Source organism: Streptomyces sodiiphilus (assembly GCF_039529215.1).
GTDB lineage: Bacteria > Actinomycetota > Actinomycetes > Streptomycetales > Streptomycetaceae > Streptomyces > Streptomyces sodiiphilus.
In genome coordinates this window covers 9,133-66,803 of record NZ_BAAAMJ010000033.1, presented here as the reverse complement: position 1 = coordinate 66,803, position 57,671 = coordinate 9,133, and the positions used below count along the sequence as shown (strand labels likewise).

49 protein-coding genes and 1 pseudogene (1 of these 50 running past the window's edge) are annotated in these 57,671 nt (G+C 72.5%); 37 read left to right on the top strand and 13 right to left on the bottom strand.

Annotated elements, in window-relative coordinates; all coding sequences use genetic code 11:
* Positions 1–514, top strand: the 3' portion of a protein-coding gene (locus tag ABD299_RS17305; RefSeq protein ID WP_344263400.1) for an IucA/IucC family protein. It extends 1,247 nt beyond the left edge of the window; 514 of the gene's 1,761 nt are visible here — the last part of the coding sequence; the start codon falls outside the window, past its left edge; the stop codon is at positions 512–514.
* 61 nt (positions 515–575) lie between these two features.
* Positions 576–2,639 (top strand): ATP-dependent DNA helicase, encoded by a 2,064-nt coding sequence (locus ABD299_RS17300; protein WP_344263398.1) that lies wholly within the window; start codon positions 576–578, stop codon positions 2,637–2,639.
* Between the two features lie 34 nt (positions 2,640–2,673).
* On the opposite strand, the gene lexA is transcribed toward ABD299_RS17300, so the two are convergent.
* Positions 2,674–3,405: a transcriptional repressor LexA gene (gene lexA / locus ABD299_RS17295; RefSeq protein WP_344263396.1), complete on the bottom strand. Its 732-nt coding sequence runs from the start codon at positions 3,403–3,405 to the stop codon at positions 2,674–2,676.
* Positions 3,406–3,821: 416 nt separating this feature from the next.
* Here lexA and nrdR point away from each other — a divergent pair, with 416 nt between their 5' ends.
* The 13 genes from nrdR (at position 3,822) to ABD299_RS17230 (ending at position 20,888) form a co-directional block, all read left to right on the top strand.
* Positions 3,822–4,334 (top strand): transcriptional regulator NrdR, encoded by a 513-nt coding sequence (gene nrdR, locus ABD299_RS17290; RefSeq protein ID WP_344263395.1) that lies wholly within the window; start codon positions 3,822–3,824, stop codon positions 4,332–4,334.
* A 114-nt stretch (positions 4,335–4,448) separates the two neighbouring features.
* Complete coding sequence (locus ABD299_RS17285; RefSeq protein ID WP_344263393.1) at positions 4,449–7,325, top strand: vitamin B12-dependent ribonucleotide reductase; 2,877 nt, start codon at positions 4,449–4,451, stop codon at positions 7,323–7,325.
* Between the two features lie 250 nt (positions 7,326–7,575).
* Entirely contained in the window at positions 7,576–8,406 is an 831-nt protein-coding gene (locus ABD299_RS17280; RefSeq protein WP_344263391.1) for an SDR family oxidoreductase, read from the top strand.
* A 49-nt stretch (positions 8,407–8,455) separates the two neighbouring features.
* Entirely contained in the window at positions 8,456–9,064 is a 609-nt protein-coding gene (locus ABD299_RS17275; protein ID WP_344263389.1) for a YdbC family protein, read from the top strand.
* 49 nt (positions 9,065–9,113) lie between these two features.
* Positions 9,114–9,797 (top strand): histidine phosphatase family protein, encoded by a 684-nt coding sequence (locus ABD299_RS17270; protein ID WP_344263388.1) that lies wholly within the window; start codon positions 9,114–9,116, stop codon positions 9,795–9,797.
* A 67-nt stretch (positions 9,798–9,864) separates the two neighbouring features.
* The gene (locus tag ABD299_RS17265) at positions 9,865–10,569 is read left to right on the top strand and encodes a ribonuclease HII (RefSeq protein WP_344263386.1); all 705 of its coding nucleotides are present in this window, start codon (positions 9,865–9,867) and stop codon (positions 10,567–10,569) included.
* A 77-nt stretch (positions 10,570–10,646) separates the two neighbouring features.
* Positions 10,647–12,806: a RecQ family ATP-dependent DNA helicase gene (locus ABD299_RS17260; protein WP_344263385.1), complete on the top strand. Its 2,160-nt coding sequence runs from the start codon at positions 10,647–10,649 to the stop codon at positions 12,804–12,806.
* Between the two features lie 187 nt (positions 12,807–12,993).
* Entirely contained in the window at positions 12,994–14,184 is a 1,191-nt protein-coding gene (locus tag ABD299_RS17255) for a DUF4192 domain-containing protein (RefSeq protein WP_344263383.1), read from the top strand.
* A 30-nt stretch (positions 14,185–14,214) separates the two neighbouring features.
* Entirely contained in the window at positions 14,215–14,952 is a 738-nt protein-coding gene (locus tag ABD299_RS17250) for an NUDIX hydrolase (protein ID WP_344263381.1), read from the top strand.
* A 101-nt stretch (positions 14,953–15,053) separates the two neighbouring features.
* Positions 15,054–16,871: an ABC transporter ATP-binding protein gene (locus ABD299_RS17245; protein WP_344263379.1), complete on the top strand. Its 1,818-nt coding sequence runs from the start codon at positions 15,054–15,056 to the stop codon at positions 16,869–16,871.
* 218 nt (positions 16,872–17,089) lie between these two features.
* Positions 17,090–18,004, top strand: coding sequence for a FadR/GntR family transcriptional regulator (locus ABD299_RS17240; RefSeq protein ID WP_344263377.1), 915 nt, complete (start codon positions 17,090–17,092; stop codon positions 18,002–18,004).
* 300 nt (positions 18,005–18,304) lie between these two features.
* Positions 18,305–19,906, top strand: coding sequence for an RNA polymerase sigma factor (locus ABD299_RS17235; protein WP_344263376.1), 1,602 nt, complete (start codon positions 18,305–18,307; stop codon positions 19,904–19,906).
* Positions 19,907–20,060: 154 nt separating this feature from the next.
* The gene (locus tag ABD299_RS17230; RefSeq protein WP_344263374.1) at positions 20,061–20,888 is read left to right on the top strand and encodes a S1 family peptidase; all 828 of its coding nucleotides are present in this window, start codon (positions 20,061–20,063) and stop codon (positions 20,886–20,888) included.
* A 130-nt stretch (positions 20,889–21,018) separates the two neighbouring features.
* Here the strand turns inward: ABD299_RS17230 and ABD299_RS17225 are convergent, their stop codons facing one another.
* A complete protein-coding gene (locus ABD299_RS17225) occupies positions 21,019–21,249 on the bottom strand; it encodes a DUF7455 domain-containing protein (RefSeq protein WP_344263372.1) in 231 nt (76 codons plus the stop codon).
* Positions 21,250–21,675: 426 nt separating this feature from the next.
* On the opposite strand from ABD299_RS17225, the gene ABD299_RS17220 reads away from it, so the two are divergent.
* Positions 21,676–23,793, top strand: a complete 2,118-nt coding sequence (locus tag ABD299_RS17220; RefSeq protein ID WP_344263370.1) for a DNA gyrase/topoisomerase IV subunit B — start codon at positions 21,676–21,678, stop codon at positions 23,791–23,793.
* Between the two features lie 15 nt (positions 23,794–23,808).
* Here ABD299_RS17220 and ABD299_RS17215 read toward each other — a convergent pair whose 3' ends face one another.
* Positions 23,809–24,723 carry a ferredoxin family protein gene (locus ABD299_RS17215; protein ID WP_344263368.1) on the bottom strand — a complete coding sequence of 305 codons (915 nt, stop codon included), beginning with the start codon at positions 24,721–24,723 and terminating at the stop codon, positions 23,809–23,811.
* Positions 24,724–24,976: 253 nt separating this feature from the next.
* On the opposite strand from ABD299_RS17215, the gene ABD299_RS17210 reads away from it, so the two are divergent.
* Positions 24,977–26,143 carry a CobW family GTP-binding protein gene (locus ABD299_RS17210; protein ID WP_344263366.1) on the top strand — a complete coding sequence of 389 codons (1,167 nt, stop codon included), beginning with the start codon at positions 24,977–24,979 and terminating at the stop codon, positions 26,141–26,143.
* 10 nt (positions 26,144–26,153) lie between these two features.
* On the opposite strand, the gene ABD299_RS17205 is transcribed toward ABD299_RS17210, so the two are convergent.
* On the bottom strand, positions 26,154–28,628 hold the full coding sequence (locus ABD299_RS17205; RefSeq protein WP_344263364.1) for a DNA gyrase/topoisomerase IV subunit A: 2,475 nt from the start codon (positions 28,626–28,628) through the stop codon (positions 26,154–26,156).
* Between the two features lie 198 nt (positions 28,629–28,826).
* Here ABD299_RS17205 and ABD299_RS17200 point away from each other — a divergent pair, with 198 nt between their 5' ends.
* The 3 genes from ABD299_RS17200 (at position 28,827) to ABD299_RS17190 (ending at position 32,522) form a co-directional block, all read left to right on the top strand.
* Entirely contained in the window at positions 28,827–30,176 is a 1,350-nt protein-coding gene (locus tag ABD299_RS17200) for a M16 family metallopeptidase (RefSeq protein ID WP_344263362.1), read from the top strand.
* Between the two features lie 17 nt (positions 30,177–30,193).
* The gene (locus tag ABD299_RS17195; RefSeq protein ID WP_425581358.1) at positions 30,194–31,564 is read left to right on the top strand and encodes a M16 family metallopeptidase; all 1,371 of its coding nucleotides are present in this window, start codon (positions 30,194–30,196) and stop codon (positions 31,562–31,564) included.
* A 280-nt stretch (positions 31,565–31,844) separates the two neighbouring features.
* Positions 31,845–32,522, top strand: a complete 678-nt coding sequence (locus ABD299_RS17190; protein ID WP_344263358.1) for a GntR family transcriptional regulator — start codon at positions 31,845–31,847, stop codon at positions 32,520–32,522.
* A 174-nt stretch (positions 32,523–32,696) separates the two neighbouring features.
* On the opposite strand, the gene ABD299_RS17185 is transcribed toward ABD299_RS17190, so the two are convergent.
* Positions 32,697–32,978, bottom strand: coding sequence for an HPr family phosphocarrier protein (locus tag ABD299_RS17185; RefSeq protein ID WP_344263356.1), 282 nt, complete (start codon positions 32,976–32,978; stop codon positions 32,697–32,699).
* Positions 32,979–33,062: 84 nt separating this feature from the next.
* Between ABD299_RS17185 and ABD299_RS17180 the strand changes: the two genes are divergently transcribed.
* The 4 genes from ABD299_RS17180 to ABD299_RS17165 all read left to right on the top strand — a co-directional run bounded on the left by ABD299_RS17180 (position 33,063) and on the right by ABD299_RS17165 (position 38,392).
* Complete coding sequence (locus ABD299_RS17180) at positions 33,063–35,780, top strand: bifunctional acetate--CoA ligase family protein/GNAT family N-acetyltransferase (protein WP_344263354.1); 2,718 nt, start codon at positions 33,063–33,065, stop codon at positions 35,778–35,780.
* 59 nt (positions 35,781–35,839) lie between these two features.
* Positions 35,840–36,427, top strand: a complete 588-nt coding sequence (locus tag ABD299_RS17175; protein WP_344263352.1) for a DUF5998 family protein — start codon at positions 35,840–35,842, stop codon at positions 36,425–36,427.
* Complete coding sequence (locus ABD299_RS17170; RefSeq protein WP_344263350.1) at positions 36,424–37,626, top strand: alkaline phosphatase family protein; 1,203 nt, start codon at positions 36,424–36,426, stop codon at positions 37,624–37,626. The genes ABD299_RS17175 and ABD299_RS17170 overlap by 4 nt, the downstream gene beginning before the upstream one ends.
* A gap of 70 nt (positions 37,627–37,696) precedes the next feature.
* Positions 37,697–38,392, top strand: a complete 696-nt coding sequence (locus ABD299_RS17165; RefSeq protein ID WP_344263348.1) for a thymidine kinase — start codon at positions 37,697–37,699, stop codon at positions 38,390–38,392.
* Positions 38,393–38,403: 11 nt separating this feature from the next.
* Here the strand turns inward: ABD299_RS17165 and ABD299_RS17160 are convergent, their stop codons facing one another.
* A complete protein-coding gene (locus ABD299_RS17160) occupies positions 38,404–39,894 on the bottom strand; it encodes a glycoside hydrolase family 43 protein (RefSeq protein WP_344263346.1) in 1,491 nt (496 codons plus the stop codon).
* Between the two features lie 182 nt (positions 39,895–40,076).
* Positions 40,077–40,880 carry a VOC family protein gene (locus ABD299_RS17155; RefSeq protein WP_344263344.1) on the bottom strand — a complete coding sequence of 268 codons (804 nt, stop codon included), beginning with the start codon at positions 40,878–40,880 and terminating at the stop codon, positions 40,077–40,079.
* Between the two features lie 268 nt (positions 40,881–41,148).
* Here ABD299_RS17155 and ABD299_RS17150 point away from each other — a divergent pair, with 268 nt between their 5' ends.
* The gene (locus ABD299_RS17150) at positions 41,149–41,985 is read left to right on the top strand and encodes a sulfurtransferase (protein ID WP_344263342.1); all 837 of its coding nucleotides are present in this window, start codon (positions 41,149–41,151) and stop codon (positions 41,983–41,985) included.
* A 58-nt stretch (positions 41,986–42,043) separates the two neighbouring features.
* Here ABD299_RS17150 and sepH read toward each other — a convergent pair whose 3' ends face one another.
* Positions 42,044–43,051 carry a septation protein SepH gene (gene sepH / locus ABD299_RS17145; RefSeq protein WP_344263340.1) on the bottom strand — a complete coding sequence of 336 codons (1,008 nt, stop codon included), beginning with the start codon at positions 43,049–43,051 and terminating at the stop codon, positions 42,044–42,046.
* A 542-nt stretch (positions 43,052–43,593) separates the two neighbouring features.
* Between sepH and ABD299_RS17140 the strand changes: the two genes are divergently transcribed.
* Positions 43,594–44,730, top strand: a complete 1,137-nt coding sequence (locus ABD299_RS17140; RefSeq protein WP_344263338.1) for a ferrochelatase — start codon at positions 43,594–43,596, stop codon at positions 44,728–44,730.
* Positions 44,731–44,732: 2 nt separating this feature from the next.
* A complete protein-coding gene (locus ABD299_RS17135; protein ID WP_344263336.1) occupies positions 44,733–45,548 on the top strand; it encodes an inositol monophosphatase family protein in 816 nt (271 codons plus the stop codon).
* Positions 45,549–45,612: 64 nt separating this feature from the next.
* On the opposite strand, the gene ABD299_RS17130 is transcribed toward ABD299_RS17135, so the two are convergent.
* Positions 45,613–45,786, bottom strand: coding sequence for a hypothetical protein (locus ABD299_RS17130; RefSeq protein WP_344263334.1), 174 nt, complete (start codon positions 45,784–45,786; stop codon positions 45,613–45,615).
* Between the two features lie 311 nt (positions 45,787–46,097).
* On the opposite strand from ABD299_RS17130, the gene ABD299_RS17125 reads away from it, so the two are divergent.
* From ABD299_RS17125 to ABD299_RS17115, 3 genes are all read left to right on the top strand, one after another.
* Complete coding sequence (locus ABD299_RS17125; RefSeq protein WP_344263332.1) at positions 46,098–46,751, top strand: response regulator transcription factor; 654 nt, start codon at positions 46,098–46,100, stop codon at positions 46,749–46,751.
* Between the two features lie 4 nt (positions 46,752–46,755).
* Positions 46,756–48,030 carry a sensor histidine kinase gene (locus ABD299_RS17120; RefSeq protein ID WP_344263330.1) on the top strand — a complete coding sequence of 425 codons (1,275 nt, stop codon included), beginning with the start codon at positions 46,756–46,758 and terminating at the stop codon, positions 48,028–48,030.
* A 280-nt stretch (positions 48,031–48,310) separates the two neighbouring features.
* The gene (locus ABD299_RS17115) at positions 48,311–48,610 is read left to right on the top strand and encodes a DUF4193 domain-containing protein (RefSeq protein WP_016470291.1); all 300 of its coding nucleotides are present in this window, start codon (positions 48,311–48,313) and stop codon (positions 48,608–48,610) included.
* Between the two features lie 97 nt (positions 48,611–48,707).
* Here ABD299_RS17115 and ABD299_RS17110 read toward each other — a convergent pair whose 3' ends face one another.
* The gene (locus tag ABD299_RS17110) at positions 48,708–49,172 is read right to left on the bottom strand and encodes a DUF3093 domain-containing protein (RefSeq protein WP_344263322.1); all 465 of its coding nucleotides are present in this window, start codon (positions 49,170–49,172) and stop codon (positions 48,708–48,710) included.
* 81 nt (positions 49,173–49,253) lie between these two features.
* Between ABD299_RS17110 and dut the strand changes: the two genes are divergently transcribed.
* From dut to ABD299_RS17085, 5 genes are all read left to right on the top strand, one after another.
* Positions 49,254–49,766, top strand: coding sequence for a dUTP diphosphatase (gene dut, locus ABD299_RS17105; protein WP_344263321.1), 513 nt, complete (start codon positions 49,254–49,256; stop codon positions 49,764–49,766).
* A 1-nt stretch (position 49,767) separates the two neighbouring features.
* The gene (locus tag ABD299_RS17100) at positions 49,768–50,547 is read left to right on the top strand and encodes a DUF3710 domain-containing protein (RefSeq protein ID WP_344263319.1); all 780 of its coding nucleotides are present in this window, start codon (positions 49,768–49,770) and stop codon (positions 50,545–50,547) included.
* Positions 50,548–50,690: 143 nt separating this feature from the next.
* A complete protein-coding gene (locus ABD299_RS17095; RefSeq protein WP_344263317.1) occupies positions 50,691–51,020 on the top strand; it encodes a DUF6343 family protein in 330 nt (109 codons plus the stop codon).
* A 55-nt stretch (positions 51,021–51,075) separates the two neighbouring features.
* Positions 51,076–51,483: an OB-fold nucleic acid binding domain-containing protein gene (locus tag ABD299_RS17090; protein ID WP_344263315.1), complete on the top strand. Its 408-nt coding sequence runs from the start codon at positions 51,076–51,078 to the stop codon at positions 51,481–51,483.
* A gap of 3 nt (positions 51,484–51,486) precedes the next feature.
* Positions 51,487–52,308: a DUF3159 domain-containing protein gene (locus ABD299_RS17085; RefSeq protein ID WP_344263313.1), complete on the top strand. Its 822-nt coding sequence runs from the start codon at positions 51,487–51,489 to the stop codon at positions 52,306–52,308.
* Between the two features lie 94 nt (positions 52,309–52,402).
* On the opposite strand, the gene ABD299_RS17080 is transcribed toward ABD299_RS17085, so the two are convergent.
* Positions 52,403–53,089 carry a potassium channel family protein gene (locus ABD299_RS17080; RefSeq protein WP_344263311.1) on the bottom strand — a complete coding sequence of 229 codons (687 nt, stop codon included), beginning with the start codon at positions 53,087–53,089 and terminating at the stop codon, positions 52,403–52,405.
* Positions 53,090–53,195: 106 nt separating this feature from the next.
* Complete coding sequence (locus ABD299_RS17075; protein ID WP_344263309.1) at positions 53,196–53,858, bottom strand: potassium channel family protein; 663 nt, start codon at positions 53,856–53,858, stop codon at positions 53,196–53,198.
* A 236-nt stretch (positions 53,859–54,094) separates the two neighbouring features.
* Here ABD299_RS17075 and ABD299_RS17070 point away from each other — a divergent pair, with 236 nt between their 5' ends.
* Positions 54,095–55,432 (top strand): class I SAM-dependent RNA methyltransferase, encoded by a 1,338-nt coding sequence (locus ABD299_RS17070; protein ID WP_344263307.1) that lies wholly within the window; start codon positions 54,095–54,097, stop codon positions 55,430–55,432.
* 417 nt (positions 55,433–55,849) lie between these two features.
* Positions 55,850–56,231, top strand: a pseudogene (locus ABD299_RS17065) (type II toxin-antitoxin system death-on-curing family toxin).
* Between the two features lie 191 nt (positions 56,232–56,422).
* Here the strand turns inward: ABD299_RS17065 and ABD299_RS17060 are convergent.
* On the bottom strand, positions 56,423–57,205 hold the full coding sequence (locus tag ABD299_RS17060) for a DUF2249 domain-containing protein (RefSeq protein WP_344263305.1): 783 nt from the start codon (positions 57,203–57,205) through the stop codon (positions 56,423–56,425).
* Positions 57,206–57,671 lie beyond the last annotated feature (466 nt).

The window sequence follows — 57,671 nt, the reverse complement described above, 5'->3', positions numbered from 1 at the left end:
GCTGCTGCACTTCCTCTACCGCTACGGCACCGTCTTCTCCCCGCACGGGGAGAACGCCGTGGTCGTCTTCGACGAGCGCGAGATCCCGGTGAGGCTGGCGGTGAAGGACTTCGTCGACGACGTGAATCTCAGCGCCGAGCCGCTGCCCGAGCACGAAGGCATGCCGGACGAGGTGCGCGAGGTCCTGCTCACCGAGCCTCCGGGCTTCCTCACGCAGTTCCTGCACGGCGGGCTGTTCATCGGGGTCTTCCGCTATCTCGCTCCGCTGTGCCGCGAGCACCTGGGGGTCCCGGAGGGGGACTTCTGGGCGCTGGTCCGGGAGGAGATCCTCGGATACCAGCGGCGGTTTCCCGGGCAGCGGACGCGGTACCGGGTCTTCGACCTGCTCACACCGCGGCTGGCCCGTATCTGCCTGAACCGCAACCGTCTCCATCTTGACGGGTACCGCGACCGGGCCACCCGTCCGCACGCCGCCGTGCACGGCACCGTTCCCAACCCGCTGAGCCTGCCGTGAGCCGGCGTCCGCCGGACGCCCGGCCCCCGATGTCGGTGCGGCCACGTAGGGTGGCAGCCCTATGACTGCGACATCCGGTGAACCCGCTCTCTCCGATCTCCTGCACGCCGCCGTCGAGGCCGTGGGCGGCACCGAGCGGCCGGGGCAGGTCGCCATGGCTCAGGCCGTTGCCGAGGCCGTGGAGGAGGGGACAGCCCTGCTCGTCCAGGCCGGCACCGGCACCGGCAAGTCGCTGGGTTATCTGGTGCCGGCGCTGGCCCGGGGCACCTCCGCCCCGCCGGCCGGCGGTTCTCCGCTGCCGGACGGCGGGCCGGAAGGGGGCGGCGGACGGGTGGTGGTCGCCACCGCGACGCTCGCCCTCCAGCGGCAGCTGGTCGAGCGGGATCTGCCCCGCACGGTGGAGGCGCTCTCACCGCTGCTGGGCTGCCGTCCCGAGTTCGCCACGCTCAAGGGCCGCTCCAACTACCTGTGTCTGCACCGCCTGCACGAGGGTGTGCCGCAGGACGAGGAGGAGGGGCTGTTCGACCCCTTCGAGGCGGCCGAGGCCGCCGGCGGGCCGTCCAGCCGGCTGGGCCGGGACCTCCTGCGGCTGCGCGACTGGGCGGACGAGACGGAGACCGGCGACCGGGACGCGCTGACTCCCGGCGTGTCCGACCGGGCCTGGGCCCAGGTCTCGGTCTCCTCGCGGGAGTGCCTGGGCGCGTCCAACTGCGCCTACGGGGCGGAGTGCTTCGCCGAGGCGGCGCGTGAGCGGGCCAAGCTGGCGGAGGTCATCGTGACCAATCACGCGCTGCTGGCGATCGACGCGATCGAGGGCGCCCCCGTGCTGCCGCCGCACGAGGTGCTCATCGTCGACGAGGCGCACGAGCTGGTCTCCCGGGTCACCGGCGCCGCCACGGGGGAGCTGACCCCGGGCGGTGTGGACCGCGCGGTGCGCAGGGCGGCCAAGCTCGTCGACGAACAGGTCGCGGACGCGCTCCGCACGGCGGCGGAGTCGTTCGACCGCGTGATGGAGCTCGCGCTGCCCGGCCGGCTGGAGGAGCTCCCGGAGGAGCTGGGATACGCCGTGGCCGCGCTGCGGGACGCCGCCCGCACGGTGATCACGGCGCTGGGGGACACCCGCGACCGCTCGGTGCAGGACGAGGACGCGGTCCGCAAGCAGGCGATGGCTTCCATCGAGTCGGTCCACAAGGTGGCCGAGCGGCTGGTGGAGGCCTCGGAGTACGACGTTGTGTGGTGTGAGCGCCACGACCGGTACGGCGCCTCGCTGCGGGTGGCCCCGCTGTCCGTCGCGGGGCTGCTGAGGGAGAAGCTCTTCACCGAGCGGTCGGTGGTGCTCACCTCGGCCACGCTGCGGCTGGGCGGAGACTTCAACGGTGTCGCGGCGTCGCTGGGCCTGGGGCCCGAGGGGCAGCACGGTGAGGATCTCCCGGAGTGGAAGGGCCTGGATGTCGGGTCACCCTTCGAGTACCGGAAACAGGGCATCCTCTATGTGGCGCGTCATCTGTCCCCGCCCGGGCGGGACAGCAGCCGGGCGGACATGCTCGACGAGCTCGCGGAGCTGGTGGAGGCCGCCGGAGGGCGGACGCTCGGCCTGTTCTCGTCGATGCGGGGTGCTCGTACCGCGGCGGAGGAGCTGCGGGAGCGCCTGGATGTCCCGATCCTGCTGCAGGGCGAGGAGACGCTGGGCGAACTCATCCGCACGTTCGCGGAGGACGCCAGGACCTGTCTGTTCGGCACGCTCTCGCTGTGGCAGGGCGTCGATGTGCCGGGGCCGAACTGCCAGCTGGTCGTGATGGACCGGGTTCCCTTTCCCCGTCCCGACGATCCCTTGATGAGCGCCCGCCAGAAGGCGGTCGAGGAGGCGGGCGGGAACGGCTTCATGGCGGTCGCGGCGACGCATGCGGCTCTGCTGATGGCGCAGGGCGCGGGGCGTCTGGTGCGGGCCACCGGGGACCGCGGGGTGGTGGCCGTCCTCGATCCGAGGCTGGCCACCGCGCGCTACGGCGGCTTCCTCCGCTCCTCCATGCCGGACTTCTGGTACACCACGGACCGCAATCAGGTGCGGCGCTCGCTCGCGGCGATCGACGAGGCGGCGCGGGACGTCACCGCCTCGTCGGGGTGAGAGGCTCTGAGAAGAAGGAGCGGGGCGGCGGGAGTCACACCCGCCGCATCACGGCGACAACCTTGCCCAGGATGGTGGCGGCGTCCCCGGGGATCGGCTGGTAGGCGGCGTTGTGCGGGAGCAGCCAGACCTGGCCGTTGTCCCGCTTGAAGCGCTTGACGGTGGCTTCGCCGTCCAGCATCGCGGCGACGATGTCGCCGTTCTCCGCGACGGGCTGGCGGCGCACCGTGACCCAGTCGCCGTCGCAGATGGCAGCCTCGATCATGGAGTCACCGACGACCTTGAGAACGAAGAGCTCACCGTCCCCGACGAGCTGTCGGGGGAGTGGGAAGACGTCCTCCACGGACTCCTCGGCGAGAATGGGGCCGCCGGCGGCGATCCGCCCCACCAGGGGCACATACGACGCGGCCGGCTTCCCCGCGGTGTCCGCGGCCTGGGGGGCGGGTGTCTCGACGCCGCGGACCTCGTAGGCGCGGGGCCGGTGCGGGTCCCTGCGGAGAAAGCCCTTCCGTTCCAGGGCCATCAGCTGGTGCGCCACGGACGAGGTGCTGGAGAGCCCCACGGCCTGACCGATCTCCCGCATGGACGGAGGGTATCCGCGCCGCTGCACGGAGTCCCGGATGACCTCGATCACGCGACGCTGCCGGTCGGTGAGGCCGGAGCTGTCGGCCCGGATCCCGGGGGGCCGGCCGGGCATGGCGCGCGTCGGCGTGTCGCGGCTGCCCGGAGCCGGTGCGGTGATGGTGTCCTGTGCTGCGGTGGTCATCTCGGCCCCTCTCGGTGGTACTCCCTAACCAGACAACGGTAGTTGCTATCGAAAGGTTGCGCCAAACACACGTTCGAGTGAAAATTCGCCGATCGGCTGACGGGGTCGGGGGTGTGAGTGTATGGCGGCTCGGAGGGAACCCGCTGTGCGATAGCCTCCGCTGCGGCGCCGGCGCAGCCTCCGTGAAGCGACACGCGCGGTGGCGGATGGTGTGACCGAACCCTACATGTAGTGGTTGTATGGGCGGTGGCCAACCATAGGTTGTGGTCCCGGGTGGGTCCGGGCGCTCCGTATCGCCTATGCTTGGGGACCGCCCCACGGGTCGCCGACGGCAGTCGGGAGGCCGTGGGGAGAAATGTCACGTCGGGCGGACGCGGCACTCTGCGTCACAGAGGCTGCATGGAGGGTGAGAAGCGATGCACTGCCCCTTCTGCCGGCACTCCGACAGCAGGGTCGTCGACAGCCGCACGGCCGACGACGGCGCCACCATCCGCCGCCGCCGTCAGTGCCCGCACTGCTCCCGGAGGTTCACCACCCTGGAGACGGCCGCGCTGATGGTCATCAAGCGCAGCGGAGTGACCGAGCCGTTCAGCCGGGACAAGGTGATCACCGGGGTGCGCAAGGCCTGTCAGGGCCGGCCCGTAACCGAGGACGCGCTGGCCCAGCTCGGCCAGCGCGTCGAGGAGGCGGTGCGGGCCACCGGCAGTGCCGAGCTGTCCACCCACGACGTGGGGCTGGCCATACTCGGCCCGCTGAGGGAGCTCGACCTGGTGGCCTACCTGCGCTTCGCGTCGGTCTACCAGGCGTTCGACTCCCTCGAGGACTTCGAGGCCGCCATCGCGGAGCTCCGCGAAGGTTTCCCCGGAGCCCGGCAGCCCGGCCGGCCGGAGAAGGCCCCCGGCGCCGACCGGGCGGCCGCCGCCGGCTGACCGGCACCGACAGACCCGGCCGGACGCACCGCCAGGACCCGGCCGTCAGAACATCAGCGCGCCCCGGAGCGATCGGGGTGCACCAGGGCGTTTCCGCCCGAACAGGGAGGCGTAATGACAGAGACGGCAAGCGGCCCGGCACGTGGCTCCCGCGCCAAGGGCAGCAAGGGGAACAAGGTGGGCAAGGGACTGCGTGTCGAGCGCGTGCACACCACCCCCGGCGTGCACCCGTACGACGAGGTGGTCTGGGAGCGCCGCGATGTCGTCATGACCAACTGGCGGGACGGCTCGGTCAACTTCGAGCAGCGCGGTGTGGAGTTCCCCGAGTTCTGGTCGGTCAACGCGGTCAACATCGTGACCAGCAAGTACTTCCGGGGAGCGGTCGGCACCCCGCAGCGGGAGAACAGCCTCAAGCAGCTCATCGACCGGGTGGTGAAGACCTACCGTGCCGCTGGTGAGGAGCACGGCTACTTCGCCTCCCCGGCCGACGCCGAGATCTTCGAGCACGAGCTGGCCTATGCCGTGCTGCACCAGATCTTCGCCTTCAACTCTCCCGTCTGGTTCAACGTCGGTACCCGCCAGCCCCAGCAGGTCAGCGCCTGCTTCATCCTCTCGGTCGACGACTCCATGGAGTCCATCCTCGACTGGTACAAGGAAGAAGGGATGATCTTCAAGGGCGGTTCCGGGGCCGGCCTGAACCTCTCCCGCATCCGCTCCTCCAAGGAACTGCTCTCCTCGGGCGGCAATGCCTCGGGGCCGGTCTCCTTCATGCGTGGGGCCGACGCCTCCGCCGGCACCATCAAGTCCGGCGGCGCGACCCGCCGGGCGGCCAAGATGGTCGTGCTCGACGTGGACCACCCCGATGTCGAGGCCTTCATCGAGACCAAGGTGAAGGAGGAGGAGAAGATCCGCGCCCTGCGCGACGCGGGCTTCGACATGGACCTCGGCGGTGACGACATCACCTCCGTGCAGTACCAGAACGCGAACAACTCGGTCCGTGTCACCGACGAGTTCATGAGGGCCGTGGAGTCCGGCTCGAAGTTCGGGCTGCGGGCCCGGATGACCGGCGAGGTCATCGAGGAGGTCGACGCCCGGACGCTGTTCCGCAAGATGGCCGAGGCCGCGCACGTCTGCGCCGACCCGGGCATCCAGTACGACGACACCATCAACCGGTGGCACACCTCGCCGGAGTCGGGGCGGATCAGTGCCTCCAACCCGTGCAGCGAGTACATGCACCTGGACAACTCCTCGTGCAACCTCGCCTCCCTCAACCTGATGAAGTTCCTCAAGGACGACGGCCGGGGCAACCAGTCCTTCGACGCCGAGCGCTTCTCCAAGGTCGTGGAACTCGTCATCACGGCGATGGACATCTCCATCTGTTTCGCGGACTTCCCGACCGAGAAGATCGGTGAGACGACCCGGGCCTTCCGGCAGCTCGGCATCGGCTACGCGAACCTGGGCGCCCTGCTGATGGCCACCGGCCACGCCTACGACTCCGACGGCGGGCGGGCACTGGCCGGTGCGATCACCTCGCTGATGACCGGTGTCTCCTACCGGCGCTCCGCGGAACTGGCAGCGGTCGTGGGGCCGTACGAGGGCTACGCCCGCAACTCCGAGGCGCACAACCGGGTGATGGGCCAGCACGCCGACGCCAACGCCGCGGCCAAGCGGATGGACGATCTCGACACCCCGGTCTGGGCGGCGGCCACCGAGGCGTGGCAGGACGTGGTCCGGCTCGGGGGCAAGAACGGCTTCCGCAACGCCCAGGCCAGTGTGCTCGCGCCCACCGGCACCATCGGGCTGATGATGGACTGCGACACCACCGGCGTCGAACCCGACCTCGCCCTGGTCAAGTTCAAGAAGCTCGTCGGCGGCGGCTCCATGCAGATCGTCAACAACACGGTCCCCAGGGCGCTGGCGCGCCTGGGCTACCAGCCCGAGCAGATCGAGGCGATCGTCGCCCACATCGCCGAGCACGGCAACGTGATCGACGCCCCCGGCCTGAAGCGGGAGCACTACGAGGTCTTCGACTGCGCGATGGGTGAGCGCTCCATCTCCCCCATGGGACACGTGCGGATGATGGCCGCCGCGCAGCCGTTCCTGAGCGGCGCCATCTCCAAGACGGTGAACATGCCCAGCACCAGCACGGTGCGGGACGTCGAGGAGATCTACCTCCAGGGCTGGAAGCTGGGCACCAAGGCGCTGGCCGTCTACGTCGAGAACAGCAAGGTCGGGCAGCCGCTGTCGGCCAAGAAGAAGGAGGAGCAGAAGGAGGAGCGGCCGGCCGAGACGGGAAAGGCCGTCGAGTACCGGCCGGTGCGCAAGCGGCTCCCCAAGGGCCGCCCGGGCATCACGACGTCGTTCACGGTGGGCGGGGCCGAGGGCTACATGACGGCCAACTCCTACCCGGACGACGGGCTGGGCGAGGTCTTCCTGAAGATGTCCAAGCAGGGCTCGACGCTCGCCGGCATGATGGACGCCTTCTCCATCGCCGTCTCCGTCGGCCTGCAGTACGGAGTGCCGCTGGAGACCTATGTCTCCAAGTTCACCAACATGCGCTTCGAGCCGGCCGGCATGACGGACGACCAGGACGTACGGATGGCGCAGTCGATCGTCGACTACATCTTCCGCCGCCTCGCACTGGACTTCCTGCCGTTCGAGACTCGCTCGGCGCTCGGCATCCACACCGCCGCGGAGCGCCAGCGGCACCTGGAGACCGGCTCCTGGGAGCCAGGCGAGGACGACGTGGACGTCGCGGGACTGTCCCAGTCCGCCCCGCGGCAGGGAACCGCCCCGGCCGCCCCCGCTGAGCCGGAGCCCGCGGTGGCGCGCCCGGCCCCCCGGGAGGCGCACAACTCGACGGAGCTCATGGAGATGCAGCTCGGCATGAACGCCGACGCGCCGCTGTGCTTCTCCTGCGGCACGAAGATGCGCCGGGCCGGCAGCTGCTACCTGTGCGAGGGCTGCGGCTCCACCAGCGGTTGCAGCTGAGCACGGAGAACAGGGCGTCCGGGCAGCGGTGAGCACCCGCTGCCGACGGCGCCGAGCGGCACCTGAGAGCGGGTGCCGGCCATGGGCCGGCACCCGCTTCGCCGTCCGGCGGCCGGTGGGCTTCCCGCCGGGCCGCGGGGGACGTAACGGGACACACGGGGATTCAGTGGCCGCTTCGGGGGCACCCGTGAACTTTCCGCGCCGTCGTGCGGGACGCAGGGACCGCCCGTGGGGAAGGAACAGGTGTCCGGTGAATGACGTGACAGTGGTGACCGGGGGGACCGGAGTGCTCGGCAGCGCCGTTGTCCGGCGGCTGCTGATGGACGAGCGCCCCGTGCGGGTGCTCAGCCGGCGTCCCCGCCCCGAAGGCGACCGGCTGCCGGTCGAGTGGGCGGTCGGCGACCTGAAGTCGGGGGAGGGACTCGACGCCGCGGTGGACGGAGCGGCGGCGATCGTGCACTGCGCGACCACCGGCGGACGTGCCGACGCGCGGCTGACCCGCACGCTGGTCGCCGCGGCCGGGCGGACGGGCCGTCCGCACCTGGTGCACGTCTCGGTCGTCGGCGCCGACCGGGTGCCCGACTCCTTCCACCGGGCCAAGCTGGCCGCCGAGGAGGCCGTCACCGGGTCCGGGCTGCCCTGGTCGGTGCTGCGGACCACCCGCTTCCACGACCGGATAGCGCGGTCGGCACGGTCCAGGCCCTGGCTCCCGGTCGTCCTGACCCTGGCAGGTGACGTGCCGCTCCAGCCCGTCGAACCGCGGGAGGTGGCCGAACGGCTGGCCGCGCTCGCGGCGGGCGAGCCCACCGGAGCGGTGGAGGAGATGGGTGGTCCGCAGATCCGCACCGCCTCCGAGCTCACCCGGGCGGCGCTGCGTGCCCAGGGGCGGCACCGGCCGGTGGTGGCGCTGCGGTGGCCGGGCAGGACCTCCGGCAGGCTGCGGGACGGCGGCCTGCTGACCGCGGAGCACGCGGACGGCCGCGCCACGCTGGAGGACCACCTGGCGCGCGGAGAGCCCCCCGGCGTCGTGACGATGGTGGAGCCGGCCGGCGGGCGCACGGAGCACCCCTCGCGCTCCTGATCACTCGACCGCTCCACCGCCGGGCCTCCAATGGCCGTACGATGGCGCGGTGCTGGTCAAGTGGATGCGGTGCACCGTGGTCGACCGAGGCGGCTTCGAGCGCGGGCAGCGGAAGTGGGCGGGTCTGCTCGGCGAGCCCGGGTTCCGGGGGCAGGGCGGAGGCTGGAGCCGTTCGCGGCCCGGGGTGGTGCACCTTTTCGGCTTCTGGGAGAGCCGGGTCCTCTACGACTCCTTCATGGCCCGCTCCCACGACCGGCTGGCGGCCTCCCAGTCCGGGACGTACCGCGACATGGAGGTGCGGCTCTTCGAGTACCGCTTCGACGTGAAGATGGGGTTCGAGCCGCGGTTCACCGACGCGGACCTGCTGCGGGTGGCGCACTGCCGGGTGCACCAGGACCGCGCCGATCACTTCGCGCTGATGCAGGAGAAGGTCTGGAACCCGGCGATGGCCGGATCGCCGGGGATGCTGCGCGGGGTCTTCGCGCAGGCGGAGCCGGACCACGAGTTCCTGGTCCTGTCGATGTGGGACTCCGCCGCGGAGCGGGCCAAGTACCGCACGGAGCGGGTGGAGCGGCTGGCCCTGCGGGCGCAGACCGGCGCCGACATCGCCTCGATCGCCGGGGACGTCATCGACATGGAACCGGCCTGGACGGTCTGAGCATCCGGAGCGGGCGGCCGGGCCGGCGGGCGGCACTAGGCTGGGCGGTATGGCACAACCGCGGCGCATTGTTCTCCTCCGGCACGGGGAATCGCAGGGCAACCAGGACGACTCCGTGTACGAGCGGATTCCCGACCATGCCCTGGAGCTGACGGAGAAGGGGCTGCGGCAGGCCGAGGCCGCGGGGGAGCGGCTGCGGGCCGAGATCGGCGGGGAGCGGGTCTCCGCGTACGTCTCGCCCTACCGGCGCACCCACCAGACGTTCCGGGCGCTGGGCCTGGACCCCGGCCTGGTGAGGGTGCGCGAGGAGCCCCGGCTGCGCGAGCAGGACTGGGGAAACTGGCAGGACAGCGAGGACGTGGCCCGGCAGAAGAAGGCCCGGGACGCCTACGGCCACTTCTTCTACCGCTTCGCCTCCGGGGAGTCGGGCGCGGATGTGTACGACCGGGTCGGTGCCTTCCTGGAGAGTCTGTGGCGCAGCTTCGCGGCGCCCGATCACCCCCCGAACGTCCTGCTGGTGACGCACGGACTGACCATGCGGCTGTTCTGCATGCGCTGGCTGCACTGGACGGTGGCCGAGTTCGAGTCGCTGTCGAACCCGGGCAACGGCGAGAGCCGGCAGCTGATCCTGGGGCCGGACGGCCGCTATCACCTGGACCGGCCGTTCGAGCACTGGCACACCCCCGAGCGGCCGTTCGAAGGCTGGGGGGAGGCCTATGTGCGCCGCACCTGAGGCCGCCGCCGGCCCGCCGGGGGCAGGGGCAGGGGCCGGGGAGCCGGAGGCTAGGCTGAGCCCCGCCATGGCTGCCGATCCGCCCACCCACCGAGTCGAGCGCTCGCTGCGCGCCACCACCGGCGCGCGGATCGTGGCGGGAGTCGACGAGGTGGGCCGGGGCGCATGGGCGGGGCCGGTGACGGTCTGCGCGGCGGTCACCGGTCTGCGCCGGCCTCCCGAAGGCCTCACCGACTCCAAACTGCTGACCGTGGGGCGTCGCACGGAGCTCGCCTCAGTGCTCGGCGAGTGGGTCACCGCGTACGCCCTCGGGCACGCCTCGCCCCGGGAGATCGACACCCTGGGGATGACCGCCGCGCTGCGACTGGCCGCGGGCCGCGCGCTGGCCGGTCTCCCCGAGCGCCCGGACGCGGTGATCCTGGACGGCAAGCACGACTACCTGGGGCCGCCCTGGCGGGTCCGGACGGTGATCAAGGGCGACCAGTCCTGCGTCGCGGTCGCCGCGGCCTCCGTCATTGCCAAGGTGCGCCGGGACGCGATGCTCGCCGACCTCGGCACCGAGCACCCGGAGTTCGCCTTCGACAGCAACGCCGGTTACCCCTCGCCGGTGCACCGGGAGGCACTGCGCGAACACGGGCCGACGCCCCATCACCGTCTGTCGTGGGCCTACCTGGACGCCCTGCCGCGCTGGCGACACCTGAAACTGCCCTCGCACCGGGAGGCGGCCGACGCCGCCGCACTGGAGGACGCCGGGCAGCTCGGGATGTTCTGAGCCGCCGCGCGCCCGGGCCTGCGGGCGCCTGCGGGGCGGGTGGCCGGCTGTCCGTGCCATCGGGTTGCATAGGGGCCATGAACGATCCGGAGCTCCGTGCCGAAGCCGATGCCGTCCTTGCCGAGCTCGTGGGGGCGCCGAAGGGGTCGGCACGGCTGCGGGAGGACCAGTGGCAGGCGGTGGCGGCCCTGGTCGAGGAGCGCCGGCGCGCCCTGGTCGTGCAGCGCACCGGGTGGGGGAAGTCGGCGGTGTACTTCGTCGCCACGGCCTTGCTGCGGCGCCGCGGCTCGGGCCCGACGGTGATCGTCTCGCCGCTGCTGGCGCTGATGCGCAACCAGGTGGAGGCGGCCGAGCGGGCCGGTATCCGGGCCAGAACGATCAACTCGTCCAATCCGGAGGAGTGGGAGGCCATCCACGAAGAGGTCTCCCGCGGCGGGACGGATGTCCTTCTCGTCAGTCCGGAACGCCTCAACTCCGTGGATTTCCGCGAGCGGATGCTGCCCGGGCTCGCCGCCACGACAGGCCTTCTGGTGGTGGACGAGGCGCACTGCATCTCCGACTGGGGGCACGACTTCCGGCCGGACTACCGGAGGCTGCGGGCGATGCTGGCCGGGCTCGGCCCCGGGGTGCCGGTGCTGGCCACCACGGCAACCGCCAACGCACGCGTCACGGCGGACGTCGCCGAGCAGCTGGGCACCGGTACCGGGGAGGCACTGGTGCTGCGCGGGCCGCTGGACAGGGAAAGCCTGCGGCTGGGCGTGGTCCGACTGCCGGACGCCGCGCACCGCCTGGCCTGGCTCGCCGGGCACCTGGACGAGCTGCCGGGCTCGGGGATCATCTACGCCCTCACCGTCGCGGCGGCCGAGGAGACCACCGCTTTTCTCCGGCAGCGCGGCTTCGAGGTGTCCTCCTACACGGGGCGCACCGAGAACGCCGACCGGCTGCAGGCCGAGGCAGACCTGCTGGCCAACCGGGTCAAGGCCCTGGTCGCCACCTCGGCGCTGGGCATGGGCTTCGACAAGCCCGATCTCGGGTTCGTCGTCCATCTGGGATCGCCGTCCTCGCCGATCGCCTACTATCAGCAGGTCGGCAGGGCGGGCCGCGGCGTGGAGCACGCCGACGTGCTGCTGCTGCCGGGCCGGGAGGACGAGGCGATCTGGCGCTACTTCGCCGACACCGCCTTCCCGCCCGAGGAGCAGGTCCGCCGGACCCTCGCGGCCCTGGCCGACGCCGGGGGGCCGCTGTCCCTGCCCGCCCTGGAGGCCATGGTGGATCTCCGGCGCACCCGGCTGGAGACCATGCTGAAGGTGCTCGACGTGGACGGGGCGGTCAAGCGGGTGAAGGGCGGCTGGATCTCCACCGGCGAGCCCTGGGTGTACGACTCGGAGCGGTACGCGTGGGTGGCGCGTCAGCGGGCGGCCGAGCAGCAGGCCATGCGGGATTACGTGAGCACGACCGGGTGCCGGATGGAGTTCCTGCGCCGGCAACTGGACGACGAGGGAGCGAGCCCGTGCGGCCGCTGCGACAACTGCGCGGGCGCCTGGACCAGTTCCGCCGTCCCGGAGGAGACGCTCACCGATGCGGCGAAGGAACTGGACCGCCCGGGTGTGGAGGTCGGGCCGCGCCGCATGTGGCCGACGGGAATGGCCGCGCTGGGCATCGATCTCAAGGGGCGCATTCCGGCCGGCGAGCAGTGCTCCACCGGCCGCGCCCTGGGGCGCCTGTCGGACATCGGCTGGGGCAACCGGCTGCGCCCGCTGCTGGCCGACGACGCCCCCGACGGGCCGGTCCCCGGCGATGTCCTGCGGGCCGCGGTGACGGTTCTGGCCGACTGGGCCCGCTCGCCTGGGGGCTGGGCGCCGGGCGTCCCGGATGCCTCCGCCCGACCGGTGGGAGTCGTCGCCGTGCCGTCCCTGTCCCGCCCGCGACTGGTCGAGTCCCTCGCCCGGGGTGTCGCGGACGCCGGGCGCCTGCCCTTCTGGGGCACGTTGGCCCACACCGGTCCGGACGCCTCGCACACGGCACGCCGCAGCAACTCCGCCCAGCGCCTGCGGGCGCTGTCCGGCGCCTTCGCCGTCCCGGAGGACATGGCCGGTGAGCTGGCCCGTTCCCCCGGACCTGTCCTGCTCGTGGACGACTACACGGATTCCGGCTGGACCCTCGCCGTAGCGGCCCGCCTGCTGCGCCGGGCAGGCGGCGAGAAGGTCCTCCCCCTGACCCTCGCCGCGACAGGCTGAGGTCCCACCGTCCGGGCTCGCTCCGCGGGGCGGGACCGGCAGCGCGCGCCGTATCGGTGCCACGCACCCCGATAGCGAGCCCGGAAGGCGGGCCGGTCTGGGGACAACCGCTCTGATCGTCGGATTGTCCCGGTCGGCTGTGGACGGTCCGCGGCGGCCCGTGCCGGGCCGACGGCACGCTTCGGGCATGACCCGACCCACAGAACCCACTCCGGCTCCGTCGCGGGAGAGCCACCGCGTCACGCTGCGGGGCCCCGCCGAACTGGCCGATGCCCTCCCGTACCTGCTCGGCTACTACCCCGACGACTCCGTCGTCCTCATCGGACTGCACGGCCGGCGCGGACGCCTGGGCGGCCGCATCCGCACCGGCATCCCGCAATCGGCGGGCGACTGGCCGGAGCTGGCCCTGCGGCTGGCGTCCTGCCTGGTCGACAACAGTCTCGCCCGCGACGGGAGACGGCCGGACGCCGCCGTGGTCTACCTGTGCCGGGAGCCGGCGGCCGGCAACTCCCCGGAGGAAGTCACGGAACTTCTTCGCCCGCTCGCCCAGTCGCTCCGCACGGCCTGCGGGGCCCTGGACGTCCCGGTGCACGAAGCGCTTCACCTGACCCGGACCCGCTTCCGGTCGTACTGCGGCAACGGGGCCGGTACTCCCGGGAACCGGCCGCCCGGCGGCGGGCCACCATGGGGCGGTACCTCTCCGATGGCCGCCGCCGCGGCCCGGGCCGGCATCCGGGTGCGGGGCTCCCTGCGGGACCTCGAGCGCGCTCTGGTCCCGCTGGCCTCGCCGCCCGTGGTGGCCCGGCAGACCGGGGCGCTGGATCTGGCCGCGACGGAGCTGGTCCCGCGGATGCTGGCCGGGCGGACGGACTGCGCCGCCGTGCGGGAGGAGACCCTGCGGCTGGCCGAGCGGATGCTGGGCCGCTTCCGCCGGGTCACCGGCCCGGCCGGCACCCCGCAGGGGGCCGCGGTTCCGAAGGGCTCCGCGGAAGGTGAGGACGCCCGGGACGACGCCCTGCTGACCTCCCAGGACGCGGCCCGTCTGATCCTCGGTCTGCAGGACCGCGTCACCCGGGACCGGGCCGCGGAGTGGATGGAGGGAGCCGGGGCGGCCGCCGCACTGAGGCTGTGGCGGGCGCTGGCCCGCAGATGCGTGGGCGCCTACGCCGGGCACGCGGCAGCCCCTCTCACGCTCGCGGGCTGGGTCGCGTGGTCCACCGGGGACGGCCCGGCAGCCCGTATCGCACTGAGCCGGGCGCTGGAGGCGGATCCGGACTACACCTTCGCCCGGCTGCTCCTGCAGGCGTGCAACAGCGGGCTGGATCCCGAGCCGCTGCGCCGCTGCATGCGCAGGCTGCGGGCCGACCGCAGGCCATGAACGGCGGTGCGGGGCACCTATGATCACGACATGCCCTACGACCCGTCGGTCTATCCGCCGTTCGCCGTCACCGTCGACCTGGTCGTGCTCACCGTCCGCCGGAACGCCCTGTGTGCCCTGGCCGTCCGTCGTGGTGAGGAGCCCTTCCGGGGCCGGTGGGCCCTGCCCGGCGGCTTCGTGCGGGCGGACGAGGATCTGGCCACCGCGGCCGTCAGGGAGCTGGCCGAGGAGACCGGGCTGCGCCCGCAGGAGTCGGAGGGCCATGCGGGAGCACATCTCGAACAGCTGGCGACCTACGGCGATCCGAGCCGGGACCCGCGGATGCGGGTGGTCAGTGTCGCGCACCTGGTGCTCGCTCCGGACCTCCCGGCCCCCACCGCGGGCGGTGACGCCGAGAGGGCTCGCTGGGTGCCGGTCGCCTCGCTGCTCGCGGGCCCGGGCGGGGCGGCGCCGGAGCCACTGGCCTTCGACCACGCCCGGATTCTGACCGACGGAGTCGAGCGTGCCCGGTCGAAGATCGAGTACTCCTCCCTGGCGGCCGCGTTCTGCGCCCCGGAGTTCACCGTGGGAGAACTGCGCCGGGTCTATGAGGCGGTGTGGGGGGTCTCGCTGGACCCGCGCAACTTCCATCGCAAGGTCACCGGAACCCCGGGGTTCCTGGTGCCCACCGGCGGGACCACGACGCGTCAGGGCGGGCGCCCGGCACAGTTGTTCCGGGCCGGCGGGGCCACGCTGCTCAATCCGCCGATGCTCCGCCCCGAGGCGTAGCGGCCCGCCGCTTCCCGCGCGACAGGCCCCGGGAAGGCGTAGCCCGAAGAATCCGGTATGCCCCGTTATGGTGCCAGGGTGCATCCTCAGCGGGAGACGCGATGATCCAGGCCATCGGACTCACCAGTGCCCCCCGGCGCGGCCGGTCGCCGGCCGTTGACGATCTCACCTTCGAGGCCCGCCCGGGCCGGGTGACCGTGCTGCTCGGACCGGAGGGGGCGGGCAAGTCCACCGCTCTGCGGCTGATGCTCCGTCTGCGGCCGGGGCGCGGGGTCGCCCTGTTCCGCGGCCGGCCCCTGCACCGGGTGCCGCACCCGCCGCGCGAGATCGGAACCCTGCTGGGGGACGTGCCCGGTCATCCCGGCCGGACCGCCCGGGGACACCTGCGGATGCTCGCCGCCGCCTGCGGGGTCCCCTCCGGCCGGGCCGATGACGTTCTGGACGTCGTCGGGCTGAGCGGGCTGGCCGACCACCGGCTCGGATCCTTCTCCCTGGGCATGGACCGCAGGCTGGGGCTCGCCGCGGCTCTGCTGGGCGACCCGCACACGCTCGTGCTCGACGACCCTGCGGCCGGCCTGTCGGCGCGGGAGCGAGCCTGGCTGCACGGCCTGCTGCGTGGGTACGCGGAGCAGGGGGGCGCGGTGCTGCTCACCGCCTCCGAACCCAAGGAGGCCGTGGGCGTCGCGGACCGGGTGGTCTCCCTGGAGGCGGGCCGCCTGGTGGCCGACCAGGAGTGCCCGGACTTCGCCAGGACCCGGCTGCGGCCCCGGGTCGTGGTGTGCACCCCGCACACCGACCGTCTCGCCGCGGTGCTCACCCAGGAGTTCCGGGCCTCCCGCACGGACGCCGGCGGTGAGCGCACCGAGATCGTCCGTGAGTCCGGCAGCCGTCTGGCCGTCTACGGCTCCTCCTGCGCCACTGTCGGCGAGACCGCCTACCGGCACCGGATCCTGGTGCACCTGCTGACCGAGGAACTGGGCGATGCCGGTGACCGCGAGCGGGCCGGACCACTGCACCGGGCCGACGGCCGGGCCGTAGTCGGTGCGTCGCGGGGCGAGGCTGTCACCGCCGTGCCGGCCGCACCCACCGCACCGGCGGGTGGCGTACCGGCGGAACGGGGGCCGGTGCCGCCACGGATGCCCGTCCTGCCGCCGCCGGGGCCGGCCTGGCCCTTGCGCTATGAGCTGCGCCGCTGGGCGGGGGTCCGCGCCGGCTGGTGGATCATGGCCGCGGCGCTGCTCATCGGCCTCCTCGGTGCCTTCTGGCAGGCACTGACGGGAGCGCCGGCTTCCGACCGGGTGCTCACCGGCTGGGTGCCGCCGCTGCCGCTTCCCCCTGTCGCGGTGGCGGCGGGGCTGCTGGGTGCGCTGTCGTTCGCCCAGGAGTTCAGGTATCCCGCACTCGTGCCGGCGCAGGTGCCGGTGCCCAGGCGTCTGAGCCTGCTCCTGGGCAAGACCGCCGTGGCCGGGGCCGCCGCCCTGCTGCTGTGCGGTGCGGGGGTGGCCCTGAACCGGGCCGCCCTCACTCTTCTTATGGGGCCGGAGGCTCCGGTGGGGATGCCGGAGTGGCCCGTGCTCGCCGGTCTCGCCGCACTTCCGGTCTGCTGCGCCTGGGCAGGGCTGCTGGCGGCGGGGGTGTTCCGCTCGGTCCTGGCGGGGCTGGCCGCGGTGACGGCTGTGCCGCTGGTCCTCGCGCCGGCGCTCCGTCACCTTCTGGAAGGTCCGGCGGCCCGCTCGATCGAGGGGTTCCCCGCGCGCCTCCAGGCGCTCACCGGCCTGCCGCTGCCCACGGCGGCGGAAAGGTGGCTCGCCGCCGGCGTGCCGCACGCCACGCAGCCGGTCGGCTGGGCCTTCGCACTGAGTCTGGTGGTGCTGCTGGCCGGGTACGCCGTGGTGGGGCTGCGCCGGGGTCCCCGCTGAGCGGATGCCGGACGCCGGACTTGCACGGAGGCGATCGTTCATCCGTTCCAGGGGCGCACAACCGGACGCTTTGGCCAGTACGAAAAGATGACCACGTGGCGCGTGAGCCCGGTTTTCGGGGGTGCGGCGTCAATGGCGGAGCGGCCGATGATCACCCTTTCGTGTGCTTTTCACCAAAGACCTCAAGGTGACTCCACGTGCCGCCGACAAAGGATGGCGTGACTACCCTTGCGCACTCCATGATGACCGCCTCCCGCTCCGCCGACCAGGGCCCGGCCGCCTCCGGCGAGCTCAACCGCTACGCCTACGCCGAATCCACCGGCGCGGCCCGCACCACCAGTGCTCCCGCGTGGGAGGGCGCCGACGCGGCCATGGGCCGGGCGAGCCGCCGCGCCGCGGGCAGCCGGGGCCGTGGCCTGCACGGCCAACTCGTCCAACAGCTCGGTCAGATGATCGTCTCCGGTGACCTCGGGGCCGACCGCCCGCTGGTGCCCGAGGAGATCGGGCAGCGTTTCGAGGTCTCGCGGACGGTCGTCCGCGAGTCCCTGCGGGTGCTGGAGGCGAAGGGCCTGGTGAGCGCCCGGCCCAACGTCGGCACCCGGGTCCGCCCCGTCAGCGACTGGAATTTGCTCGACCCGGACATCATCGAGTGGCGTGCCTTCGGGCCGCAGCGGGAGGACCAGCGCCGCGAGCTGTGCGAGCTGCGCTGGACCATCGAGCCGCTCGCGGCCCGGCTGGCCGCGGGAGACAGCCGGGAGGAAGTCCGGCAGCGCCTGGGCGACATGGTGGACATCATGACCCAGGCGCTGGGCCAGGGCGACGCGCTGACCTTCTCGCGGGCCGACACCGAGTTCCACGGTCTGCTTCTGCAGTCCGCCGGCAACCGGATGCTCGCCCACCTGTCCGGAATCGTCGCCTCGGCGCTCCAGGTCTCCGGGGGAGCGGTTTCGGGCTGCGAACACCCGACCGAGGCATCGGTCGGGTGTCACCAGCGCATCGTCGACGCGATCGGGTCGGGTGAGCCCGCCGCCGCCGAGAGCGCCATGCGCCAGCTGCTCGCGGCCCCGCTGGAGCTCGAGGTTCCGGCCGAGACCGGGCCCGACCACGTGGTTCCGGCCCCGCGCGAGCACTGACCCGGAGCCTCCGCAGCCGCGTCGCCGGGCCCATCCGCACCGGGCTCCGGCGACGCATGTGCGTGGGCCCGCTACAGTCGAGCGTGCGATGTGACTCGGGACACGCTGTTGCGGCGTAACACTTCGGGGAGCAGCGCGATGATTCAAGAGGTGGCAGCCGTGACTCGGCCGCCGGTGCTCGCGAGTGCCGTGGTCCGTCACTGCCGCACACCGAAGCCGTCGGCACATCCCTGCCGCCGGCCGCGGTTCCGCTCCCCGTGGGCGGGGCCAAGCCGTCCCCAGAGTTCCGAGAGGTTGTTCGTGTCGGCCAGCACTTCCCGTACGCTCCCTGCGGAGATCGCCGAGTCCGATTCAGTGATGGCGCTCATCGAACGGGGAAAGGCAGAAGGGCAGATCGCCGGGGATGACGTCCGCCGGGCCTTCGAGGCTGACCAGATCCCGCCGACTCAGTGGAAGAACGTTCTGCGCAGCCTCAACCAGATCCTCGACGAGGAGGGCGTGACGCTGATGGTGAGTGCCGCCGAGACTCCCAAACGCACCCGCAAGAGTGTCGCGGCCAAGACCCCGGCCAAGCGCACCGCGACCAAGGCGGTCACGTCCAGGACCGCGCGTTCCCCACAGCCCACGGCCCCGTCCGGTGAGACGGGCGCAGACGGCCCGGACGCCGCCGGCCGGGCCGCCCCCGATCAGCAGAGCACCAAGAAGACGGCGGCGAAGAAGGCCGCCGCCAAGAAGACCGCTGCCAAGAAGACCACGGCAAAGAAGACCGCCGCCAAGAAGACGACTGCCAAGAAGACCGCGGCCAAGAAGGCCGAGAAGCCGGTGGCCGACGAGCTCCTCGACGGCGACGAGGAACTTGTGGAGGGCCCGCCGGCCAAGGCCGGCAAGGGCGGCCCGGAGACCCCCGGCGAGGGCAAGCAGGAGAACGAGGGCTTCGTCCTGTCGGACGAGGACGAGGACGACGCCCCCGCCCAGCAGGTGGCGGCGGCCGGTGCCACCGCCGATCCGGTCAAGGACTACCTCAAGCAGATCGGAAAGGTTCCGCTCCTCAACGCGGAGCAGGAGGTGGAGCTGGCCAAGCGGATCGAGGCAGGGCTCTTCGCCGAGGACAAACTGGCCGGCTCGGACAAGATCGCTCCCAAGCTCAAGCGGGAGCTGGAGATCATCTCCGAGGACGGCCGCCGGGCGAAGAACCACCTCCTGGAGGCGAACCTCCGCCTGGTCGTTTCGCTCGCCAAGCGCTACACCGGGCGGGGAATGCTCTTCCTGGACCTCATCCAGGAGGGCAACCTCGGCCTCATCCGCGCGGTCGAGAAGTTCGACTACACCAAGGGCTACAAGTTCTCCACCTACGCGACCTGGTGGATCCGGCAGGCCATCACCCGTGCCATGGCGGACCAGGCGCGCACCATCCGCATCCCTGTCCACATGGTGGAGGTCATCAACAAGCTGGCCCGGGTCCAGCGGCAGATGCTCCAGGACCTCGGCCGCGAGCCGACTCCGGAGGAGCTGGCCAAGGAACTCGACATGACCCCGGAGAAGGTCGTCGAGGTCCAGAAGTACGGCCGGGAGCCCATCTCACTGCACACCCCCCTGGGTGAGGACGGCGACAGCGAGTTCGGCGACCTCATCGAGGACTCCGAGGCGGTGGTCCCCGCAGACGCGGTCAGCTTCACTCTTCTGCAGGAGCAGTTGCACTCTGTTCTGGACACGCTCAGTGAGCGCGAAGCGGGAGTCGTCTCGATGCGTTTCGGGCTCACCGACGGGCAGCCGAAGACCCTGGACGAGATCGGCAAGGTCTACGGCGTGACCCGTGAGCGGATCCGGCAGATCGAGTCCAAGACCATGTCCAAGCTGCGGCACCCGTCCCGCTCGCAGGTGCTGCGGGACTACCTCGACTGATCACCGCACCCGACCGGTGGAACACGGCCGGTGACCGTCCGCTCCGGCGGACGGTCACCGTCCGTCATCATTTCCGCACGCGTCCGGGATGCGAGCGCCCAGCCTCCGTCCGACCCTGGGTAGCCGGAAGACCTCACACGGTCAGGAGCTGCCCATGTCTCATCATGTCCGGTCGCTGCTCACCGCTCTCCTGCTGAGCCTGCCCCCCGCCGTCCTGCCGTCGGCCGCCGGCGCCGAGGAGGTGATCGTCGGCGGATACCCGGTCGGGGCCGCCGAGCACCCGTGGGCGGTCGCGGTGGCCAGTCGGGCCCACCTGGGGGATCACCGCTCCGGCCAGTTCTGCGGCGGCGCCGTGGTCGGCCCCCGGGCCGTCCTGACGGCCGCGCACTGCCTGAGCCCGCAGGTGACGGGGGTGGACCCGGCGGACATCCGCGATCTCACCGTGATCGCGGGGCGCAGTGATCTGCGCAAGGACGAGGGGCGGGAGATCCCGGTCCGCTCGCTGTGGATCAATCCCGGCCACGACAGACGCACCAACGCCGGTGACTTCGCGGTGCTGATTCTCTCCGAACCGCTTCCCGCCCACCACGCCGTGCCGCTGGCCGGCGAGGGGGACCCCGCATACGCGCCGGGGACCCCGGCGGATGTCTACGGCTGGGGGGACACCAGCGGCCGGGGAAGCTTCGCGATGGAACTGCACTCGGCCCGGGTCCGTCTGCTGGCGGACACCTCCTGTGCCTCGGCCTACCGGGACAGTACGGCCGGGGTCTTCGACCCGGAGTCGATGCTCTGTGCCGCGGTGTGGAGCGGTGGCAGGGACGCCTGCCAGGGGGACAGCGGAGGGCCGCTGGTGGCCTACGGCCGGCTGGTCGGCCTGGTTTCCTGGGGCAGTGGCTGCGGTGAACCGGGGCAGCCAGGCGTGTACAGCCGGGTCTCGGTGATCGCCGACGAACTGGTGGCCGCGGGACTGGCGCACCGCTGAGGGCTCGCTGGGCCCGGAAAGAGCTGCGGGCGGTGCCCCTCCGCACTGGAGGGTCACCGCCCGTGATCCGGCCGCCGGCCGGCCGAGCCCGTCGTAGGGGACGCGAAGCGTCAGGTCAGCGCTGTGCGAGTCAGCGTTCGGTCTCGCTCGCGGTGGAGGGAGCCGCGGTCAGCTTCTCCGTCTCGTCCTGTATGTCCGCGGCGATCTTCTTGAGCTCCGGCTCGAACTTGCGGCCGTGGTGGGCGCAGAACAGCAGGTCGGCGCCGTTGTTGAGCACCACTCGCAGGTACGCCTGCGCGCCACAGCGGTCGCAGCGGTCGCCGGCCGTCAGGGGGGTCGCGGGGGTCAGAACAGTAGTCACGTCGCCTCTTCTCTAGCTCGACGAGCTGTCGTACCAGGGTCAACATCCAACCAGGCCGAAAACGTTCCCGCTCGTGGCCTTTCCTCGGAAAAAGCCGGCGAGGGGTGGCTGAACGCTGCCGGTGGCGGCGAATGAGCCGTATAGCTTGTGTTGCTCGGGTTTCACGTTGTTGCGGTTGTATGTCCGGCTACCTCGGTGTATCCGGAGTCTTCCGTGTTGAGGAGGACGTGCCCGGAGCCTAAATGGTTCATGCCTCGAATGGAACGTGATGTACGCGTCAGGACGAGAAGTTGTCGAACGTGCGATCGAGCCGGGGGTAGGGTTGATCCTCCCCAGGGTGGCCGCGCACCTGCGGCGCAAGGCCTCGGTACCCTCTGAGCGGCGAACCCGCCACCAGAAGCAGAATTCAGCGAGGAGCGAAACCGCGTGACCGCCGACACGTCTGTGCCGTCCGCCGCCCTGCTGACCGGGTCCGACACCGGCAGCAACTACACCGCGCGGCACCTGCTCGTTCTCGAGGGCCTGGAGGCGGTGCGCAAGCGCCCCGGCATGTACATCGGCTCCACGGACAGCCGCGGCCTGATGCACTGCCTGTGGGAGATCATCGACAACTCCGTCGACGAGGCGCTGGCCGGACACTGCGACCGCATCGACGTCCTCCTGGCCGAGGACGGCTCGGTGGAGGTGGGTGACAACGGGCGCGGCATCCCCGTGGACGTCGAACCCAAGACCGGCCTGTCCGGTGTCGAGGTCGTCATGACCAAGCTGCACGCGGGAGGCAAGTTCGGCGGCGGGTCCTACGCCGCCTCGGGCGGTCTGCACGGTGTCGGGGCCTCGGTGGTCAACGCCCTCTCCGCCCGTCTGGACGTCGAGGTGGACCGGGGGGGCCGCACCCACAGCATCAGCTTCCGCCGGGGTACCCCCGGGATCTTCACCGAGCCGGGTCCCACCGCGCCCTTTGATCCGGCGAACGGGCTCCTGAAGGGCAGGAAGATCCCCAAGGACCGGACCGGCACCCGGGTCCGTTACTGGGCCGACCGGCAGATCTTCCTCAAGGACGCCCGGCTCTCGCTGGAGAACCTGTACGCGCGCGCCCGCCAGACGGCCTTTCTGGTGCCCGGCCTGACCATCACCGTCCGTGACGAGCGGGGGGTCGACGGCGCGGAGCCGGTCGAGGAGGTCTTCCGGTACGACGGAGGGATCAGCGAGTTCTGCGAGTACCTGGCCCCCGACAAGCCGGTCTGCGACGTTCTCCGGCTCCAGGGCCAGGGATCCTTCAAGGAGACCGTCCCGGTGCTCGACGACCGCGGTCACATGATCCCCACCGAGGTCAAGCGCGAGCTGGACGTGGACATCGCGCTGCGCTGGGGGACCGGCTACGAGACCACGCTCAAGTCGTTCGTCAACATCATCGCGACGCCCAAGGGCGGCACCCACGTCTCGGGCTTCGAGCGCTCGGTCACCCGGACCGTCAACGAGGTGCTGCGCTCCGCCAAGATGCTCCGTGTCGCCGAGGACGACATCGTCAAGGACGACGCCCTGGAGGGCATGACCGCCGTCGTCACGGTGCGGCTGGCCGAACCGCAGTTCGAGGGGCAGACGAAGGAGGTGCTGGGTACCTCCGCCGCCTCCCGCATCGTCGCCCAGGTGGTCGCCAAGGAGCTGAAGTCCTTCCTGACCTCCACCAAGCGGGACGCCAAGCAGCAGGCCAGGGCCGTGCTGGAGAAGGCGGTCGCCGCCGCCCGCACCCGGATCGCAGCCCGCCAGCACAAGGAGGCCCAGCGGCGCAAGACGGCCCTGGAGTCCTCGGCGCTGCCCGCCAAGCTCGCGGACTGCCGCAGCGACGACGTGGAGCGCAGCGAGCTGTTCATCGTCGAGGGGGACAGCGCCCTGGGCACCGCCAAGCTGGCCAGGAACTCCGAGTTCCAGGCGCTGCTGCCGATCCGCGGCAAGATCCTCAACGTCCAGAAGTCCTCGGTCGCCGACATGCTCAAGAACGCCGAGTGCAGCGCCATCATCCAGGTGATAGGAGCCGGGTCCGGGCGGACCTTCGACATCGACCAGGCCCGCTACGGCAAGGTGATCTTCCTCGCCGACGCCGACGTCGACGGCGCGCATATCCGCTGCCTGCTGCTGACACTCTTCCAGCGGTACATGCGGCCGATGGTGGAGGAGGGCCGGGTCTTCTCGGCGGTGCCGCCGCTGCACCGGATCGAGCTGGTCAGCCCGAAGAAGGGGCAGGACAAGTACATCTACACCTATGCGGACAGCGAGCTGCGGGACACCCTGCTGGACCTGGAGCACCGGGGCGTCCGCTACAAGGAGTCCATCCAGCGCTACAAGGGTCTGGGCGAGATGGACGCCGACCAGCTGGCCGAGACCACCATGGATCCGCGCCACCGGACCCTGCGCCGTATCAACATCGCCGACCTCGACGCGGCCGAGCAGGCCTTCAGCCTGCTGATGGGCAACGAGGTGGCCCCGCGCCGGGAGTTCATCACCAGCTCGGCGGCGACGCTGGACCGCTCCCGAATCGACACCTGAGCGGACCGGAGCAGGTCAGGGCAGCGGGGCGATGCCCCGGACGGCCATCCGGGGCTGGGGCTCGGGCTCGGCGCCACAACTGGCGGGCAGCGGCGGGCCCGAGGTTTCCCGGTCCACCGTGACCAGCCAGCGGCGGCCGTCCCGGTGTGTCACCGTGACCCGCCGCCCCTCCCGGCCGTCCCCGGGCCCGTTCTCCCGGCCGGGCACCGTCAGGGCGTCGGCGGAGTCCTCGCCGGTCAGTGCCCGGACAGCCAGCTCGGCGGCCTGCCCGGGGCCCTCCCAGGCGGTACGTCCCCGGCAGTGGTCGCGGACCATCCGCCCGTCCTGGAGCGCCGCGAGGACGCCCTTGGCGAGGACTCCGGTCACCCGGCCGTAGACGTAACCGTGCGGGAGGGTGAGCAGCGTGGGGGAGAACCGGTGGCCCCCGATGTGGGTGATCTCCCAGCAGCCCCAGCCGCCGGCCGTCAGCTCCTGCGCGAGCGGCCGGCCACGCAGCGCGCAGCACCGGTCCCGCCGCCCGTTGGTGCACACCAGGGCGAGCGGGTCGTCCCGGTACGGTTCCCACAGACCGCCGTGGTCCCCGGCACCGAGCCGGCCGAGGTCGAGACGGGTCAGTTCCCGCGGGTCGGTCAGCGTGGTGGTGCGTACCCAGGCGTTACCGGGGCCGGTGTGGGCCACGATTATCCGCCGCCGCCCGCCGGGGTTCTGCTCCGCGTGCCGGCCGGGGCGCCGGATGAGGGCGACGCGCACGCCGGTGCCCTTGGCGGCGGCCTCCAGCGACCGGCCGAGGCCGGGGTCGAGCCGGCTCTGGGTCAGGGCCTTGGCACCCCATGGCCCCGACTGTTCCACCAGAAGCCAGGCAGCGGCGGTGGGGGCGGTGCCGGCCAGCGGTTCCGCCTGGATTCTGGAGAGGGTCGCACAGGTGCTCACAGAGGCGACCCTAACCTTCTCAGGGCGCGCAGGGCTCAGAGTGCGCCCCGGTCGTACTCCCGCGGTCAGTGGCCGCGCCGTGGCGCGGTGAGGCGGCCCACCGGGCGATGGCAGCGCCCGGGCGAATGCCGGATACCGTGCCCTGTGTGGACGGGCATCCCGTGCACGGGCCGGTGGGCCCGGTCCTCCACCGGGACCTGACCGGAGAACCGAGACCTGCCGGGGTGTCTCCCCGGAGCGGAAGGAGTCTGCCGTGACCGGCGAGCGGATCCCGGTGATCGTCCTCGCGGGATTTCTCGGAGCGGGGAAGACCACCCTGCTCAACCACCTGCTGCGGAACCGGCGGGGCGTACGGATCGGTGCGGTCGTCAATGACTTCGGCAGCATCGAGATCGACGCCATGGCCGTGGCCGGGCAGGTCGACTCGATGGTGTCGTTCGGCAATGGCTGTCTGTGCTGCGCGGTGGACACCGAGGATCTGGACCTGGCCCTGGAGCGGCTCACCCGCCCGGCCGCCGGCATCGACCTCGTGGTGATCGAGGCGAGCGGCCTGGCCGAGCCCCGGACCCTGGTGCGCATGCTGCTGGCCAGCGACAACGACCGGATCGTCTACGGGGGCCTGGTCGAGGTGACCGACGCGGCCGAGTTCACGGCCACCCGGGCCGGGCATCCGCGGCTGGACCGCCACCTGGCGGTGGCCGACCTGGTGGTGCTGAACAAGACGGACCGGGTCACCGAGGACACCCGGCGCGGCCTGGTCGCCCTGCTCGGGGAACTGGCACCGGGCACCCCGGTCGTGTGCGCCTCGCACGGCCGGGTCGATCCGGCCCTGCTCTTCGACCGGGAGGCGGCCCGCGCGCGGGCCGAGGGGCCGCGCCAGCTCTCCTTCGAGGACCTGTGCGACGACGGGGACGAGGACGGCCACGGGAACCACCTGCACGCGGCCTACGACCTCGCGGAGTTCACCGGTACCCGGCCGCTGAGCCCTCGCAGATTCCTGTCGTTCCTCGAGAACAGGCCGGCGGGTCTGTACCGGATGAAGGGCTTCGTGCACTTCGACGCGGACGAGGGCGAGCACCACCGGTACGTGCTCCACGCCGTCGGCCGCTTTCTGCGGTTCCGGCCCGAGCCGTGGCCCCGCGGCGAGCAGCGGCTCACCCGGCTGGTTCTCATCGGGGCCGGAATCGACGCCGCGGCCCTGATCAGGGACCTGGAGGGTTGTGCGGGGGCCGGTCCGGAGGAGTCCGGCCCCGCCGCCATGTGGGGGGTGCTGCGCTTCACCGACGGCCCGGAGGACGATACCCCGGAGGACCCGGGCGATGCGGAGGACCCGGGCGGCCCGCACGAGCCCGGGGCCCCGGACGGGCCGGACGGCTACGGCACCGGTGGCGGGCCCGCCGTCCGGGCCCGCCACCGGTGACCGCGGCTGGTTACACCGGCCCTGCCACCACCGCGACCGGCTTGGCCAGCGGCACACCGGATCCGTCCCGGCGCGGGTCCGGCTCGGGCAGCTGCACCGGGGCGCCGGTCTTCGAGGCCGCCCTCGCCGGTGCCGCGCCCGCCCAGGCGAACACCAGGTGGTCCTCGCCCTTCAGGAAGCGCTGGCAGCGGACACCACCGGTGGCCCGCCCCTTGCGCGGATACTGGTCGAACGGGGTCAGCTTGGCGGTGCCGAGCGAGGCGTCCAGAGTCCCGCTGCCGCCCGCCACCGTGAAGACCACGGCGTCACCCGCCGGGTCCACGGCGGTGAAGGACAGCACCCGGGCCTGTCCGCCGAGCTTGATGCCCGTCATGCCGCCCGCCTGCCGGCCCTGCGGACGCACCTGGGAGGCCGGGTAGCGCAGCAGCTGCGCCTCGTCGGTGATGAACACCAGGTCCTCCTCTCCGGTCCGCAGTTCGGCGGCCCCCACGATCCGGTCGCCCTCCTTCAGGGCGATGACCTCCAGCTCGTCCTTGTTCGGCGGGTAGTCGGGAACCACCCGCTTCACCACGCCCTGCAGGGTGCCGATGGCCAGCCCCGGGGAGGACTCGTCCAGCGTGGTCAGGCAGACCACCCGCTCGTCGTCCTCCAGGGTCAGGAACTCCGACAGCGGCGCCCCGCCCGCCAGGCTCCGCACCGGGTCGTCCTCCGGAAGCTGCGGGAGATCGACCACCGCCAGCCGCAGCAGACGGCCCGCCGAGGTGACGGCGCCGACCTCGCCGCGCGTGGTGGAAGGTACCGCGGAGATGACGACGTCGTGCTTGACGCGCCCCTTGGTGCCCGCGGAGGAGCCCGTGGTCTCCCCGCCGAAGGCCGTACCGCCCTCCGCGACACGGGCCAGCAGTCCGGTGGAGGAGAGCATGACGCGGCAGGGGTCGTCGGCGACCTCCAGCGGCACCGCGGCGACCTGGGCCCCGTCGTTCTCCATCAGCTCGGTGCGGCGCGGGGTGCCGAACTTCTTGGCCACCTGGGCCAGCTCGGAGGACACCAGCTTGCGCAGCTCCGCGTCCGAATCGAGGATCCGGGTCAGCTCGGTGATCTCGGCGGTCAGCCGGTCCCGCTCGGCCTCCAGCTCCAGGCGGTCGAACTTCGTCAGCCGCCGCAGCGGGGTGTCCAGGATGTACTGGGTCTGGACATCCGACAGGCCGAAGCGGGCGATCAGCGCCTCCTTGGCCTGCGCGGCGTTCTCGCTGGACCGGATGAGGCGGATGACCTCGTCGATGTCGACCAGCGCGACGAGCAGCCCTTCGACCAGGTGCAGGCGGTCGCGCCGCTTCCCCCGCCGGAACTCGCTGCGGCGCCGGACCACCGTGAAGCGGTGGTCGACGTAGACCTCCAGCAGCTCCTTGAGCCCCATGGTCAGCGGCTGGCCGTCCACCAGGGCCACGTTGTTGATGCCGAAGGTCTCCTCCATCGGCGTCAGCTTGTACAGGTGGCTCAGCACGGCCTCGGGGTTGAAGCCGTTCTTGATCTCGATGACCAGCCGCAGGCCGTGCTGCCGGTCCGTCAGGTCCTTGACGTCCGAGATGCCCTGCAGCCGCTTGGCGTTGACGAGGTCCTTGATCTTGGAGATGACCTTCTCCGGGCCGACGGTGAACGGCAGCTCGGTGACCACGAGCCCCTTGCGGCGGGCCGTGACCTGCTCGATGCTCACGGTGGCCCGCATCCGGAAGGTGCCGCGGCCCTTCTCGTAGGCGTCCCGGATGCCGTCCAGCCCGACGATCTTCCCGCCGGTGGGCAGGTCGGGGCCGGGGACGAACCGCATCAGGGTGGACAGGTCGGCCCCCGGATGCCTGATCAGATGCCGGGCGGCCGCGATGACCTCGCCGAGGTTGTGCGGGGGCATGTTGGTCGCCATGCCGACCGCGATCCCGCTGGAGCCGTTGACCAGCAGGTTCGGGTAGGCGGCGGGAAGCGCCACCGGCTCCTGTTCGCTGCCGTCGTAGTTCGGCGCGAAGTCGACGGTGTCCTCGTCGATGGAGTCCACCATCAGTCCGGCCGCCGGGGCCGCGCGGCACTCGGTGTACCGCATGGCGGCGGGCGGGTCGTCGTTACCCAGCGAACCGAAGTTCCCATGTCCGTCGACCAGTGGCAGCCGCATGGAGAACGGCTGTGCCATCCGCACCAGCGCGTCGTAGATCGCCGAGTCGCCGTGCGGGTGGAGCTTGCCCATCACCTCGCCGACGACCCGGGCGCACTTCACGTGTGCCCGGTCGGGACGCAGTCCCATGTCGTGCATCTGGTACAGGATCCGGCGGTGCACCGGTTTCATGCCGTCCCGGGCGTCCGGCAGCGCACGGGAGTAGATCACCGAGTAGGCGTACTCCAGGAAGGAGCCCTGCATCTCGTCGACGACATCGATGTCGAGGATGCGCTCCTCGAAATCTCCCCCGGGGGGCGGGGTCTTCGTACTGCGGCGTGCCATCGCGGCAGGGGCTCCTTCGGTGCGTACGGACGGGGCTGACGCCGACCATTGTGGACCCGGCCGGTGACAGGCCGGTGCCCGCCCCGGGCGCGCGGCCACCGACGGGCGCCGGCAGCGGGCCGCGGAACCTCTCGCGCGGCCGGTCCTGTTGCATAAGGTGACAAGGTCTCGACCGATCAAGTGAAGGGACCGCATCCCATGGCCCACACGGCCACCCCGCAAGGCGCCACCGGCGGGCTCACAGCGACCGAGCACCGGCTGGCCAACGGCCTGCGCGTGGTGCTCTCCGAGGACCATCTGACGCCGGTCGCGGCGGTCTGCCTCTGGTACGACGTCGGCTCCCGCCACGAGGTCCCCGGCCGCACGGGCCTCGCCCACCTCTTCGAGCACCTGATGTTCCAGGGGTCCGCCCAGGTGCCCGGCAACGGCCACTTCGAGCTGGTCCAGGGGGCCGGGGGCTCGCTCAACGGCACCACCAGCTTCGAACGCACCAACTACTTCGAGACGATGCCCGCCCACCAGCTGGAACTCGCGCTGTGGCTGGAGGCGGACCGCATGGGCACGCTGCTGACCGCGCTGGACGAGGAGTCCCTGGAGAACCAGCGGGACGTGGTGAAGAACGAGCGGCGCCAGCGGTACGACAACGTCCCCTACGGCACCGCCTTCGAGAAGCTGACGGCGATGACCTTCCCCGACGGGCACCCCTACCACCACACCCCGATCGGCTCGATGGCCGACCTGGACGCGGCCTCCCTGGAGGACGCCCGGGAGTTCTTCCGCACCTACTACGCCCCCAACAACGCGGTGCTCGCGGTGGTCGGCGACATCGACCCCGAGGAGACCCTCGCCTGGGTCGAGAAGTACTTCGGATCGATCCCCGGCCACGACGGCAAGCGTCCGCCGCGTGACGGGGAGCTCCCCGGGATCATCGGGGCCGAAATGCGCGAGACCGTCCGTGAGGACGTGCCCGCTCGCGCCCTGATGGCCACCTACCGGTTGCCCCGCGACGGGACGAGGGAGGCCGACGCCGCCGATCTGGCCCTGACCGCCCTCGGCGGCGGGGAGTCCTCCCGGCTCTACAACCGTCTGGTCCGCCGCGACCGCACGGCCGTCGCGGCGAGCTTCGGCCTGCTGCGGCTGGCCGGTGCGCCCTCGATGGGATGGCTGGACGTGAAGGCCTCCGGGGACGCCGAGGTGGCGGCCATCGAGGCCGCCGTCGACGAGGAGCTGGCCCGGTTCGCGCAGGAGGGCCCCACGAAGGAGGAGATGGAGCGGGCCCAGGCCCAGCTGGAGCGCGAATGGCTGGACCGGCTGGCCACGGTCGGCGGCCGCGCGGACGAACTGTGCAAGTACGCCGTGCTGTTCGGCGATCCACAGTTGGCACTCGGCGCGGTCGGCCGGATCCTGGACATCACCGCGGAGGAGGTGCGTGCGGTCGCCGCGGCGCGGCTCCGTCCGGACAACCGCGCGGTCCTCGTCTACGAACCGACCGAGCAGGACGCCGCGGACACCGCCGGTGACGACGACGCAGAAGGGGCCGGCAAGTGACCGACGTGACGCCCACCATGGATCTCCACCCGCAGCCCTCCGGCGGGCAGCCCAGGCCATGGGCCTTCCCGGCGCCGGACCGTGGCGCCCTGCCCAACGGTCTGTCGCTGCTGCGCAGCCACCGTCCCGGCCAGCAGGTGATCGCCGTCGAGGTCTGCGTGCCCGCGCCGCTGGCGGCCGAGCCGGAGGGCCTGGAGGGCGTGGCCACGATCACGGCCAGGGCGCTGGCCGAGGGAACCGACCGGCACACCGCCGAGGAGTTCGCCGCCGAGCTGGAACGCTGCGGTGCCACGCTGGACACCTACGCCGACCACCCCGGCATCCGCCTGTCCCTGGAGGTCCCCGCCTCCCGGCTGGCCCGGGGACTGGAACTGCTCGCTGACGCGCTGCGCGCTCCGGCCTTCCCGGACAGCGAGATCGAGCGTCTGGTCCGCAACCGGCTGGACGAGATCCCGCACGAGCTGGCCAACCCGACCCGCCGGGCCGCGATGGCGCTGTACGCGGAGATGTTCCCGGCCGGCTCCCGGTTCTCGCTGCCCCGGCAGGGCACCGCCGACAGCGTCCGGGGGATCGGCACCGAGGCGGTGCGGGCGTTCTACGAGGCCCACGTGCGGCCGGGCGCCGCCACCGCGGTCGTCGTCGGTGACCTGTCCGGCATCGACCTCGACGCGGTCCTCCAGGACACCCTGGGGGCCTGGACCGGCCCAGCGCCCGCGCCCGTGCCCGCCGCCCCGGCCAACGGTGACGACACCGGCCGGGTGGTGATCGTGGACCGCCCCGGCGCGGTGCAGACCCAGATGCTGATCGGCCGACCCGGTCCCGACCGCCACGACCGTGTCTGGCCGGCGCAGAGCCTGGGCGTCTACTGCCTGGGCGGAACGCTGACCTCCCGGCTGGACCGCGTCCTGCGGGAGGAGAAGGGCTACACCTACGGGGTCCGTGCCTTCAGCCAGGTGCTGAGGTCCTCCGCCCGCGGGGACGGCGCGGCGATGCTGGGCGTCCACGGCTCGGTGGCCACCGAGGTGACCGGCCCCGCGCTGGCGGACCTGTGGCAGGTGCTGCGGACTCTCGCGGAGGAGGGCCTGACCGACGACGAGCGCGATGTGGCGGTCCAGAACCTGGTCGGCGTGGCGCCGTTGCGGTACGAGACGGCCGCCGCGGTCGCCGGGACGCTCGCCGACCAGGTGGAGCAGGAACTGCCGGACGACTTCCAGGCACAGCTGTATGCCCGGCTGGCCGGGACCGGCACCGTCGAGGCGTCGGCCGCCGTGATCGCGGCCTTCCCGCCCGGCCGGCTGGTCACGGTGCTCGTCGGGGACGCCGAGCAGATCGCCGCACCCGTCCGGGAGCTGGGCATCGGGGAGGTCAAGGTGATCGGGGGCGCCTGAACACCGCGGGGGCGGCACCGCTCCCGCGGGCTTCCCGGGCTCCGGAGCCCCTCGGGGCCGCCGCACCGGTGGCTCCGAGGGGCTCCTGCCCGTCCGCGGCCGGCTCCGCGCGCCCGCCCGGCCCGCGTCACATTCGACCGGAAACCCGCGCTGCGGAGGCCGAAAGGCACTGCTGACTTCCTGGCACTCTCGGAATTCCGGGATTCTTGCCATAGAGTTCCGGGGAGTGACCGGGCAGTAATACGGCCTGTCGCACCGGCTACGGCAGTGGGAGTTGTTCATGCGTATCTCCGCGCACACGGTATGCACGGCGATTCGTGACGACATTGTCGGCGGGGTGCTGCCGCCGGGCGCCCGGCTCGCCGAGGAGCAGCTGGCCCACCGCTACGGTGTCTCCCGGGTGCCGGTGCGCGAGGCGCTGCGGACCCTGGAGTCCGAGGGCTTCGTGGTCTCCCGGCGGCACGCCGGGGCGTGCGTGGCGCAGCCGGGGGAGCGGGAGGCGGCGGATCTGCTGGACATGCGGGCGCTGCTGGAGCCGCTGGGGGCCGCGCGCGCCGCCCAGCGCCGTACCGACGCACACCTGAAAGTGCTGCGGGGGCTGGTGCGGCTGGGCAGACAGCGGGCCGGTCAGGGGCAGGAGGCCGACCTGCGGTCGCTGGGTGACTGGTTCCACGAGACGGTGGCCCAGGCCACCGCGAGCCCGTCGCTGGCCTCCTTGCTGGTGCAGGTGCGGCGCAAGATCATCTGGCTGTACGCGGGGGAGCCGGTGGTGCGGGCCGTGGCGCTGTGGCAGGACCGCGGGGCTCTGGTGGACGCCATCGCACGCCGGGACGCCGAGCGCGCCAGGGCGCTGTCGGCGGCGCAGCTGGAGCGGCTGGAGCCGGTCCGGCGGATGCCGCGGCAGGCGGCGGTGAGAGATCCGAAACCTGCTGTCAACACAGCGCGCAGCCGGCTGTAACAGTATTCGTATACACCGGAGGCAGCGGACGGGAAATGCGCTGTCGAATTCTGTCCGCGCATTTCTGCTGCCAGTTTTTGCGGACCCCGCCGCGGATCCTTTCCCGGTGTGTGGCCGGCGGTTTCTCCGGATTCCCCGGAAAGGGAAGGGCGGAAGGTTCCGCCGGGGGTCGGGTCACAGCGCACCGGGCGGTTCGTCGAGCCCTTCGGAGACCAGCGTGGCCAGCCGCTCCAGCGCGGTCTCGGCGCCCTCGGCGCCCGAGGCGAGCACCACCTCGTCGCCGCCCTCGGCACCGAGGGACAGCACGGCCAGGATGGAGGCCGCGTTGACGGGAGGGCTCCCGTTCCGGGAGATGGTCACCGGGACACCGGCCGCGGCGGCGGCCCGGACGAAGACGGACGCGGGGCGGGCGTGCAGGCCCTCCGCCCAGCCGATGATGACGCGACGCTCAGTCATGGGATGCCTCCGGTCGTGGACGGTGGACGCGGCCGGAGGTCCGCGACAGGGTGTGCCGTGGGCCCGGGGCCGTAGGCTGACCTCATGCGGACGCGTGAGGAGCCCGCCTACCCGGGCCACTGGGAAGCCGATGTCGTGCTCCGCGACGGCGGCACGGCACACATCAGACCGATCACCCCGGACGATGCCGACCGGCTGGTCAGCTTCTACGAGCAGGTCTCCGACGAGTCCAAGTACTACCGGTTCTTCGCCCCCTACCCCCGGCTCTCCGACCGCGACGTGCACCGGTTCACCCACCATGACTACGTGGACCGGGTCGGTCTGGCCGCCACCGTGGGGGACGAGTTTCTCGGAACCGTCCGGTACGACCGGATCGACGACGAGGGCCGGCCGGCCTCCGCGCCCGCCGACCGAGCCGAGGTCGCCTTCCTGGTCCAGGACGCCCACCAGGGCCGCGGACTGGCGTCGGCGCTGATGGAGCACATCGCGGCCGTCGCACGCGAGCGCGGTGTCCGCCGGTTCGCCGCGGAGGTGCTGCCGGCCAACACCAAGATGATCAAGGTGTTCACGGACGCCGGCTACTCCCAGAAGCGCAGTTTCGCAGACGGCACCGTGCATCTGACGCTGGATCTGGAGCCGACCGCCCAGTCCCTGGCCGTCATGCGGGCCCGGGAGCAGCGGGCCGAGGCCCGCTCGGTGCAGCGTCTGCTGGCTCCCCGTGCGGTCGCCGTGATCGGGGCCGGCCGGCACCCGGGCGGCGCGGGCCGCACCGTGCTGGCCGGGCTTCTGGAGGGCGGCTTCACCGGCGAGGTCTACGCCGTCAACTCGGCCCTCGCCCAGGACAGCAAGGAACTCGGCGGGGCCCCCGCCTTCCGCACGGTCCTCGACATCCCCGGACCCGTCGACCTGGCGGTGCTGGCGGTGCCCGCCGCACGGGTGCACGGGGTGGTCGACGAGTGCGGCGAGGCCGGGGTGCAGGGGGCCGTGGTGCTGGCCGCCGGCTTCGACCGGGACGCCCAGCGCGAGCTGGTCCAGCGTGCGCGCGGCGAGGGCATGCGCATCATCGGGCCCAACGCCTTCGGGGTGATCAACACCGACGATGAGGTCCGGCTCAACGCCAGCCTGGCGCCGCGGCTGCCCCGGGCCGGGCGGACGGGGCTGTTCACCCAGTCCGCGGCCATCGGCATCGCCGTCCTGGAGGAACTGGAGCAGTGCGCCGCGGGCCTGTCCTCCTTCGTCTCGGCCGGCAACCGCGCCGACGTCTCCGGCAACGACCTGCTCCAGTACTGGCACGACGACCCGGACACCGACGTCGTGCTGATGTATCTCGAATCGCTCGGCAACCCCCGCAAGTTCACGCGCATCGCCCGCCGCAACGCGGCGGCGGGCAAGCCCGTGGTGGTGGTCCGGGGAGGCCGGCACAGCGGCGGCGCGCCCCCGCACGGCCACGTCGTACCCACCGCGCGGACTCCGGAGGGCACCGTCTCGGCCCTGCTGCGGCAGGCGGGCGTCATCGAGGCCGGCACCGCCACCGAGCTGGTCGACACCGGACTGCTGCTGGCCCACCAGCCGCTGCCCACCGGGCAGCGCGTCGCCATCGTGGGCAACGCGGAGTCGATGGGGCTGGTCGCCCACGACGCCTGCCGCGCCCAGGAGCTCAGCCCGCTGCCGGTGGAGAGCCTGGGGCCGGCCGCCGGGCCCGGCGACTACCGCAGGGCGCTGTCCGCGGCGCTGGCCGATCCGGCCGTCGACGCCGTCGTGGTGACGGCCGTGCCCACCGTCGGAGACGTGGAGGCGCCCGTCGGCGGGACCCTGACCGGCGAGGAGCTGACCGAGGCCCTGCACGCCGCCGTCACCGGCGCCGGCACGGCCCGGCCGGTGGTGGTCGCCCACCTGGCCATCGACGGCCTGGCCGCAGCGCTCAGCACCCGCGGTATCCCCGCCTATCCCTCGGCCGAGCGCGCCGTGCGCGCCCTGGCGCACGCCTGCCGGTACGCCGCCTGGCGCCGCGCCGCGGGCAGCCCTGGCCGGGTCCCGGCCTACGACGACATCGACGAGCCCGCCGCCGCCCGGCTGCTGGACCGTGTGATCACCGAACGTCACCCCGGCCCCGGCGGCACTCCGCTGTCCGCGGCACAGGCGGGCGAGCTCCTGGGCAGTTACGGGATCCGGGTACTGCAGTCACTGCCCGCCCCGGACGCCGACGCCGCGGCCCGGGCGGCGGGCCGCCTCGGGTATCCGGTGGCGCTGAAGACCAGCGCCCCGCAGCTCCGGGGCCGCGGCGACCTCGGGGGCGTCCGGCTCGGTCTGGCCTCCGAGGCGGAGCTGCGCCGGGCCTACCAGGAACTGTCGGCGGACCTGGCCGATGTGGCGGAACTGGGGCCGGTGGTGCAGCCGATGGCCGCCCGGGGAGTGGACACCGTGGTCCGTGCCACGGTGGACCCGGGCATCGGCGCGGTTCTGTCGTTCGGGCTGGCCGGCCCCGCCTCCGAGCTGCTGGGCGATGTGGCTCACCGGCTGCTGCCGCTCACCGACCGGGAGGCCGGTGAGCTGGTCCGCTCGATCCGGGCCGCCCCGATGCTCTTCGGCTGGCGCGGTGCGCAGCCGGTGGACACCGGCAGCCTGGAGGAACTGCTGCTGCGCCTCGGCCGGCTGGTCGACGACCATCCGCAGATCTCCGCCGTGGAGCTGGAGCCCGTGGTCGTCGCTCCGCAGGGTCTCACCGTGCTGAGCGCCTCCGTCCGGGTGGCGCCCCCGCCGCCGCGCGCCGACCTCGGGCCGCGCCGGCTGCCCGCCTACTGACTCCCGCCCGCTGGTGAACACCCGGCGTGGCGGGCCCCGGGTCCCCGTAGGATGGGCACATGGCGAAGACCGGTACGACGACCCAGGGGCTGCGGGCGGCTATCGAACGCAGCGGGTACTACCCCACGCTCGTGGCCGAGGCGGTCGAGGCTGCCGTGGGCAGGGAGCCCGTGGTGTCCTACCTGGTGCACCAGGAGACGACCTTCGACAACAACGAGGTGCGCCGCCACGCGACGGTGCTGGCGCTGACCGGGACCAGGTTCATCGTCAGCCACACCGACGAGCAGTCCGCGGACGGGTCCGCACCGGTGCCCTACGCGACCACGTCCACCGAGTCCGTCAAGCTCTCCCGCATCTCCTCCGTGGTGCTCAGCCGGGTGGTGGCCGACCCGGAGTCCTACACCCCGGGCACCCTCCCGCGGGAGGTCGTGCTGACCATCGGCTGGGGGGCGGTGTCCCGCATCGACATGGAGCCCGCCGGCTGCGGCGATCCCAACTGCGAGGCGGACCACGGCTACACCGGCTCCACCACCGCCGACGATCTCTCGCTGCGCATCAGCGAGGCGGGAGACGGTCCGGAGACCGTCCGGCAGACCCTCGCCTTCGCCCAGGCGCTGTCCGAGGCGACGGCGGTGTCCGGCCGGTGACACCCCAGCTCCACCCGGGCGACAGCGATCCGCTCCCGCTCGATCCGCGGTCGGCCCCCGCGCCCGACTACGGCCGTGGCTCGCTGTCGGACCTGCTGCCCGCCGTGGCCGCCGGTTTCGGACTGCCGGAGCCGGCGTCCGGGCTGGAACTGGCCCCGGCCGACCGGGTCTGCGTCTTCCTGGTGGACGGCCTGGGATGGGAGGCACTGCGCGCGCACCCCGCGCTGGCACCCTTCCTGACGTCCCTGCTGCCCACGTCGCGCGGCGGCAGCGGCCTTCCGGTCACGGCGGGTTTCCCCTCCACGACCTCGGCCTCGCTGGCCTCGGTGGGCACCGGCCTGCCGCCGGCCCGGCACGGTCTGGCGGGGTACCGGGTGCTCGACCCGGACACCGGCCGGCTGATGCAGCAGCTGCGCTGGGAGCCGTGGACGGACCCGCACCGCTGGCAGCCCTACCCCACGGTCTTCCAGCGGACGCACGCGGCGGGAGTGGCCACCGCCCAGGTGTCGGCCCCGTTCTTCGAGCACACCCCGCTGACCCGGATCGCGCTGAGCGGCGGAACGTTCCTGGGCCGGCACAGCGCCGAGGACCGGATGGACCTGGCCGCGCGGCGGCTCTCCGCCGGGGACCGGTCCCTGGTCTACACCTACTACGCGGACCTGGACGCGAACGGGCACCGCTTCGGCATGGACTCGCCCGAGTGGCGCGAGCAGCTGCGCTATGTGGACGGCCTGGCCCAGCGGCTGGCCGAACAGCTGCCGCCGCGCACCGCGCTCTACATCACCGCCGACCACGGCATGGTGGATGTGCCCCTCACGCCCGAGGCCCGCTTCGACTTCGACGACGACTGGGAGCTGAGCGCGGGCGTCGCCCTGCTGGGCGGGGAGGGCCGTGCCCGCCATCTGTACGCGGTTCCCGGCGCGGCCGCCGATGTGTACACCGTCTGGCGGGAGGTGCTCGCCGACCAGGCCTGGGTCGCCACCCGCGAGGAGGCCGTGGAGCTCGGCTGGTTCGGCCCGCCCGGTGCCGGTGTCGAGCCCCGCGTGCACGGCCGGATCGGGGACGTGGTGGTGGCCATGACCGGCAACGCCGCGGTGATCGCCGGCAAGACCGAGGCGAAGGAGTCCGCGCTGATCGGCATGCACGGCTCCATGACGCCCGCCGAGCAGTTCGTACCCCTGCTGGAAGTCCGGACCTGAGCCTCTGTCACACTCTGCTGATTCCGTCGCCGCACCGTGAGGACCACCGACCGCATGCCGGAGCCGCGCCATGGCTGAACTCGCCTTCTTCTCCGGGACGATGGACTGCGGAAAGTCCACGCTCGCCCTGCAGATCCAGCACAACCGCTCGGCGCGCGGGCTCCAGGGCCTGATCTTCACGCGCAACGACCGTGCGGGCGAGGGCAGGCTGTCCTCCCGCCTCGGTCTGGTCACCGAAGCGGTCGAGGCGGACGAGGACTTCGACTTCCATGCCCACCTCGTCCACTACCTCACGGCCGGCGGCCGGGCGGACTACGTGATCGCCGACGAGGCGCAGTTCCTCTCGCCGGTCCAGGTCGACCAGCTCGCGCGGGTGGTGGACGACCTGGGCATCGATGTCTTCGCCTTCGGTATCACCACCGACTTCCGCACCCGGCTCTTCCCCGGTTCCCAGCGCCTGATCGAACTGGCCGACCGGGTGGAGGTCCTCCAGGTGGAGGCGCTGTGCTGGTGCGGCGCCCGCGCGACGCACAACGCGCGCACGGTGGGCGGCCGGATGGTGGTCGAGGGTGCCCAGGTCGTGGTCGGGGACGTCGGGCGGCAGGGCGCGGTGGGGTACGAGGTGCTGTGCCGCCGCCACCACCGCCGGCGGCTCACCGCCGCGGCGGCGCGGGCCGGGACCCTGTCCCCGGACGTGCTGCCGGTCGACGGCGCGGACATCCCGGCCCCCGCACCCGCCAACGGCTCAGGCCCGCGCGGCCGCTGAACCCGGGCGGTTCACTCCGTGTCCGGGGTGGCCGGTGTGCCGGGCTCGTCGGTGCCGTGGTACGTGAACGAGGTGACCGTGAGTTCTCCCCGGGAGCAGGTGAGGCCGATCATGCGCCCGGTGAAGCCGCCGGCGGTCTCGGTGGAGAGGTAGCGGCCGTCGATTCTGCCGAGCTCGGTGAAGCCGTCGGCTCCGCCGACGCCGGCCACGATCTTGTCCGGCCCGCTCCTCAAAGGTGCGCCCGGGCCGGGCGCGGGCTCGGTGCGCAGTTCCAGGACGGTCTCGGGCCCCACGGGCAGTTCGCCCAGGACCGCGCGGACGTGCCGCCCGACCCGGGCAACCGCGCGGACCACTCCGTCATCCGCCTCCAGGGCGACGGCGTGCCGCGGGTCGAGACGCAGCTCCAGGCCCCCGGCACCGCTTCGGGTGCCGACCGTCGCCACCGCCCGCAGGGCGAAGTGCTCCTGGCGGCGGCCCACGAACACTGGTTCGTCACCGTCCGCCGTGAGCCGCAGTCCGCCGTGATCCCCGGGCCGCAGCACCTCGGCGGGAAACCTGCCGGGCGCCACCCAGGAGGCCGGGAGCTCCGGCCCGGTCAGCTCCTCGGTCACGGCCGCGGACGACCCGGGTTCGACCGGCCCGGCCACCGTGGGCCAGCCGTCGCTCCAGACGATCTCGGAGGCGAAGGTCTCCCGGCCGAGCACGTGCCACTGCGGAGTTCCGCCGCGCGGCCGTACCCCCAGGTAGAGCATCGCCCAGCTGCCGTCGGGCCGCTGGACGAGGTCGGCGTGGCCGGTGTTCTGCACCGGGGTGTCCAGGCCGCGCGCGGTCAGCACCGGGTTGTGGGGGCAGGGCTCGAAGGGACCGCGGGGCGAGGGGCCCCGGGCGATGGTCACGGCATGCGCCCGTTCGGTGCCGCCCTCGGCGATGAGCAGATACCAGTGTGCGCCGATCCGGTAGAGGTGGGGTGCCTCCGGGTACTTGCCGCCGGTACCGCTCCACAGCTGCCGCGGCTCGCTGCGCAGTTCTCCGGTGGCGGGGTCGACCGTGACCTGCATGATGGCCGGACGGCCACTGCCGTCGGATCCCGACCAGGTGACATAGCAGGTGCCGTCCTCGTCCCAGGCGAGGTCGGGGTCGATGCCCGGGGCGTCGAACCACACCGGGTCCGACCACGGCCCGGCCGGATCCTCCGCGGTGACCAGCAGGTGTCCCGGGCGGTGGCTGACGTTGCTGGTGATCATCCAGAAGCGGCCGTCGTGGTGGCGCAATGTCGGCGCGTAGATGCCGCCCGAGGGATGGGCCCGGTCCAGCAGCAGCTGCGACCTCCGGTGGAGCGCGTGGCCCACCGGCTCCCAGGACCGCAGGTCGGCGGACCGGAAGACCGGTACGCCGGGTGCGTACTCGAAGCTGGAACACGCCAGATAGTAGATGTCCCCGACCCGGCAGACGCTCGGGTCGGGGTGGAAACCGGGGAGGACCGGGCGCACCGGCAGCCTCATGAGATGCCTTTCGCTGGGGGCGAGTTGCCATCGGGCCGGGGCCGGTACAGCCCTGGGCGAGGACGGCCGGGCCCGCGCACTGGCCTGCTGCCGGAGGGCGGCCCGGCCCCCGCCGGGCGTGGTGTCGCGCCCCGGGCGGNCGGGCGGCGCCGCCCGCCCGGGGCGCCGGGGCAGGGTTTCGGTCAGCCGTTCCGGTCAGTTGCCTCCAGGGGCCTGATCAGCGCGAACGGCGCGCCTTCCGGGTCGCTGACCTGGGCCACCCGCCCGAAGGGTGTGTCCTGCGGCGGGTGCCGCAGCGCGCCGCCCAGTTCCGTGACCCGCTGTGCCGACGCGTCCACGTCCGTGACCGAGAAATAGGTGAGCCAGTAAGGCCCCCGGTCGTGCGGCACCGCGTCCCCGACGCCCTCGATCCCCACGATCGGCCGGCCGGCGAGCTGTATGGTCAGGTAGTCCGACTCCGGGGGCAGCGCGGGCTCCGGCTGCCACTCGTAGCCGAAGACCATGGAGTAGAACTTGCCGACGGTGGCCGCGTCCATGGTGACGAGCTCCGCCCACACCGGCGCGCCCGGCGCGTTGCGGAAAGGCACGCCCAGGTGGGTTCCTGCCTGCCAGACGCCGAACACCGCGCCCAGCGGGTCGGCGGCGATCACCAGACGGCCGGACGGTTCCACATCGAGCGGTCCGACGGCGACGGTCCCGCCGCAGTCCCGGATCAGGGTCGCGGTGGCGTCGGCGTCCTCGGTGGCCAGGTAAGGGAGCCACGAGACCAGCCGCTGGCCCATGCCCGACGCCATCTCGCCGAGCCCCGCGACAGGCACGCCGTCCCGCTCCGCCTGGACGTAGGGCCCGAGCCGGCGCTGCGGGCCGGGCTCGTAGCGCCAGTCGAAGAGCGCGGCGTAGAACCGCTGGCTCGCTGTCAGGTCATGGACCATCAGGCTCGCCCAGCAGGGTGTTCCAGGGCCGGGCCGAGTCGCTGCCTCGGTCATCCTCAGTGTCTCCTCGGGGACCATCTGTCACGATGCGCGTTGTCAACCGGGCTGTGCGGGGACAGTGCTGATGCTCGCATCAACCGGTGGTCCCATGCTTCTGACCGCGCCGGTCGTGTCCTTCCGGAGCAGCTCGGCCGGCCCGGGAACGGGCCGCATCTCCCTCCTGCCCTGTTTTCCGTGCAGAACACCACAACGTGTCAGGAGTCACGTGCGGAGCGGAACGGCAGGCAGCGTGAGCGGCCCGGCCGGGAGGGAGAATACGGACATGGATCCGCTGATCTCTCCCGACGAACTCGCCGGCGTCCTCGCCGGGCGGGCCCCCGACGAGCACCCCGCCGTCCTCGACGTGCGCTGGGAGCTGGGCGGCCCGCCCGGGCGGGCCGCGTACGACGCCGGCCACGTACCGGGCGCCGTGTACATCGACCTGGACCGCGAACTGGCCGGGCCGCCTGGCCCGAGGGGCCGGCATCCGCTGCCGGACACCGACGTGTTCGGCGCCGCGATGCGGCGGGCCGGGGTGTCGGCCGGGCGTCCGGTGGTGGCCTGCGACGGCGGCCAGGGGTGGGCCGCCGCCCGCCTGTGGTGGCTGCTGCGCTGGGCCGGGCATCCGCGGGTCCGCGTCCTGGACGGGGGAGTGGCGGCCTGGCCCGGGGAACTGAGCACGTCGTCCCCCCGGCCCGCCGAGGGCGACTTCGTGCCGCGGCCGGGCGCGGTCCCGGTGCTGGACGCGGCGTCGGCGGCCGGGCTCGCCCGCACCGGAGTGCTGCTGGACGCCCGGGCGGCGGAGCGCTACCGGGGAGAGGTGGAGCCGGTCGACCCGGTGGCGGGCCACATCCCCGGCGCCGTCTCGGCACCGGTCACCGGCAACATCGGGCCGGACGGCAGACTGCGGCCGCCCGGTGAGCTCGCGAAGCGTTTCGCGGCCCTCGGCGCGGTGCCCGGCACCGAGGTGGGCGTGTACTGCGGCTCCGGTGTCTCGGCGGCCCACGAGGTGCTGGCACTGGCCGTGGCGGGCGTGGACGCGGCGCTGTATCCCGGTTCGTGGAGCGAGTGGTGCGCGGACGAACGCCGCCCGGTGGCGACCGGAGCGGACCCCGGCTGATGCCGCCCGGGCCGCGGGCCGGGAGTGCCGATCCGCGGCCCGGGCGCGTGGTGGGGCGTCAGTCCTGTTTCTTGCGGCGGGTACCGAAGACGATCTCGTCCCAGCTCGGCACCGCGGCCCGGCGGCCCGGCCGTACTCCGTCGGCCTCCGCCTGACGGTCCGTCGTACCGGTCAGCCGCTCGCGGTGGCCGCCCACCGAACGCGGCATCAGGACGTCGGCGTAGGCGGCCCCGGCACTGGCGGCCGGTGCCGCCGGCTCGGCCGGCTCGGCGGCGCTCTCCCGCTCGCTCTCCTCGCTGCCGCCGACCGCCGCGGCCGGCGCCTCCGGGATCACCAGGTCACCGCGGAAGCTCGGAACCGCCTCCAGCAGGCTGGTCAGAGAATCCGGCTCGCTGTCCTCCACACCGAGCAGACCGCCGGCCGCCTCCTCGCGCTCACTCTCCCGGGGAAGCCGGGCGATCCTGGGCACGAACGGTGTGCTGGGCTCGGGTGTGTCGTCGTTCTCGCCGAGCAGCTCCCGGGCCTCGTCGTCCACGGCCTGGACCAGCCGCCGCGGCGGGTCGAACATCCAGCTGGCCGAGTGCGTCTCGCCCGCGACCCGGTAGACCAGCAGGACCTCCCAGGTGCCGTCGTCCCGCCGCCAGGAGTCCCAGCGCACGGTGTCGCGGTCGGCACCCCGGGCGATCAGACGCTCGGTCACCGCGTCCCCCAGTTGCGGACCGGCGGTCTCCCCGGGGCGCCGCACGGGCGTCTTGCGGGCGCGCTCGGCCATGAAGGCACGCTCGGCCAGCACCGGGCCCTCGAAGCGGCGCACGCGGTCCACCGGGATGCCGGCGAACTGGGCGACCTCCTCCGCGGTCGCTCCGGACCGTATGCGCGCCTGGATGTCACGGGGCCGCAGGTGGTTCTCCACCTCGATCTCGATCTGGCCGAGACGGGCTCGGTCGTTGCGCACCGCTGCCCGCAGCCGCTCGTCGATCGGAAGTGTGTATTCCGTGCTGTCGGCAGCCTTGAGCACCAGACGTGTGCCGTCGTTACTGACGGCCACGACACGCAGTTCGGGCACGTGGACCTCCCGGGTGGTGCCTGCCGACGTCGGTACGTCGCTGCTCCCGCTGACGAGTGTGGCCTGCCCGGGTGCAGCCTGCCACAACCCCCTGCCGGGCTGACCGGCGTGTCGGGCCGGGGCCCTGGTCCACCGTTGTGGCACGGTAACCACTTTGCCACCTGTGGTAACCGGGCTGAGGGTGGTGCCGTGCAGTCCGGACGGGGGCCGAAGCCAGGAATCGCCACACTACTCCATCGGGACCCCGCGGCGCCGGGAAGCGCGCTGGTGAACCTGTCCGGGAGCAAGGGAGTTGGCCGGATGTGAGATGAGTGGCTTGACCTGAGCGGGGGCGGCAAGTGGCCCAGAAGGGCTGAAAACGGATCAATTGCCCGGCGGTGCGCGCAGCTAATCCGAGCGGAAGGCAAAGAGCGCGCAAGCTCGGGCAAACGGAGGAAAAGAAGGTAAAGACCGGGTAGAGAACCCGAACGGGTGCGGACCGCCTCCCGCGCACCGGCCGGGCCGTCCGTTCCGCCCGGGACCGGTGGTGGGAAGATGCAGCCATGGCGCACCCCCCAGACCCCACCCCCTATGACGCCCTGCTCCTGCTGTCCTTCGGCGGCCCGGAGGGACCCGACGACGTGGTGCCGTTCCTGGAGAACGTGACCCGCGGCCGGGGCATCCCCCGGGAACGGCTCGAAGAGGTGGGCTCGCACTACTTCCGGTTCGGCGGCGTCAGCCCGATCAACGAGCAGAACCGGCACCTGCTCGCCGCACTCCGTGAGGACCTCGCGGACAACGGCGTGGACCTTCCCGTCTACTGGGGCAACCGCAACTGGGCCCCCTACGTCACCGACACGTTCCGGGAGATGGTGAACGACGGCCGCCGCAGGATCCTGACCGTCACCACCAGTGCCTACTCCTCCTACTCCGGCTGCCGGCAGTACCGGGAGGACCTGGCCGAGGCCCTCGCCGCGCTGGAGAAGGAGGAACTCCCGCTGCCGCGCGTGGACAAGCTGCGCGTCTACTACAACCACCCCGGCTTCCTGCAGACCATGACGGAAGGTGTCCTCGACGCCCTCGACCGGTTGCCCGCGGAGGTCCGGGCCGGCGCGCACCTGGCGTTCTGCACCCACTCCATCCCGCTGACCGCCGCCGACGCCTCCGGCCCGCCCGGACAGCACGGGGACGGCGGGGCCTATGTCGCCCAGCACCTGGACGCCGCCGGCTACATCGCCGGAGCGGTGGCCGCGGCCACCGGGACCGAACGTCCCTGGGAGCTCGTCTACCAGTCGCGCAGCGGCGCCCCGCACATCCCGTGGCTGGAGCCCGACATCTGCGACCACCTCCGGGCGCTGCACGAGCGGGGAGCCCCGGCCGTCGTCATGATCCCGATCGGTTTCGTCTCCGATCACATGGAGGTCCTCTACGACCTCGACACCGAGGCACTCGCCGTGGCCGGGGAACTGGGCCTGCCCGCGACCCGGTCCGCGACGGTGGGATCGGATCCGCGGTTCGTGGCCGCGCTGCGTGACCTCGTGCTGGAGCGGGCCGCCACCGAGCGCGGCGAGGGGCCGCGGCACTGCGCGGTCGGCACGCGGGGCGCCAGTCATGACGTGTGCCCCGCCGGATGCTGTGCCGGCCGGATCCCCAAGCCCGCCGCGGCGGGCGCCGACAGCCCCTACGCGACCCAGGAGTGACCGTGCCCGACACTCTCGACGCGGAACTGCTCGCGCTGGCCGCCGAGGCCGCCCGCCGCGCCGGCCGGCTGCTGCGGGACGGACGTCCCTCGGACCTCGCGGTCGCCGCGACCAAGTCCAGCCCGGTCGACGTGGTGACCGAGATGGACCTTGCCGCCGAGAAGATGATCACCGAGTTCCTGTCCGCCCGGCGCCCGGAGGACGGCATCCTGGGGGAGGAGGGCGGTACCACCGACGGCACCAGCGGGGTCCGCTGGGTCATCGACCCGCTGGACGGGACCGTCAACTACCTCTACGACCTGCCCCAGTGGGCCGTGTCCATCGCCGCGGAGGTGGACGGCGAGCGGGCCGCGGCGGTCGTCGAGATCCCGATGCGCGCGGAGACCTTCCATGCCACCCGGGGCGGCGGGGCCTTCGTCACCCAGGGGGACGGGCCCGCGCGGCCGGTCCGCTGCCGCCCCTCGCCCCCGCTGGAGCAGGCCCTGATCGGGACCGGGTTCAACTACGTGGCCACCGTCCGCACCGCGCAGGCCGCCCTGGCCCAGCGGCTGATCCCCCGGCTCCGCGACATCCGGCGTACCGGCTCGGCCGCCGTGGACCTGTGCGATGTCGCCGCGGGGCGGCTGGACGGGTTCTACGAGCGTGGCCTGGCGCCCTGGGACCTGGCGGCGGGTGACCTGATCGTCCGGGAGGCCGGCGGGCGCACCGGCGGACGGCCCGGCAGCGAGCCGGACGGGGACCTGACCGTCGCGGCGAGCCCCGGGGTGTTCGAGGTGCTCCAGCCGCTCCTGGACGATCTGGGAGCCTGGCACGACTGAGCGACGGGCCCGGGCATGACAGTGCCCCCGGAGGAAGCTCCGGGGGCACGGGAACGGTCGTCGGTCAGGCGGCGCACGATTCGACGTGCACGCCGTGCTCGGCGGCCAGCCGGCGCAGGTCCTCCAGCTCGGCCTGCTCGACGTCGGCCCCGAACACGTCGCCGGCCTCGCGAGCGCGGTGCAGTTCGGACTCGGTGATCTTTATACGCTGCAGGATGCCAGCGGTGAACGCGTCCACGATGCGCCCCCTCGTTCTCGGGTCGGCGGCACAGGGTTGTGCCGGAGTGGGTGCGATCAGGCCGTGCCTGTGCTCCTGGGCGGTCGGCAGCGGCTCGGGGCTTGCCGCCCTCAGGAGATGATCGCGGGGTGTGCAGGGGTCTTCCCCGTACTTCGCGGACCGGAAACATTTCGTTCCGGAAAAATCTCCGCGGTCCGCCCGCGGGCGGACCGGCCGAGGGGCCCGGCGGCCCTTACCCCCGGCTTACCGCGGCACCGGGCAGGATGGAAGGGGGCCGCACTGCCCGCGGCCGGGACGGAAGGATCACACTCGTGCGTGTACTCGTCGTCGAGGACGAGCGGCTGCTCGCCGACGCGGTGGCCACCGGGCTCCGCCGGGAGGCCATGGCGGTGGACGTGGTCTACGACGGCGCTGCCGCCCAGGAGCGCATCGGCGTCCACGACTACGACGTCGTCGTCCTCGACCGCGACCTTCCGAGGGTCCACGGGGACGACGTCTGCCGTCACATCGTCGGACTGGGGCTGCCCACCCGGGTCCTCATGCTGACCGCCTCCGGAGACGTCAGCGACCGGGTGGCCGGGCTGGAGCTGGGCGCCGACGACTACCTCCCCAAGCCCTTCGCCTTCTCCGAGCTGATCGCCCGGGTCCGGGCCCTGGGACGCCGGGCCACGGTGCCGCTGCCGCCCGTGCTGGAGCAGGCCGGCATCCGGCTCGACCCCAACCGGCGCGAGGTCTTCCGGGAAGGCAGGGAGATCCATCTGACACCCAAGGAGTTCGCCGTCCTGGAGGTGCTGATGCGCAGCGAGGGCGCGGTGGTCTCGGCCGAGCAGCTGCTGGAGAAGGCCTGGGACGAGAACATGGATCCGTTCACCAACGTGGTGCGCGTCACCGTGATGACTCTGCGGCGCAAGCTCGGCGAACCACCGGTGATCACCACGGTACCCGGCGCCGGCTACCGGATCTGAAGCCGTGGCCACCGCACCGCCGCCCCCGCCCAGGCCCCAGGGGGCACCCCCCGGGCCCCCGGCCCCGCCCAAGCCCGACTGGGATCCGCACGAGGCCGAACCGCTGCACCCCTGGCTGCGCCCGACCATCCGGATACGGCTCACCCTGCTGTACGGAGGGATGTTCCTCATCGCGGGTGTCGTCCTGCTGTCGATCATCTACCTGCTGGCCGCGCAGGTGGTGCATTCCGCGAACGCCATGCCGTTCCGGTTCGCCAGCCCGGCCAACCTGGAGATCACCTCCGACGTCTGCCCCACCCTCGTCGGAGAGGTGGGCAACGAGGAGTTCCGGGAGTGGCTCAACGCCTGCGCCGAGACGCAGCGGGCGGCCGCGCTGGACCAGCTGCTCAGGCGCTCCCTGCTGGCCCTGCTGGGCCTGGCGGTGGCGGCCTTCGCCTTCGGTTACGTGATGGCCGGGCGGGTTCTGTCGCCGCTGGGCAGGATCACCCGTACGGCCCGCCGGGTGGCCGGCTCCGACCTGCACCGCAGGATCGAGCTGGACGGCCCGGACGACGAGCTGAAGGAGCTCGCGGACACCTTCGACGAGATGCTGGACCGGCTGGACCGCGCCTTCACGGCGCAGCAGCGGTTCGTCGCCAACGCCTCGCACGAGCTGCGCACCCCGCTGGCCATCAACCGGACGCTGCTGGAGGTGCAGCTCTCCGACCCCGGTGCGTCGCCGGAGGTGATCCAGCTGGGCAACACCCTGCTGGCCACCAACGAGCGCAGTGAGCAGCTGGTGGAGGGCCTGCTGCTGCTGGCCCGCAGCGAGAACGAGATCGTCGACCGCAAGCCGGTGGACCTGGCCGAGGTCGCCGGGCGGGCGGTCGAGCAGGCCAGGGGGGAGGCCGAGAGCCGGGGGGTGGAGCTGAGCGGGGAGCGCCTGCCCGCCTGGATTCAGGGCAACGGGGTGCTGCTGGAGCGGGTGGCGCTGAACCTCGTGCAGAACGCCATCCGCTACAACCTGCCGGAAGCCGGCTGGGTCCGGGTGGATACCGAGGCCGCCGCGGGGTACGCGGTCCTGATCGTGGAGAACACGGGCCCGGTCGTGCCCGGCTACGAGATCGACAACATGTTCGAGCCGTTCCGGCGGCTGCGCACCGAGCGCACCGGCAGCGACAAGGGAGTGGGTCTGGGGCTGTCGATCGTCCGCTCCGTCGTCCGCGCCCATGGAGGAACGGTGACGGCCATGCCGAGGGAGGACGGAGGACTCGTGATGCGGGTGTCACTGCCGGTCTGAGATCATGCAGGAGCGGGAAAGCGCCGGAGCCGGATGTGATCAATCGCATACGCCTGCCCCCCAGGGGCTTGCGAAACGCGGCTGTGACCGGCCTTTCGGCCGGTCCCGAACCCGATCGACAGCCTGAATGATCACCTCTTCAGGCGTCCGGATGGGTGTCGATTGAGTAACAGGGCTTGATGTGAGGCAAAATCTCCGCCTCAGGTCGGGCACAAGTCCGGCCTCCCGCGCGTTACCCGCGCTGGAGAGAAACCACAGACACCCAAGAGGGGGAAGAGTCATGGCAACGGATTACGACACACCACGCAAGACCGATGACGATGTCAACGAGGACAGCATCGAGGAGCTCAAGGCCCGGCGGAACGACAAGTCGGCGTCCAATGTCGATGTCGACGAGTTCGAGCAGGCCGAGGGCCTGGAGCTGCCCGGCGCGGACCTTTCCAACGAGGAACTGTCCGTCCGGGTGCTGCCGCGGCAGGCGGACGAGTTCACCTGCATGAGCTGCTTCCTGGTGCACCACCGGTCGCAGCTGGCTGCCGAGAAGAACGGCCAGCCGATCTGCCGCGACTGCGCGGCGTGACCCCCCGCCGCGACGCAGCGGTGACGGGCGGTGCCCCTGCCGGAAGAAGGGGCCACGATGGACGGGCGGGGTTGCGGGGGCCTCGCCCGGACAGCGTTCAGCCGGCCGCCGGGCGAGCCGCCCGGAGCACCGAGACGAGCCGGTCCGGGTGGCGGGTCGACAGATACAGATAAGGCGTCGGATCGGCCGGATCGGTCACCTCCACCCGGACCGCCGTCGGCACGTAGCCGCGCAGCAGCATGAAGGCGCGGGCATCCGCCCGGTGGGTGCGCCACGCCGCGGCCTGCTCCGCGTCCAGCGCGAACGCCTCGCCCAGCGCCTCCAGCGGCAGCCTGGCCTGCCCGGCCACCAGTGAGCCGGCCGTCACCCTGATCCGGACCGAACCGTACGAGTTCAGGGCCACCGCCACCAGGGCGGAACCCGCCGCCACTCCCGCGAGCATCGGCACGATCCCCAGCGGCACCAGTGTCACTCCCAGCAGCGCCACCCCCAGCGCGGCGATCAGCCACCACAGGCGCGGGACGGTCAGGCGTTCGTCGTACGGCTTCATGCCGTCCAGCATGGCAGGCACCCCCACCGGAGGGGTCGCGGCGGTAGGGTCTGTGCATGTGAGTACCGGCCGGATCTCCTTCGAGGTGACTTCGTGAGCCCAACGCCCGTGGACGTCCTGATCCGGCGTACCGATCCCGAGGTCCCGATCCCCTCCCGGGCACACCCGGGCGACGCCGGTGTCGATCTGGTGACCACCCGGGCCGCCGAGCTCGCGCCGGGCGAGCGCGCCGTCCTGCCGACCGGCATCTCCGTGGCCCTGCCCGACGGCTACGCGGCGTTCGTGCACCCGAGGTCCGGCCTGGCCGCGCGCTGCGGCATCTCGATGGTGAACGCCCCGGGCACGGTGGACGCCGGGTACCGTGGGGAGATCAAGGTGATCGTGATCAACCTGGACCCTCGCGAGAGCGTGCGGTTCGAGCGGTTCGACCGTGTCGCCCAGCTGGTCGTCCAGCGGATCGAGACGGTGCGTTTCCACGAGGTCGCGCAACTGCCGGGATCGGCGAGGGCCGAGGGGGGTTTCGGCTCGACGGGCGGCCACGCCGATGAGCACAAGCCGTATGCTGCGATCGGTCCCAGCGGGACCTCCCACCTGAAAGGACAGTGACGTGTTCGGACGTCGTCGCAAGCGGAACGAAGAGCCCGCGGACGGCTCGAAGGCCGCGGAGTCGGTCGAGGCCACCGCGGAGGACGCCCCGGACGAAACCGAGGTGCGCCGGGTCAGGCTGGAGCCGGCCCCCCGGCCGGACGGCCCCTGGGACCTGAGCGAGGTCGGCAAGCCCGGCCAGGGCCGGGTCGACCTCGGCGGCATGTTCGTGCCCGGAGTGCAGGGCATGGAACTGCGCGTGGAGGTCGCCGGCGACTCCATCGTCGCCGCGACCGTCGTGCTGAAGGACAGCGCCATCCAGCTCCAGGCGTTCGCCGCCCCCCGGCGCGAGGGCATCTGGTCCGAGGTCCGCGAGGAGATCGCCGGCGGCATCACGCAGCAGGGCGGCATCATCGACGAGATCGAGGGCCCGCTGGGCTGGGAGCTGCGGGCCCAGGTGCCCGTGCAGCTGCCCGACGGCAAGCGCGGCATGCAGGTCGTCCGGTTCGTCGGGGTGGACGGCCCCCGGTGGTTCCTGCGCGGAGTGATCTCCGGCCAGGGCGCGGTACAGCCGCAGGCGGCCGGCCTGCTGGAGCAGATCTTCCGCGACACCGTGGTGGTGCGCGGGGACCGCCCGATGGCCCCGCGGGACCCGATCGTCCTGAAGCTGCCCGAGGACGCCAAGATGGTGGCCGAGGGAGTCAAGCAGGAGCAGGCACCCGAGGACGCCGCCACCACGTCGCGGTTCGCCGGCGGCCTGGACAAGCTGCGGCGCGGCCCGGAGATCTCCGAGGTCCGCTGATCTCGCCCCTCGCCTCGCCGGCGCCGGAAGCCCGCCCTTGGGGGCGGCGCGCCCGGCCGGCGGGGCGCCCCGCGTGTCGCCGCGGCGGCCACGGGTACTCCGAGCGGCGACCCGGTACCCGGCGCGTCCGCGAGGAGGCCGCCATGAGCGACGACCGCCACCACGACCCCGTTCCGCGTTCTCGTTCCGGCTTCATCGGCCGGCGCTACGAGCGCACCGGGACGGAACCCGTCACGGCGCAGAGCGCGCTGCGTATCCGGCTGCTCCTCTCCGGCATCTTCGCCCCGCTGTTCGTCGCGGGAACGGTGTTCTTCGCGATCGCCTGGGCCAATGCCGAGCCGGGCGACACCTTCGGCCCCGACGGGCTGCGGGTGGCCACCGTCATCTGTGCCGTCTTCGCGGTCTTCGCCCTGCTGGACCTGGCCGTCGTGCTCCGACGGCGGGGCAGGGAGCGCGGGTCTCCGCCCCGGTGACCGTGGCCAGGGCCGGGCACTCGGCACCCGCGGAGGCAGCCGCTAGGCTGAAGACATGACTGGAAGTGACCGTTCCGGGAAGCGGGGCGGCCGGCTGTGGCGGCTCCTGGGACGGAACGGGACCGCCGGGGACATCGAGCCCGGGGAAGCGGCGGTTGAGGACGAGGCCGCCGAGTGCACGCCGATATGCGACTGCGCCGACGGTCCCGAGGGACGCCCCATGGTCTTCGTCAGCGGTACGCTGCGTACTGTCAGTGAACGCACCGTCGCCGGGCTGCCCGCGCTGGAGGCCGAACTCGACGACGGGACGGCCGTGCTCGACGTCATCTGGCTGGGCCGGCACACCATCGCCGGCATCGAGCCGGGCCGGCGGCTGACGGCCTCCGGGCGCATCACCGTCTCGCGCGGCAGGCCGGTGCTGTTCAATCCCAGATACGAGTTGCGACCACTCGGAACGGAGTAGCGGGTGACCTCACCTGAAGAGCAGACCCCATCCCCGGAGCAGAGCCTGCCGGCCGACGAGGACGTGACGAAGGAAGCGTTCTTCGAGGCGTTCGGCGGCGTGCGCGGAATGGTGGAGACGACCGTCCCCGGGCTGGTCTTCATCCTCAGCTACACCGTCAACCGCGACGTCCAGATCTCAGCCGTCGCCGCGCTGGGTCTGTCGGCGCTCATGGCCGTCCTGCGGCTGGCCCGCCGGGACACCGTCAAGCACGCCTTCAGCGGCGTCTTCGGCGTGGCCATCGGCGCGGTCTTCGCGATGATGTCCGGCGACGCCCGCAACTTCTACCTGCCGGGCATGGTCTATACCCTGGTCCTCGGGCTGGCGTACGTCGTCACCTCCGCCTTCGGCTTCCCCCTGCTCGGGCTGATCCTCGGCCCGGTCTTCAAGGAGAACCTCTCCTGGCGCAACCGCAACCCCGGACGCAAGCGGGCCTACGTCAAGGCCAGCTACGTGTGGGGCGCGATCCTGCTGGGCAAGTCGGCCATCACCTTCCCCATCTACTTCTGGGGCGACGCCACCCAGCTCGGCTGGCTGCGCGTCGCCCTGGGCATCCCGCCCTTCCTGCTGGCGGTCTACCTCACCTGGATCATCCTGGTGAAGGCCCCGCCGCCGATCAACGTGATCGCCGAGATGGAGGCCGCCGAGCGGGAGGCCGAGGAACAGCGGGCCGCCGAGCGGAACCGGGCCGAGGCGGACCGGGCCCTGGACGAGCCCGCGGACGAGGAGCTGTCGCGCCTGACCGACCGCCCCGCCGGCCGCACCGACGGCCCCCGGCACGGCTGAGGCGGGACCCCGCCCGAGAGACTTGAAGAGGCCCCCGGAGCCCGCGTGCGAGGCCGCACGCGGGGCCGGGGGCCTTCTGTGCCTCTCTTGACCTCTACTCCCGCTGCCTGCGCCTGCCGCGGCGGTGGGCCGAGAGCAGCTCCTCCAGCCGCTCCTCCTGCGCCGGTGCCGCGACGAACAGCAACTCGTCGCCGGCGGCCAGGGCGTCGTCCGGGTCCGGGATGAGCACCTTGGTACCCCGGATGATGGTGACCAGCGCGGTGTCCTGGGGCCAGGCGACCTCCCCGACCCGGGTGCCCACCAGCGTCGCCTCGTCCGGCAGGGTCATCTCGACGAGGTTCGCCTCGCCGTGGCTGAAGCGCAGCAGCCGGACCAGGTCGCCGACGCTCACCGCCTCCTCCACCAGCGCCGACATCAGCCGCGGCGTGGACACGGCGACATCCACTCCCCACGCCTCGTTGAACAGCCACTCGTTCTTGGGGTGGTTGACCCGCGCCACCACCCGCGGCACGCCGTACTCGGTCTTCGCCAGCAGCGACACCACCAGGTTCACCTTGTCGTCGCCGCTGGCCGCGATCACCACCTGGCAGCGCTCCAGCGCGGCCTCGTCCAGCGAGGTGATCTCGCAGGCGTCCGCCAGCAGCCACTCGGCCTCCGGGACCCGGGCCACCGAGACGGCCTCCGGCGACTTGTCGATCAGCAGCACCTCGTGCCCGTTCTCCAGCAGCTCGCTGGCGATCGAACGGCCCACGGCGCCGGCTCCGGCGATCACGACTCTCATCGCAGCTGCGTCCCTCTGCTGGTTCGTCCGCTCACGCGGCGTGCTTCCTCGGTTCCACGGCCGGGCCCTCCGCACCGGGACGGCCCCGGAGCCGCCGCCGGCCGGCTCACTCTTCCTCCGGGCCCAGCATGCAGGCGGCTTCCACTTCGGCCTCCTGGTCGCTGTGCATCATCACATGCACCAGATCACCCTCCTGGAGCACGGTTCTGGAGGTGGGCAGCATCGCCTCGCCCAGCCGGGTGAGGAAGGCGACCCGCACGCCCGTGCGCTCCTGGAACCTGCTCACCCGGTGTCCCACCCAGGCGGGGCTGACGTGCACCTCCGAGAGCTGCACACCGCCGCTCGGATCCCGCCACAGCGGCTCCGCGCCGGCCGGCAGCAGCCGTCTCAGCATCTGGTCCGCCGTCCACCGCACCGTGGCCACGGTGGGAATGCCGAGGCGCTCGTACACCTCCGCCCGGCGCGGATCGTAGATGCGGGCGGTGACGTTCTCCACGCCGAACACCTCACGGGCCACCCGGGCCGCGATGATGTTGGAGTTGTCGCCGCTGCTGACCGCGGCGAAGGCACCGGCCTCGGCCAGACCCGCCTCCTCCAGGGTGTCCCGGTCGAATCCGCGGCCGGTCACCCGCCGGCCGCCGAACCGGGAGCCGAGCCGGCGGAAGGCCGTCGGATCCTGGTCGATGACCGCGATGGAGTGGCCGCGCTCCTCCAGGGTCTGGGCCAGAGCCGCGCCAACCCGGCCGCAGCCCATGATCACGATGTGCACGCGAGTCCTTTCCGGTCACTCTCCGAGCGATTACAGGATGGCAGAACGCCGACAAGGTCTCATCGGGAGGCCGGGCGAGCGGGCACTAGACTGGTCGGCTGTTGCCCTCTCGCGCCTTCCCGGCGCGCGTACCCACGCCGGGGGCACTGCCGTCCCCCTCTTCCGCGGACGCCTTTCCGGTACCCACCCGGAACCCGCCGCACCCCGCACGACCCGACCCCTGGAGTCCGCCCGTCATGCCAGCACAGCCCGAAACGGCCGCCCCCTCGCTGATCGGCGCGGAGTACGAGGTGGAGATCGGCCCGGTGGCGCACGGCGGGCACTGCGTCGCCCGCACACCAGGCGGCCAGGTCCTCTTCGTCCGGCACACGCTCCCCGGCGAGCGGGTCGTCGCCCGCGTCACCGACGGCCGGGAGGACTCCCGCTTCCTGCGGGCCGACGCCGTGCGGGTCCTGGAGGCGTCCAAGGACCGCGTGCCGGCCCCTTGCCCCTTCTCCGGCCCCGGCAGGTGCGGCGGCTGTGACTGGCAGCACGTCAAGCCCGGCGCCCAGCGGCGGCTCAAGGCCGACGTGCTGGCCGAGCAGCTCAGCAGGCTGGCCGGAATGACGGCCGAGGACGCGCGCTGGGACGGCACCGTCGAACCGGTGCCCGGCGACAAGGTCCCGGCCGGGGAGGTGCCCGCCTGGCGCACCCGCGTCCAGTACGCCGTGGACGACTCCGGCCGCGCCGGGCTGCGTCGCCACCGCTCGCACGAGGTCGAACCGGTCGATCACTGCCTGATCGCCTCCCGGGGCGTCTCCGAGCTCGGCATCGAACGTCACGAGTGGCCCGGCATCGCCACCGTGGAGGCGATCGCCGCGAGCGGCTCCAGCGACCGCCAGGTGCTGCTCACCCCCCGGCCCGGAGGCCGGCTCCCGCTCGTGGAGCTGGACCGGCCGGTGTCCCTGCTGCGGGTCGACGAGAAGGACGAGAGCGTGCACCGGGTGCACGGCCGCCCGTTCGTCCGCGAACGAGCCGACGGCCGCACCTGGCGGGTCAGCGGCGGCGGCTTCTGGCAGGTCCACGAGCGCGGCGCCGAGCTGCTGGTCGACGCGGTGATGCGCGGCCTGCTCCCGCGCAAGGGCGAGACGGCCCTGGACCTCTACTGCGGGGTCGGCCTGTTCGCCGGGGCCCTGGCCGACCGGATGGGGGAGGAGGGCGCGGTGCTCGGCATCGAGTCCTCCAAGCGGGCGGTGGCCGACGCCCGGCACAACCTGGCGGACTACCCGCGGGTCCGCGTCGAGCACGGCAAGGTGGACCGGGTGCTGCCGCGCACCGGCATCACCGAGGCCGACCTGATCGTCCTGGACCCGCCGCGCGCCGGGGCCGGCAAGCAGGTCGTGGGGCAGCTCGCCGCCCTCGGCGCCCGCCGCATCGCCTACGTCGCCTGCGACCCGGCGGCCCTCGCCCGCGACCTGGCCCACTTCCGTGACGCCGGCTACGTCCCCCGCTTCCTGCGCGCCTTCGACCTGTTCCCCATGACCCACCACCTGGAGTGCGTCGCCATCCTCGAACCGGCGGAGAAGACGACCTGACCTGCGGATCTGTGGTTCGGGTGGATTGCTCGACCTGTTCCCCTCCGGGTAGTGGGCCGAGCGCGGAGGCGCCCCTCACAGGCTTCCTGATCTGCGACTTCGCGAGGAAGACGCTTGCACCATCGATGTCCTCAGGGTGTCGTTCGGAGTTCTTGACGCTCGGCTGGCGCTCGAAGCGGGAGGCCTGGGCGTCCCGCTGCACCTTGTCGGCGCCGCGGGACGCCGACCCGGGCCCGGCGCGTCGGAGCTGAGAGCGCAACCCGTCCAAGCCACGGAACGTGGTGCCGAGGTCCGAGTCTTGAGTGGCCGCCGGTATCACCTCGCCACCTGGATACCAGCCAGGTAATGATTGCTGTATGGCGATGACGTCCTGGCCGAACTCATGGACAGCGAGGCGGAGATCCTGGACTACCTGAAGTGACCGAAGTACGCCACCTCCAGATCGACGTGGCTATCGCCCGCACGGTCAACCGAGCACAGCGTGCGTGACATGGGGCTTCTGGTGTCAGCCATCGAACGGCCCCGGACCAACGTGTTCGGGGCCGAGCTGTATCCCACGCTGTACGAGAAGGCGGCGGCACTGCTGCACTCCGTGGCCCGCAATCACGCGCTGATCGATGGAAACAAGCGCACTGCCTGGCTCGCCATGCGCGTCTTCCTGCGGCTCAACGGCATCAGTGCCAGTACCGCCCCGCCGCCCGCCTCCATCGCCGGCCCGTTCGTCGAGGAAGTTGCGCAGGACAACATCGATGTACCGGCCATTGCCAAGCGCCTGTCGGCCTGGTTCCCCGTTTCCTGACGGTCGTTCGACGCTCCGGGTGCGTGCACGCGGGCTGATGGGCCAAGAGAAGGAAACTCTGACCTGGCCTTTTTCGAGGCCCGCCCGGACGTCGCCTTCCCGGTGACCCACCGCCGTCGGGGCCGTCGGCGCGGAAGGCGCCCACCCGCTGGTGGACGGCGAGGTGCGCACCAGCGACGGCTCCTTCGCGGTCAGCGGTGGGTGAGGAGCAGGCGCCACGCCTCGCGGCCGCGCTCCAGGTACTCCGTGGTGAAGGCGCCGGGGTGCCGGTCCTCGATCTGGGCCAGCAGGGGCAGCGGGTCGTGCGGCGCCACGAGGACCATGGCCCGTCCCCGGGGTACGGCGGCGAGGGCGCCGAAGACCGTGGCGTGGCGCAGCGCGTGCGGGACGTTCCGCACGTCGAGCTCGGGCGCCGCGGTGTCGTCGGAGCCGCCGCAGCCGCATGTGCCGCCGCAGCCGCCGGACTCGGCCCCGGCGGCGTCGCCGTGGTCGGCCCCCAGGAGGTCGTGCATGCCCGCCAGGAGGTCGGCGAGGGAGATGTCCGGGGCGCCGGCGAGCAGCGGCAGGATCAGGGTGTTCTCCTTCTCCAGGTGCTCTTCGAACAGCACGTGGAGCGCCTGGCCGTCGGCCGCCGCGCGGACGGCGGAACCGGCCTCGCGGAGTCCGTCGACGAGCGCGAGGAGTCTGCGGTGCTCGGCGAGCATGCCGTCGATGAGCAGCCGGGCCGAGGGCAGGTCGCGGGCCACGGGGTAGAGGGTCTCTTCCTCGGCGGCGGCGTGCGGAAGAAGGTCCCGGTCGCAGAATCCGACCAGCTCGGCACGGATTCCGCCGGCCGTTGCCGGGTCGCGCTCCGCCGCTGCGACCAGCGTGGTGACCAGTCCGGCGAGTTCGCCGGCCAGTTGGGTGTGATGCGCTTCGACGGCTTCGACGGCCGCCGCGTCCCGGGGGTCCGATGCGATGGTGAGCGTGCCCATGAGGGTGTCCCTTCCGGCAGTTGCCGGCCCGTTCCGGTCGGTGCGGGCCGATGCCCGCAATATAGTACGGACTCTGCCGTGAAAAATAGTCGGGCCTCTCGTGGTGGATCGCGTCACGTGTCGGCCTGGCGATGCGGCGGTGCTTCGCAGTGGCTGTGCGGCCGGGCGGGTCCCGGGTCGGCGAGGCCGGCGTCGGCCCCGGGTCGCCTGCGGGGCGCGGAATCCGTGAGTGATGGCGTGGAGGGGTGAGCGCCCACTCGATGTGCACCGGCCGCTGATGGCCGGAACGGGCATGGTGGCGAGCCGAGTGCGTCCCTACGATGCACAGTAGTCCGGCTATTCGACCACTGTTCGAAATCCTGGACGCCATGTGTCATGGGCGTGTCATCCCGCATGGCGCGCCGACTCGCTTCCCGGCGGGAGCCGATCCCCGTCAACGAGGCCGGGCAGCGGCTCCCCCCCCCAC

Bases quoted from the DNA above. Each gene is read 5' to 3' on its own strand.
- ABD299_RS17300 (WP_344263398.1), top strand. From the start codon at position 576: ATGACTGCGACATCCGGTGAACCCGCTCTCTCCGATCTCCTGCACGCC.
- lexA (WP_344263396.1), bottom strand. From the start codon at position 3,405: ATGACCACCGCAGCACAGGACACCATCACCGCACCGGCTCCGGGCAGC.
- nrdR (WP_344263395.1), top strand. From the start codon at position 3,822: ATGCACTGCCCCTTCTGCCGGCACTCCGACAGCAGGGTCGTCGACAGC.
- ABD299_RS17285 (WP_344263393.1), top strand. From the start codon at position 4,449: ATGACAGAGACGGCAAGCGGCCCGGCACGTGGCTCCCGCGCCAAGGGC.
- ABD299_RS17270 (WP_344263388.1), top strand. From the start codon at position 9,114: ATGGCACAACCGCGGCGCATTGTTCTCCTCCGGCACGGGGAATCGCAG.
- ABD299_RS17265 (WP_344263386.1), top strand. From the start codon at position 9,865: ATGGCTGCCGATCCGCCCACCCACCGAGTCGAGCGCTCGCTGCGCGCC.
- ABD299_RS17260 (WP_344263385.1), top strand. From the start codon at position 10,647: ATGAACGATCCGGAGCTCCGTGCCGAAGCCGATGCCGTCCTTGCCGAG.
- ABD299_RS17255 (WP_344263383.1), top strand. From the start codon at position 12,994: ATGACCCGACCCACAGAACCCACTCCGGCTCCGTCGCGGGAGAGCCAC.
- ABD299_RS17250 (WP_344263381.1), top strand. From the start codon at position 14,215: ATGCCCTACGACCCGTCGGTCTATCCGCCGTTCGCCGTCACCGTCGAC.
- ABD299_RS17245 (WP_344263379.1), top strand. From the start codon at position 15,054: ATGATCCAGGCCATCGGACTCACCAGTGCCCCCCGGCGCGGCCGGTCG.
- ABD299_RS17230 (WP_344263374.1), top strand. From the start codon at position 20,061: ATGTCTCATCATGTCCGGTCGCTGCTCACCGCTCTCCTGCTGAGCCTG.
- ABD299_RS17205 (WP_344263364.1), bottom strand. From the start codon at position 28,628: ATGGCACGCCGCAGTACGAAGACCCCGCCCCCCGGGGGAGATTTCGAG.
- ABD299_RS17200 (WP_344263362.1), top strand. From the start codon at position 28,827: ATGGCCCACACGGCCACCCCGCAAGGCGCCACCGGCGGGCTCACAGCG.
- ABD299_RS17195 (WP_425581358.1), top strand. From the start codon at position 30,194: ATGGATCTCCACCCGCAGCCCTCCGGCGGGCAGCCCAGGCCATGGGCC.
- ABD299_RS17190 (WP_344263358.1), top strand. From the start codon at position 31,845: ATGCGTATCTCCGCGCACACGGTATGCACGGCGATTCGTGACGACATT.
- ABD299_RS17185 (WP_344263356.1), bottom strand. From the start codon at position 32,978: ATGACTGAGCGTCGCGTCATCATCGGCTGGGCGGAGGGCCTGCACGCC.
- ABD299_RS17180 (WP_344263354.1), top strand. From the start codon at position 33,063: ATGCGGACGCGTGAGGAGCCCGCCTACCCGGGCCACTGGGAAGCCGAT.
- ABD299_RS17175 (WP_344263352.1), top strand. From the start codon at position 35,840: ATGGCGAAGACCGGTACGACGACCCAGGGGCTGCGGGCGGCTATCGAA.
- ABD299_RS17165 (WP_344263348.1), top strand. From the start codon at position 37,697: ATGGCTGAACTCGCCTTCTTCTCCGGGACGATGGACTGCGGAAAGTCC.
- ABD299_RS17160 (WP_344263346.1), bottom strand. From the start codon at position 39,894: ATGAGGCTGCCGGTGCGCCCGGTCCTCCCCGGTTTCCACCCCGACCCG.
- ABD299_RS17155 (WP_344263344.1), bottom strand. From the start codon at position 40,880: ATGACCGAGGCAGCGACTCGGCCCGGCCCTGGAACACCCTGCTGGGCG.
- ABD299_RS17150 (WP_344263342.1), top strand. From the start codon at position 41,149: ATGGATCCGCTGATCTCTCCCGACGAACTCGCCGGCGTCCTCGCCGGG.
- ABD299_RS17140 (WP_344263338.1), top strand. From the start codon at position 43,594: ATGGCGCACCCCCCAGACCCCACCCCCTATGACGCCCTGCTCCTGCTG.
- ABD299_RS17115 (WP_016470291.1), top strand. From the start codon at position 48,311: ATGGCAACGGATTACGACACACCACGCAAGACCGATGACGATGTCAAC.
- ABD299_RS17110 (WP_344263322.1), bottom strand. From the start codon at position 49,172: ATGCTGGACGGCATGAAGCCGTACGACGAACGCCTGACCGTCCCGCGC.
- ABD299_RS17095 (WP_344263317.1), top strand. From the start codon at position 50,691: ATGAGCGACGACCGCCACCACGACCCCGTTCCGCGTTCTCGTTCCGGC.
- ABD299_RS17090 (WP_344263315.1), top strand. From the start codon at position 51,076: ATGACTGGAAGTGACCGTTCCGGGAAGCGGGGCGGCCGGCTGTGGCGG.
- ABD299_RS17080 (WP_344263311.1), bottom strand. From the start codon at position 53,089: ATGAGAGTCGTGATCGCCGGAGCCGGCGCCGTGGGCCGTTCGATCGCC.
- ABD299_RS17070 (WP_344263307.1), top strand. From the start codon at position 54,095: ATGCCAGCACAGCCCGAAACGGCCGCCCCCTCGCTGATCGGCGCGGAG.
- ABD299_RS17060 (WP_344263305.1), bottom strand. From the start codon at position 57,205: ATGGGCACGCTCACCATCGCATCGGACCCCCGGGACGCGGCGGCCGTC.